The 56,554-nt window shown below is 70.3% G+C and carries 49 protein-coding genes and 3 pseudogenes (1 of these 52 cut by a window edge); 22 read left to right on the top strand and 30 right to left on the bottom strand.

From position 1 onward, the window contains the following. From ACZ7SW_RS35170 to ACZ7SW_RS35145, 6 genes are all read left to right on the top strand, one after another. Positions 1-137 carry the final stretch of a phosphopantetheine-binding protein gene (locus tag ACZ7SW_RS35170; RefSeq protein ID WP_452076738.1) on the top strand. It extends 139 nt beyond the left edge of the window, so 137 of the gene's 276 nt are visible here — the last part of the coding sequence; its start codon lies off the left edge, out of view; the stop codon is at positions 135-137. Continuing rightward, positions 134-1,582, top strand: coding sequence for an AMP-binding protein (locus ACZ7SW_RS35165; protein ID WP_470234675.1), 1,449 nt, complete (start codon positions 134-136; stop codon positions 1,580-1,582). Before ACZ7SW_RS35170 ends, ACZ7SW_RS35165 begins: the two co-directional genes overlap by 4 nt. Further along, positions 1,579-2,895 (top strand): condensation domain-containing protein, encoded by a 1,317-nt coding sequence (locus ACZ7SW_RS35160; RefSeq protein WP_470234674.1) that lies wholly within the window; start codon positions 1,579-1,581, stop codon positions 2,893-2,895. The genes ACZ7SW_RS35165 and ACZ7SW_RS35160 overlap by 4 nt, the downstream gene beginning before the upstream one ends. Continuing rightward, complete coding sequence (gene cysD, locus ACZ7SW_RS35155; protein WP_470234673.1) at positions 2,892-3,803, top strand: sulfate adenylyltransferase subunit CysD; 912 nt, start codon at positions 2,892-2,894, stop codon at positions 3,801-3,803. The genes ACZ7SW_RS35160 and cysD overlap by 4 nt, the downstream gene beginning before the upstream one ends. Further along, positions 3,803-5,641: an adenylyl-sulfate kinase gene (gene cysC, locus ACZ7SW_RS35150; protein WP_470234672.1), complete on the top strand. Its 1,839-nt coding sequence runs from the start codon at positions 3,803-3,805 to the stop codon at positions 5,639-5,641. The genes cysD and cysC overlap by 1 nt, the downstream gene beginning before the upstream one ends. Positions 5,642-5,842: 201 nt before the next feature. After that, positions 5,843-6,352, top strand: a complete 510-nt coding sequence (locus ACZ7SW_RS35145) for a hypothetical protein (RefSeq protein WP_470234671.1) — start codon at positions 5,843-5,845, stop codon at positions 6,350-6,352. Here the strand turns inward: ACZ7SW_RS35145 and ACZ7SW_RS35140 are convergent. From ACZ7SW_RS35140 to ACZ7SW_RS35130, 3 genes and pseudogenes are all read right to left on the bottom strand, one after another. After that, the gene (locus ACZ7SW_RS35140; protein WP_470234670.1) at positions 6,321-8,441 is read right to left on the bottom strand and encodes a HelD family protein; all 2,121 of its coding nucleotides are present in this window, start codon (positions 8,439-8,441) and stop codon (positions 6,321-6,323) included. The two genes, ACZ7SW_RS35145 and ACZ7SW_RS35140, sit on opposite strands and share 32 nt — an antisense overlap. Before the next feature lie 315 nt (positions 8,442-8,756). Next, a complete protein-coding gene (locus tag ACZ7SW_RS35135; protein WP_470234669.1) occupies positions 8,757-8,966 on the bottom strand; it encodes a hypothetical protein in 210 nt (69 codons plus the stop codon). A 407-nt stretch (positions 8,967-9,373) separates the two neighbouring features. Then, a pseudogene (locus ACZ7SW_RS35130) lies at positions 9,374-9,487 on the bottom strand (IclR family transcriptional regulator); the annotation flags it as partial. Positions 9,488-9,788: 301 nt separating this feature from the next. Here ACZ7SW_RS35130 and ligA point away from each other — a divergent pair. Beyond that, the gene (gene ligA, locus ACZ7SW_RS35125; RefSeq protein WP_470234668.1) at positions 9,789-11,780 is read left to right on the top strand and encodes an NAD-dependent DNA ligase LigA; all 1,992 of its coding nucleotides are present in this window, start codon (positions 9,789-9,791) and stop codon (positions 11,778-11,780) included. A gap of 470 nt (positions 11,781-12,250) precedes the next feature. Then, positions 12,251-12,637, top strand: a complete 387-nt coding sequence (locus ACZ7SW_RS35120) for a hypothetical protein (RefSeq protein WP_470234667.1) — start codon at positions 12,251-12,253, stop codon at positions 12,635-12,637. A 10-nt stretch (positions 12,638-12,647) separates the two neighbouring features. On the opposite strand, the gene ACZ7SW_RS35115 is transcribed toward ACZ7SW_RS35120, so the two are convergent. From ACZ7SW_RS35115 to ACZ7SW_RS35090, 6 genes are read right to left on the bottom strand one after another with little or no spacing between them, the layout of a single operon-like run. Further along, entirely contained in the window at positions 12,648-14,723 is a 2,076-nt protein-coding gene (locus tag ACZ7SW_RS35115; RefSeq protein ID WP_470234666.1) for a N,N-dimethylformamidase beta subunit family domain-containing protein, read from the bottom strand. After that, on the bottom strand, positions 14,720-15,835 hold the full coding sequence (locus tag ACZ7SW_RS35110) for an MFS transporter (protein WP_470234665.1): 1,116 nt from the start codon (positions 15,833-15,835) through the stop codon (positions 14,720-14,722). The genes ACZ7SW_RS35115 and ACZ7SW_RS35110 overlap by 4 nt, the downstream gene beginning before the upstream one ends. Then, positions 15,832-16,467 (bottom strand): HAD-IA family hydrolase, encoded by a 636-nt coding sequence (locus ACZ7SW_RS35105; protein WP_470234664.1) that lies wholly within the window; start codon positions 16,465-16,467, stop codon positions 15,832-15,834. The genes ACZ7SW_RS35110 and ACZ7SW_RS35105 overlap by 4 nt, the downstream gene beginning before the upstream one ends. Positions 16,468-16,524: 57 nt before the next feature. Beyond that, positions 16,525-17,637 carry a DegT/DnrJ/EryC1/StrS family aminotransferase gene (locus ACZ7SW_RS35100; protein WP_470234663.1) on the bottom strand — a complete coding sequence of 371 codons (1,113 nt, stop codon included), beginning with the start codon at positions 17,635-17,637 and terminating at the stop codon, positions 16,525-16,527. A gap of 1 nt (position 17,638) precedes the next feature. After that, positions 17,639-18,124 (bottom strand): cupin domain-containing protein, encoded by a 486-nt coding sequence (locus tag ACZ7SW_RS35095; RefSeq protein WP_470234662.1) that lies wholly within the window; start codon positions 18,122-18,124, stop codon positions 17,639-17,641. After that, complete coding sequence (locus ACZ7SW_RS35090) at positions 18,121-19,278, bottom strand: tagatose-6-phosphate kinase (RefSeq protein WP_470234661.1); 1,158 nt, start codon at positions 19,276-19,278, stop codon at positions 18,121-18,123. The genes ACZ7SW_RS35095 and ACZ7SW_RS35090 overlap by 4 nt, the downstream gene beginning before the upstream one ends. A 151-nt stretch (positions 19,279-19,429) precedes the next feature. Here ACZ7SW_RS35090 and ACZ7SW_RS35085 point away from each other — a divergent pair, with 151 nt between their 5' ends. Further along, positions 19,430-20,653: an ROK family protein gene (locus ACZ7SW_RS35085; RefSeq protein WP_470234660.1), complete on the top strand. Its 1,224-nt coding sequence runs from the start codon at positions 19,430-19,432 to the stop codon at positions 20,651-20,653. A 232-nt stretch (positions 20,654-20,885) separates the two neighbouring features. Here the strand turns inward: ACZ7SW_RS35085 and ACZ7SW_RS35080 are convergent, their stop codons facing one another. Next, positions 20,886-22,607 carry an ATP-binding cassette domain-containing protein gene (locus tag ACZ7SW_RS35080; protein ID WP_470234659.1) on the bottom strand — a complete coding sequence of 574 codons (1,722 nt, stop codon included), beginning with the start codon at positions 22,605-22,607 and terminating at the stop codon, positions 20,886-20,888. A 157-nt stretch (positions 22,608-22,764) separates the two neighbouring features. Continuing rightward, positions 22,765-24,417 (bottom strand): ABC transporter ATP-binding protein, encoded by a 1,653-nt coding sequence (locus ACZ7SW_RS35075; RefSeq protein ID WP_470234658.1) that lies wholly within the window; start codon positions 24,415-24,417, stop codon positions 22,765-22,767. A gap of 242 nt (positions 24,418-24,659) precedes the next feature. Between ACZ7SW_RS35075 and ACZ7SW_RS35070 the strand changes: the two genes are divergently transcribed. Beyond that, complete coding sequence (locus tag ACZ7SW_RS35070; protein ID WP_470234657.1) at positions 24,660-24,800, top strand: hypothetical protein; 141 nt, start codon at positions 24,660-24,662, stop codon at positions 24,798-24,800. 51 nt (positions 24,801-24,851) lie between these two features. Here ACZ7SW_RS35070 and ACZ7SW_RS35065 read toward each other — a convergent pair whose 3' ends face one another. From ACZ7SW_RS35065 to ACZ7SW_RS35050, 4 genes and pseudogenes are all read right to left on the bottom strand, one after another. After that, positions 24,852-24,986, bottom strand: coding sequence for a class III lanthipeptide (locus ACZ7SW_RS35065; RefSeq protein ID WP_158242558.1), 135 nt, complete (start codon positions 24,984-24,986; stop codon positions 24,852-24,854). A 32-nt stretch (positions 24,987-25,018) separates the two neighbouring features. Continuing rightward, positions 25,019-27,556, bottom strand: a complete 2,538-nt coding sequence (gene lanKC / locus ACZ7SW_RS35060; RefSeq protein WP_470234656.1) for a class III lanthionine synthetase LanKC — start codon at positions 27,554-27,556, stop codon at positions 25,019-25,021. A gap of 503 nt (positions 27,557-28,059) precedes the next feature. Further along, a pseudogene (locus tag ACZ7SW_RS35055) lies at positions 28,060-28,583 on the bottom strand (transposase). A 115-nt stretch (positions 28,584-28,698) separates the two neighbouring features. After that, complete coding sequence (locus ACZ7SW_RS35050) at positions 28,699-29,592, bottom strand: LysR family transcriptional regulator (RefSeq protein ID WP_470234655.1); 894 nt, start codon at positions 29,590-29,592, stop codon at positions 28,699-28,701. Between the two features lie 82 nt (positions 29,593-29,674). Here ACZ7SW_RS35050 and ACZ7SW_RS35045 point away from each other — a divergent pair, with 82 nt between their 5' ends. Both ACZ7SW_RS35045 and ACZ7SW_RS35040 read left to right on the top strand, forming a co-directional pair. Next, positions 29,675-30,571 (top strand): DMT family transporter, encoded by an 897-nt coding sequence (locus tag ACZ7SW_RS35045; RefSeq protein WP_470234654.1) that lies wholly within the window; start codon positions 29,675-29,677, stop codon positions 30,569-30,571. A gap of 1 nt (position 30,572) precedes the next feature. Next, positions 30,573-31,148: a hypothetical protein gene (locus ACZ7SW_RS35040; RefSeq protein ID WP_470234653.1), complete on the top strand. Its 576-nt coding sequence runs from the start codon at positions 30,573-30,575 to the stop codon at positions 31,146-31,148. Here the strand turns inward: ACZ7SW_RS35040 and ACZ7SW_RS35035 are convergent. From ACZ7SW_RS35035 to ACZ7SW_RS35000, 8 genes are all read right to left on the bottom strand, one after another. Beyond that, positions 31,105-31,947, bottom strand: coding sequence for an endo alpha-1,4 polygalactosaminidase (locus tag ACZ7SW_RS35035; RefSeq protein WP_470234652.1), 843 nt, complete (start codon positions 31,945-31,947; stop codon positions 31,105-31,107). The two genes, ACZ7SW_RS35040 and ACZ7SW_RS35035, sit on opposite strands and share 44 nt — an antisense overlap. A gap of 176 nt (positions 31,948-32,123) precedes the next feature. Further along, on the bottom strand, positions 32,124-33,428 hold the full coding sequence (gene melA / locus ACZ7SW_RS35030) for an alpha-galactosidase (RefSeq protein WP_470234651.1): 1,305 nt from the start codon (positions 33,426-33,428) through the stop codon (positions 32,124-32,126). Beyond that, positions 33,425-34,372, bottom strand: coding sequence for a carbohydrate kinase family protein (locus ACZ7SW_RS35025; protein ID WP_470234650.1), 948 nt, complete (start codon positions 34,370-34,372; stop codon positions 33,425-33,427). The genes melA and ACZ7SW_RS35025 overlap by 4 nt, the downstream gene beginning before the upstream one ends. Before the next feature lie 25 nt (positions 34,373-34,397). Next, complete coding sequence (locus tag ACZ7SW_RS35020) at positions 34,398-35,285, bottom strand: carbohydrate ABC transporter permease (protein ID WP_470234649.1); 888 nt, start codon at positions 35,283-35,285, stop codon at positions 34,398-34,400. After that, a complete protein-coding gene (locus ACZ7SW_RS35015) occupies positions 35,282-36,202 on the bottom strand; it encodes a carbohydrate ABC transporter permease (RefSeq protein ID WP_470234648.1) in 921 nt (306 codons plus the stop codon). The genes ACZ7SW_RS35020 and ACZ7SW_RS35015 overlap by 4 nt, the downstream gene beginning before the upstream one ends. 10 nt (positions 36,203-36,212) lie before the next feature. Continuing rightward, positions 36,213-37,490 carry an ABC transporter substrate-binding protein gene (locus ACZ7SW_RS35010; protein WP_470234647.1) on the bottom strand — a complete coding sequence of 426 codons (1,278 nt, stop codon included), beginning with the start codon at positions 37,488-37,490 and terminating at the stop codon, positions 36,213-36,215. Between the two features lie 59 nt (positions 37,491-37,549). Then, positions 37,550-38,731, bottom strand: coding sequence for a Gfo/Idh/MocA family protein (locus tag ACZ7SW_RS35005; RefSeq protein WP_470234646.1), 1,182 nt, complete (start codon positions 38,729-38,731; stop codon positions 37,550-37,552). A gap of 76 nt (positions 38,732-38,807) precedes the next feature. Further along, complete coding sequence (locus ACZ7SW_RS35000) at positions 38,808-39,596, bottom strand: DeoR/GlpR family DNA-binding transcription regulator (RefSeq protein ID WP_470234645.1); 789 nt, start codon at positions 39,594-39,596, stop codon at positions 38,808-38,810. A 233-nt stretch (positions 39,597-39,829) separates the two neighbouring features. On the opposite strand from ACZ7SW_RS35000, the gene ACZ7SW_RS34995 reads away from it, so the two are divergent. From ACZ7SW_RS34995 to ACZ7SW_RS34985, 3 genes are read left to right on the top strand one after another with little or no spacing between them, the layout of a single operon-like run. Then, positions 39,830-40,657 carry an SIS domain-containing protein gene (locus tag ACZ7SW_RS34995; RefSeq protein WP_470234752.1) on the top strand — a complete coding sequence of 276 codons (828 nt, stop codon included), beginning with the start codon at positions 39,830-39,832 and terminating at the stop codon, positions 40,655-40,657. Next, positions 40,657-41,544: a 1-phosphofructokinase family hexose kinase gene (locus tag ACZ7SW_RS34990; protein WP_470234644.1), complete on the top strand. Its 888-nt coding sequence runs from the start codon at positions 40,657-40,659 to the stop codon at positions 41,542-41,544. Before ACZ7SW_RS34995 ends, ACZ7SW_RS34990 begins: the two co-directional genes overlap by 1 nt. Continuing rightward, positions 41,541-42,377, top strand: a complete 837-nt coding sequence (locus ACZ7SW_RS34985) for a class II fructose-bisphosphate aldolase (protein WP_470234643.1) — start codon at positions 41,541-41,543, stop codon at positions 42,375-42,377. Before ACZ7SW_RS34990 ends, ACZ7SW_RS34985 begins: the two co-directional genes overlap by 4 nt. A 217-nt stretch (positions 42,378-42,594) precedes the next feature. Here the strand turns inward: ACZ7SW_RS34985 and ACZ7SW_RS34980 are convergent. Continuing rightward, positions 42,595-43,038: pseudogene (locus ACZ7SW_RS34980) on the bottom strand (DUF6461 domain-containing protein); the annotation flags it as partial. A 112-nt stretch (positions 43,039-43,150) separates the two neighbouring features. Here ACZ7SW_RS34980 and ACZ7SW_RS34975 point away from each other — a divergent pair. After that, entirely contained in the window at positions 43,151-44,362 is a 1,212-nt protein-coding gene (locus tag ACZ7SW_RS34975; protein ID WP_470234642.1) for an amidohydrolase family protein, read from the top strand. A 748-nt stretch (positions 44,363-45,110) separates the two neighbouring features. Here ACZ7SW_RS34975 and ACZ7SW_RS34970 read toward each other — a convergent pair. Then, positions 45,111-45,767, bottom strand: a complete 657-nt coding sequence (locus ACZ7SW_RS34970; protein WP_470234641.1) for a GntR family transcriptional regulator — start codon at positions 45,765-45,767, stop codon at positions 45,111-45,113. 138 nt (positions 45,768-45,905) lie between these two features. On the opposite strand from ACZ7SW_RS34970, the gene ACZ7SW_RS34965 reads away from it, so the two are divergent. Then, positions 45,906-47,372 carry a chlorohydrolase family protein gene (locus ACZ7SW_RS34965; RefSeq protein ID WP_470234640.1) on the top strand — a complete coding sequence of 489 codons (1,467 nt, stop codon included), beginning with the start codon at positions 45,906-45,908 and terminating at the stop codon, positions 47,370-47,372. A 12-nt stretch (positions 47,373-47,384) separates the two neighbouring features. Here the strand turns inward: ACZ7SW_RS34965 and ACZ7SW_RS34960 are convergent, their stop codons facing one another. From ACZ7SW_RS34960 to ACZ7SW_RS34945, 4 genes are all read right to left on the bottom strand, one after another. Beyond that, positions 47,385-48,545, bottom strand: a complete 1,161-nt coding sequence (locus ACZ7SW_RS34960) for an amidohydrolase (protein WP_470234639.1) — start codon at positions 48,543-48,545, stop codon at positions 47,385-47,387. Then, entirely contained in the window at positions 48,542-49,996 is a 1,455-nt protein-coding gene (locus tag ACZ7SW_RS34955; RefSeq protein WP_470234638.1) for a sodium:solute symporter family protein, read from the bottom strand. The genes ACZ7SW_RS34960 and ACZ7SW_RS34955 overlap by 4 nt, the downstream gene beginning before the upstream one ends. Then, positions 49,993-50,208 (bottom strand): hypothetical protein, encoded by a 216-nt coding sequence (locus ACZ7SW_RS34950; RefSeq protein ID WP_370937857.1) that lies wholly within the window; start codon positions 50,206-50,208, stop codon positions 49,993-49,995. The genes ACZ7SW_RS34955 and ACZ7SW_RS34950 overlap by 4 nt, the downstream gene beginning before the upstream one ends. A gap of 560 nt (positions 50,209-50,768) precedes the next feature. Then, a complete protein-coding gene (locus ACZ7SW_RS34945) occupies positions 50,769-51,383 on the bottom strand; it encodes a TetR/AcrR family transcriptional regulator (protein ID WP_470234637.1) in 615 nt (204 codons plus the stop codon). A 101-nt stretch (positions 51,384-51,484) separates the two neighbouring features. Between ACZ7SW_RS34945 and ACZ7SW_RS34940 the strand changes: the two genes are divergently transcribed. The 4 genes from ACZ7SW_RS34940 to ACZ7SW_RS34925 all read left to right on the top strand — a co-directional run bounded on the left by ACZ7SW_RS34940 (position 51,485) and on the right by ACZ7SW_RS34925 (position 54,911). Then, positions 51,485-52,270: an SDR family NAD(P)-dependent oxidoreductase gene (locus tag ACZ7SW_RS34940; RefSeq protein WP_470234636.1), complete on the top strand. Its 786-nt coding sequence runs from the start codon at positions 51,485-51,487 to the stop codon at positions 52,268-52,270. Positions 52,271-52,358: 88 nt separating this feature from the next. Beyond that, positions 52,359-53,267, top strand: a complete 909-nt coding sequence (locus ACZ7SW_RS34935) for an NAD-dependent epimerase/dehydratase family protein (RefSeq protein ID WP_470234635.1) — start codon at positions 52,359-52,361, stop codon at positions 53,265-53,267. A gap of 50 nt (positions 53,268-53,317) precedes the next feature. Then, positions 53,318-53,962, top strand: coding sequence for a GntR family transcriptional regulator (locus tag ACZ7SW_RS34930; protein ID WP_470234634.1), 645 nt, complete (start codon positions 53,318-53,320; stop codon positions 53,960-53,962). An 820-nt stretch (positions 53,963-54,782) separates the two neighbouring features. Further along, complete coding sequence (locus ACZ7SW_RS34925) at positions 54,783-54,911, top strand: hypothetical protein (RefSeq protein ID WP_470234633.1); 129 nt, start codon at positions 54,783-54,785, stop codon at positions 54,909-54,911. A gap of 46 nt (positions 54,912-54,957) precedes the next feature. Here the strand turns inward: ACZ7SW_RS34925 and ACZ7SW_RS34920 are convergent, their stop codons facing one another. Continuing rightward, positions 54,958-55,191: a hypothetical protein gene (locus ACZ7SW_RS34920; RefSeq protein ID WP_470234632.1), complete on the bottom strand. Its 234-nt coding sequence runs from the start codon at positions 55,189-55,191 to the stop codon at positions 54,958-54,960. Positions 55,192-55,383: 192 nt separating this feature from the next. Here ACZ7SW_RS34920 and ACZ7SW_RS34915 point away from each other — a divergent pair, with 192 nt between their 5' ends. Further along, the gene (locus ACZ7SW_RS34915; RefSeq protein ID WP_470234631.1) at positions 55,384-56,394 is read left to right on the top strand and encodes an alpha/beta fold hydrolase; all 1,011 of its coding nucleotides are present in this window, start codon (positions 55,384-55,386) and stop codon (positions 56,392-56,394) included. Positions 56,395-56,554 lie beyond the last annotated feature (160 nt).

Genomic DNA, 56,554 nt, shown 5'->3' with positions numbered 1-56,554 from the left:
GCGGCGGATCGCTCGCGGCGATCCGGATCTGCGCCCGCATCGCGGGCGGGATCGGCTGCCGGCTCGACCCGACGGTGCTGCTCGAACACGACGAGCTGGCCGATTTCGTCGAGCAGATCCGGCAGGGCGCGCCGTGAGCGTGCACGCGGCGGTGGCCCGGCACGCCGGCGACACGACCGCGCTGGTGCACGGCGGCGAACGGGTCAGCTACCGGACCCTGGTAGCGGCGGGGAAAGCCGTGGCGCACAAGCTGTCTTCGGAAGGGGTGCGGCCGGGCGACATAGTCCCGCTGGTGCTGCCGCGCAGTGCGCAGCTGATCGCGGTCCAGCTCGGCGTGCTGATGGCGGGCGCGGCCTACGCGGTGCTCGACCCGCGCTGGCCGGAGAGCCGGGTCGCGTCGATCCTGTCGCAGCTGGACGATCCGGTCGTCGTCGGCCGCCCGGGCTCCGGGCTGGGCGTCACCTGCCCGCTCAAGCCGGTTCCGCTGGCCGAGCTCGCGTCGGGCGCCCAGGCCGCACCGGTGCTGTCCGGCCCGGAGGACATCGCGATGGTGTTCTTCACCTCCGGCAGCACTGGCGTCCCCAAGGGCGTCCTGGTGCCGCATCGCGCGGTGACCCGGATGTTCGGCCCGGACGGCTTGCCGGGCTTCGGGCCCGGACATGTCACGCCGCAGGTCGCGCCGGGCTCGTGGGATATGTACGCGTTTGAGCTGTGGGGCCAGCTGACGACCGGTGGTATGTCAGTGGTGGTCGAGGAAAGCCACTTGATGCCGAGCCGGTTGCGCGATCTCGTCGCCGAGGAGGGCGTGGACACGGTCTGGCTGACGACCTCGCTGTTCAACCTGATCGTCGACGAGGATCTCGGTGCCTTCAAAGGCGTCCAGACGCTCTACGTCGGCGGCGAAAAACAATCGCCCCGGCACGTCGGGGTCTTCCTCGATCGGTTTCCGGAAATCCCGCTCTGGAACGGTTTCGGCCCGGCGGAGAACGGAATGCTCACGACTGTGCACCGGATGACGCCGTCCGATGTGGACGTGCCCGGCGGAATTCCGGCCGGTGTGCCGGTTCCGGGCACCGAGGTGGTCATCCGGCGCGAGGACGGTTCTCCCGCGCCCACCGGCGAACCGGGCGAGATCGTCGCGCGCGGCTCGGGCGTGGCGCTGGGCTATCTCGGCGACGAGCGGCTGTCGCGCGAACGGTTTCCGCGGCCGGGGGAGTACCGCACCGGCGATGTCGGATTGCTGGACTCCGCCGGGGTTCTGCACTATCGCGGCCGGCGGGACCGGCAGATCAAGCTGAACGGCAACCGCATCGAACTCGGCGACATCGAGGCCGCCGCGGCCGCCGTCCCGCAGATCCGCACCTGCGCCGCGGTCGCCAGGACGGACGCGGACGGCCGGGTCGCGCAGATCGCCCTCGTCTACACGCTGGCCGACGGAGCCCAGCTGTCCCCGCAAGAGGCGCGCAAGAAGTTCGCCGCGCTGCTTCCCGCCTACGCGGTCCCGACGAGATTCGAACCGGTCGGCGAACTGCCCCGGCGGGAGAACGGAAAAACCGACCTGTCAGCGCTGGAGAATCGATGACGGACGTCTTTCCGCAGACTTTCGAACAGGAAGCGATCTGGATCGCCGACCAGTTCGCGGGCAGCCCTTCGCCGTTTCTCGAAACCTGGGCCCAGCGTGTTTCCGGCCCGCTCGACGTTCCCGCGCTGGAACGCGCGCTTCAGGCGCTGGTGGACCGGAACGCCGCGTTCCGCACGAGGTTCGCCCTCGACGAGACCGGTCCGATCCAGCTCATCGATCCGGTCGGCGCACTGCCTCTTGAACGGTTGCCATGGCCCGGCGGAGACCTGCACGAAGTGCTGCGCCGCGCCGGGCAACGACCGCTCGACCTCACCGAAGCACCGGCGCGGATGACGCTTTACGACTACGCACCGGACGAATACGTATTGCTGCTGCAGATCCACCACGTCATCGTGGACGACGCCTCGCTGGTGCTGATCGACCGCGAGTTGTCCGCGCTGTATGCCGGGCAGAACGGCGATGCCCCGGCGCTGGCCCTGGGCGAACATGCCGTCCGGCAGCGAGCGGCTGGGATCGCTCCAGAAGATCTCACCTTCTGGGCCTCATATCTCAACGGTGCCCAGGCGATGTCCCAGTTGCCGCCGCGCCCGCGTCCGCTGCCCGCCCGACGGGGAACCGGGTGCGCCTGCGTCCGCGCCACCGTCCCCGCCGAGCTGAGCGACGCGGTCCGCGCGGCCGCACGTTCCCTGCGCACCACCGCGAACGTGCTGATGAGCGCCTGCCTGGCTCTTGTCGCTGCCGCGGTGAACGACGACGACATCGTCCTCGGCACCCCCATGTCCCGCCGCGGAGATCCGGACCTCGACGACGTCATCGGCTGCCTGACCGATCTGCTGCCCGTGAGATATCAGGTTCCCTCCGCTGCCACGGTAGGAGAGGTCTGCGTTGCCGCGAAACGCACGTCCTTAGCCGTACTGCGGCACCGAAACGTGCCATACGCGTTGCTCGGCGGAGGCGTCACGCGTGAGCGCGGTGTGCTGTCCGGCGAGCACTTGGGCCGAATCTGCCTGGTGCTCGACGAAGCACCAAGCCAGCTGACGCTCCCGGGCCTGCGCTGCGAGCGGGTGTACGTCGCCGGCGCGGCGGCGAAATTCGACTGGCTGCAATACGTGGTCGCGGACGGCAAGAGCTGGCAGGTCCGAGCCGACTACGCCACCGACTGCTTCACCGCCGACGAAGCGCACGCCGTCCTGCAGCAATGGCTGACCGCGCTGTCGCTCGTCTCGGCCGACCTCGACCTCCCCGTGCGCACCCTGCTCGACAGCCTGGCCGAGACCGGCCGGACCACCGAACCCGCGGAGGGCCGCAGATGACCGCGCCGTTGTACGAACTGACCCACCCGCAAGCCCTGGAAGCCGAAGCCGTGCACATCTTCCGCGAGGTCGCGGCCACCTTCGCCCGCCCCGCGCTGCTGTTCTCCGGCGGCAAGGACTCAGTGGTGATGCTTCACCTGGCGCGCAAGGCGTTCTGGCCCGCGCCGGTGCCGTTCCCGCTCGTGCACATCGACACTGGTCACAACTTCGACGAAGTGATCGAGTACCGGGACGAGGTCGTCGCCCGGCTCGGCGTGCGACTGGTCGTCGGCCGCGTCCAGGACGACATCGACCGCGGCCGGGTCACCGAAGACCCGCGGGCAGGCCGAAACCGGCTCCAGACGGCGACTTTGCTGCGGACGATCAACGAACAAGGCCTCGACGCGGTCTTCGGGGGAGCGCGGCGCGACGAGGAAAAAGCGCGCGCCAAGGAACGCGTATTCAGCTTCCGCGACGAATTCGGCCAATGGGACCCGCGCAATCAGCAACCGGAACTCTGGCGGCTGTACAACGGCCGCCACCGCAAAGGCGAGCACATCCGGGTCTTCCCGCTGTCGAATTGGACCGAACTGGACATCTGGACCTACATCGAGGCTGAGAAGATCGACCTGCCCCCGCTTTACTACGCGCACCGCCGCCCGGTCGTCCGCCGCGACGGAATGCTGCTCGCCGACACCCGCTTCCTGCACCGCCGCCCCGACGACGAGGAACCGTTCACCGCGACCGTCCGCTTCCGCACCGTCGGCGACGCCACCTGCACCGGTTGCGTCGAATCGACCGCGGCCACCCCGGCGGAGGTCGTCGCCGAGGTCGCCGCCACCCGCGTGACCGAACGCGGCGCCACCCGCGCGGACGACCGGATCTCCGAAACCGGCATGGAGGACCGAAAGAAGGAGGGGTACTTCTGATGAGCCACCTTGTCCGGCTGGCCACCGCGGGCAGCGTCGACGACGGAAAGTCGACGCTGATCGGACGGCTGCTGTATGACTCGAAGGCGATCTTCGAAGACCAGCTCGCCGCCGTCGAGCGGACCAGCGCGCAACGCGGCGACGCCCACACCGACCTGGCTCTGCTCACCGACGGCCTGCGCGCCGAACGCGAGCAAGGCATCACCATCGACGTCGCCTACCGCTACTTCGCCACGCCACGGCGGAAATTCATCATCGCCGACACACCCGGCCACATCCAATACACCCGCAACATGGTCACCGGCGCCTCCACCGCCGATGTCGCGCTTATTCTCGTAGACGCGGAAAAAGGCGTGCTGGAACAGTCGCGACGGCACGCTTTCATCGCCAGCCTGCTCGGCGTCCCACACCTGATCGTGTGCGTGAACAAAATGGACCTGGTCGGCTACGCGCAGGAGCGCTTCGCCGAGATCGTCGAGGAATTCCGCCGTTTCGCCGCGAAACTGGACGTACACGACCTGGCCTTCGTGCCGGTTTCCGCCCTGCACGGCGACAACATCGTCGACCGCAGCGCGGAAATGCCGTGGTACGAAGGCCCCGCGCTGCTGCACCGCCTCGAAGAAGTGCACGTCGCGTCAGACCGCAACCTCATCGACGCCCGGCTGCCGGTGCAATATGTAATCCGCGCCCACGGTTTCGCTGAGGGACAAGGCTTCCGCGGCTACGCCGGCACCATCGCGGGCGGCGTCTTCAAACCTGGCGACGAGGTCACCGTCCTGCCTTCCGGTTTCGGCACGACCATCGCCGCCGTCCGCGGCCCCGGCGGGACCGCGATCGAAGAAGCCTTCGCCGGCCAGGCAGTGACCGTCGAACTGTCGGACGAGATCGACATCGTCCGCGGCGACCTGATCTGCCGCCCGAACAACCGCCCGCACGTCGCGGCCGAGGTCGACGCCATGGTCTGCTGGCTGACCGAACACAGCTCCCTGTCGGTCGGTGCCCGATACACCGTCCACCACACGACCCGCGAGGTCCCCGCCACCGTGCGCCAGCTGGACTATCGCCTGAACATCAACACCCTGCACCGCGACCAGACGGCCGATTCGCTGGCCCTGAACGAAATCGGCCGCATTCGGCTGCGCACGCGACAGCCGCTGCACTTCGACCCGTACCGCCGCAACCGCGACACCGGCAGCTTCGTGCTCGTGGACGAGGTCAGCAAGAAGACTGTCGCAGCTGGAATGATCATCGGCCCCGCGGAAACCGCGCCGACCGTCGTCTGGCACGAACCCGCCGTCACCCGGAATCGGCGCGCCACCTCGGGAATGACCGTGTGGCTGACCGGATTGTCGGCCTCCGGGAAGTCCACTGTAGGCGCCGAACTGGAGCGCCGGCTGGTCGCGTCCGGCCGCCCCGCGTACCTGCTGGACGGGGACAACCTGCGCCACGGCGTCAACGCCGGACTGGGCTTCTCCGCCGAAGACCGCCAGGAAAACGTCCGCCGAACCGGCGAGATCGCCAAGCTGTTCGCCGACGCGGGCACCGTCGCCGTGGTGACCCTGATCAGCCCCTACCGCACCGATCGCGACGCCGTCCGCCGCAGCCACGAGGAAGCGGGTTTGCGCTTTGTCGAGGTCTTTGTCGACACGCCGCTGGAAACCTGCGCGGCCCGCGATCCGAAGGGCCTGTACGCGAAGGCCCGGCGTGGCGAGATCGTCGGCTTCACCGGGGTGGACGACCCGTACGAGGTGCCCCGAAGCCCGGACGTGGTGCTGCGCCCGGATGACGGGAACCCGTCCGCACAGGCGGAAATCCTGCTGGAGTGGCTGGAACGGTGAGTGGCGCCCGTCCGGCGGCGAAGAGCTGGTCTGGTCGGCCTCACCGGTGTCGACGGCCCGCCCCGCGCCGTCCCGCATCTCTGGAATCCAGCGGGACTGGCCGCCCCGCCGACCGCCCGCGTGTCGGCGAAAATCCCGTGCCCGGCCGCGTGGCCTGCTGAAATCGTTCCGGCACTGACGAACTGAGGAAGGCCGCGGAACGTGACGCTGCAGGAGAAGGCCCAAAGCCGGCTCGCCGAAGATCTCGTGCCGGGCGAGCGCGTGCTGTACACGATGCTCGCTTTCCGGATCGGCGGGGTGCGGAACACCATGATCGCCGGTGCGGCGGGCATCGCCGGGGTCGCGGGCGCGGCCGGCATGTCGCTCGCCGCGCGGCGCGGGAAGGCCGAGGCCCCCGAAGTGCCGATCACCATCCCCAGTCGGGTAATCCTCACACTCACCTCGCATCGGCTGACGGTCTTCGCCGTCGGCGGCCTCGTCCGGGCCGCGCCGGGGAAACTGCTGCACTCGTGGCCGCTCGAGCGGTTCGCCTGGGTGGCGGACCCCGAACTGGTTCCCGGGATGGCGCAGGCGCTGCGGTGCCGCGTCGGAGTGACCGGCGAGGGCGTCCTCGGGTTCGAGTTCCCCCGGCTGAAAGTCCAGGAAGGACGGACGATGATCAACCGCCTGGCCCGCTCGCTCAAGGAACTCGGCGCGGACCCGGCTTCCTGACCCCGCGTTCCCGGATCAGCGCCAGTTCGGCGGGCGCCGGTCCGAGATGGACGATCCCCAGCCGCCGGGTCGCACGGGTCATCGCCACGTAGAGATCGTTGCGCCCCAGGGGAGCGTCGAGAATCCGGCCCGGATCGACGATCAGCACCGAATCGAACTCCAGCCCCTTGGCCTCCCCGGGCGTCAGCACCGTCGCGTCGCCCTCCCGCAACGACGCGAGATGACAGGTCGGAGCGATGATCGCCAACTGCCCGCCACGGTGCTCATCAGCAATACCACTGACGACCTCTGGCATCTCAGCAAGCGTGCTCTGCTGGCGCCACGGTGATTCACCAGCAGCCCGCACAGACCGCGGCGGCTGAAGACCAGGGTGCTGCGCAGCGAACAACTCGTTCGCCGCCGCCATGATTTCGCTCGGAGTCCGGTAGTTGACGCTCAACTCCGCCAGCCGCCAGCGATCCGCCACATGCGGCCCCAGCACCTGCTCCCAGGACGTGGCTCCCGCCGGGTCGCTGGTCTGCGCGAGATCGCCGACCACAGTCATCGACTTGGCCGGACATCGCCGCATCACCATCCGCCACGCCATCGCGGACAGCTCCTGCGCCTCGTCGACAACCACATGCCCGAACGTCCCAATGGATTCGCCGATCACCGCGGAGGCCTCGTCCAGCAACGGAATGTCCGCCGCGCTCCAGCCTCCGTCCGGCTCGCCGAACTCGGCCGTTTTCGGTGCCTTTCCCCACCTCGTCGCCGCCGGGGTTTCGCCGATCGCCGCATCCGCCAGCTCGGCGGACACCTCCGCCACCACCTCCTCCGCGGTCAGCGCGGGCCACAGTTCATCCAGCACCCCGCACACCGCGACGTCGGCCAGCAACGCTTTACGCAGGTCAGCGACGTCAACCTCATCCAGCAACCGCCGAGGCCCGGCATCCTCATCCGGCCCCAGCACTACCCCCGCCGCGGCCAACGCCCGCAGGTCGGCCGCACTGAGCCGACCGTCCGCGCTGCCGCCGTCGATGGCCTCACCGCTCTCGGTGAACACCACGTTCTCCATCTGCTCGGCCAACCGGCGCGCGAGAAGTTCCACCGCCCGCTGCTGAAATACCAACCGCGCCTGCTGGTACGGCAATCCCTTGCCGGAAGCGAACTCCACCGCGCTCCGCCATTCGCCCGGCTCCAGCCGCACCGCCTGCTGCTCGAACTCCACCTCGACCGCGTCGCCGGACGCACCCGCCCGGCTCCACACCGCCGCGGCGATCCGGTCCGCCGCCTCCGCCCGCCCCTTGACCTCCGCGACCCCGGCCGGATCCGCCCGGCCGACCTCGACGTCCGGCCGCAACCGCGCGATCGTCGCGGTCACCACGGCGTGCTCGCCCAGCCCCGGCAGCACCTGCCCGATGTAGTCGAGAAAGACGTCGCTGGGCCCGAGCACCAGCACACCCCGCGTGCGCAACCGCGGACGTGTGTACATCAGATACGCCAGCCGATGCAGCGCCACCGCGGTCTTCCCGGTCCCCGGACCGCCCTGCACGACCAGCACCCCCGCGTACCCGTCGCGGACGATGCGGTCCTGCTCGACCTGCAGCGTCGTGACGATGTCGCCCATCCGCCCGGTCCGGTCCGCCGTGAGCGCCGCCATCAACGCGGCCTCGCCGACCAGAGTCCCGGCGCTGGCCGCTTCGGGATCGAGCAACTCGTCGTCCAGCGCTGCCACGACCCGCCCCCGGGTGGTGATCCTCCGCCGCCCCCGAACCCCACGCGCCTCCGCCATGGTCGCGGTGTAGAACGGCTGCGCCGCCGGCGCCCGCCAGTCGAGCAGCAACGGCTCGTCCGCCCCGTCCCGGAACAACCCCGCCCGGCCGATGTACCTGCGGCTCCCGTCGTGCATCTCCAGCCGCCCGAAGCAAAGCCCGTCCTCGACGGCCTCCAGCCGAGCCAACTCCGCCCGCCAGAGCGCCGCCGCCTCCGGGTCTGAGCTTTCGAGGCCGTTCACCGCCTGCTCGCGCAACGCGGCGAGCCTGCCGTACAAGGCGGTCACGTACTCCTGCTCGAGAACAAGCTCGCGATCGACGTCGTTTTCGGTCGGCACCCCTGAACTCCCCGCTGTCGGGTGATCGATGGCATCGAGGGTGCGCGGCAATCCGGGGAAAGAACAGTCTTGTCTTTCCCGGCGTCGTCAGCCGAGCGGTTTGCGGCCGACGAGAGGGAAGAACCTGGCGGTGAGCCCGGAGGGTGATCGCGGGGTCGAAGGCTCGGGTGCGCGCCTGGCTCGAGTCGTGCGCGGGTTCGAGAGCGCTGTCGCTTCCACCACGCGGTCGTGGCACCGCCGACGTCTCCGTCTCCTCTGGCATCGGCGGGCGATAGCGGCGAGGCAGATTCCGTCGCCGCCAAGAAGGTCCCGCCCTCAAAGCCGCCCAGATCCGCCGGACGGGAACCGGGCGAGATTCGCGCTGGCGAGGTTCGCCGCCCGCCGCACCGCGTCCGCCAGCGACGGCAGCCTCCGCTGGTCCAGCGCGACCGCGCCCACCGCCGCGACGACCTCGCCCGACGACGAGCGCACCGGCGCGGCCACGCAGCACAACGGCGAAACCCCGTCGTTGCAATCGAATGCCACATTCCGGTCCCGGGCGTCGGCGAGCAGCTTTTTCCATTCCCGTCCGGAGTATTTCCGGGCGGCTCAGCATGCGGGCCGAACGCGGTGAGAACTATTTCGGCCGCGGCCCCGGACGGCAGCACCCAACCGGCACGCATCGCGCAGATCTCGTCGGCCTCGCCGCGGATTCCGCAGCCGATCAGGACTCGTCCGGAAGCAGCGGCCGGCACCCCGACGCTCACGCTCGTCCGACGGGTCGCCGCGGCGAGCTGCCGCAGCGGCGGCCCGACCGCGGCCCGCAGCACCCGGACCGGTTCCCACGCTTGGCCCAGCCGGAACATCTGCGGTCCGATGCGATAGCGACCGGCGTTCCGCTGGACCGCGCCGACGCCGACGAGCTGATCGAGCAACCGGTGCGCGGTCGCCTTGTGCAGCCCGGTCGCGGCCGCCAGCCGGGTCGGTCCGGCCTCGCCGTTTCGCGCCAGTTCCTCCAGCAGCAGAAAAGCACCCGCCAGCACACCGCGGCCTGCGTTACGCTTCATCGGCAATCCCCTCCGGATTCCAGAAAACGCGCCGTCTCGCGGTTTCATCGCCGGATCCGCGCTTTTTGCGACACGGTGCCCCGGCTGATTCCCGGAACCGGATTACCTGCAGCGGCAGCAGGTATTCCGGAAGGCACGCGAAGAATATTCCTGGCCGTACCAGTGCGCCCGCGGCACCGCCGGCGGCGGGCCCAGACCGCGCGGAGCCACCGGACCGGCCCGGCGAGGGCAGGTGCTGTCCCGGCCGTCGGTCTGCGTCGCAGCCGGGTTTTGTCGGTGGGGCCGGGTAGCGTTCCGGTCCGTGGACGTTCGGGAACGTATTCAGGAGCTCGCCGATCAGGTCGTAGTGCTGCGCGACGCGTACTACCGGGGTTCGCCGGTGGTGGCGGACGCGGAGTACGACGCGATCGAGGACGAGCTGCGCGGGTTGATCGAGGCGAGCCCGGAGCTGGCCCCGGACCCGAATCCGCTGGACCAGGTGGGCGGGCCCGCGGTGCTGCACGCGCCGATCCGGCATTCGCGGCCGATGCTGTCGCTGGAGAAGGCGACGCGGCCGGAGCAGGTCGAGGCGTTCTTCGACCGGTTCCCCGGCCAGCCGGTGGTCGTGATGCCCAAGCTCGACGGCCTGTCGCTGGCCCTGGTGTACGAGGACGGCCGCCTGGCCCGGGCGGTCACCCGCGGCGACGGGACCACCGGCGACGACGTGACCATGCTGGTCCGGGCGCTGGCGGACGGCATTCCGCACCAGGTCGGCGCCCCGGGCCGGGTCGAGGTCCGCGGCGAGGCGGTGATGCTGCGCTCGACGTTCGCCGCCTACAACACCGCGCACCCGGACAAACCGCTGATCAACCCGCGCAACGCCGCCGCGGGCACCCTGCGCGCGAAGGACCCGGCCGCGGTCGCCGAGCGCCGGCTGCGGTTCTTCGCCTTCGACCTGGACACCGAGCCCGGCGGCGCGGAAACCGACCTGGGCAGCGGCCTGCTGGCGCTGGGATTCACCGCGGCGGAAATGCGCCGCTGCGGCGACGCGGCCTCCGCGCAGGCGGTGATCACCACGATCGAACAGCAGCGCAACGACCTGGACTACGACATCGACGGCGCCGTCCTGCGGCTCGCAGACCGCGCCGCGTACGCCGCCGCGGGCACCCGTTCGAGTTCGCCGCGCGGGGCGCTGGCGTACAAGTTCGCCGCCGAGGAGAAGACGACCGTACTGTCCGATGTGGTCTGGGACGTCGGCAAGACCGGCAAGATCGCCCCGGTCGCGTGGCTGGAGCCGGTGTTCGTGGGCGGGACCACGGTCACGCGCGCGACGCTGGCCAACCAGGAGGTCATCCGGGCCCGCGGCATCAAGATCGGCGACACCGTGCTGGTGCGCCGGGCGGGCGACGTGATCCCGTTCGTCGCCGGCGTGCTCGACGAGTCGAAACGGACCGGCTCGGAACGGGAGATCGTGCCGCCCTCGGCGTGCCCGTCGTGCGAGCAGCCGCTCACCGAACAGGGCAACAGCCGGGAACTGTTCTGCACCAACGTTTCCTGCCCCGCCCAGACCGTCCGGCGGCTGATCCACTGGGCCTCCAGGGCGGCCGCGGACATCGACGCGATCGGCGGCGTGTGGATCGAACGGCTGGCCGAGGCCGGAATCCTGGAGCACCCGTCGGACTTCTACCGGCTGACCAAGGAACGCCTGCTGGAATTCGACCGCATCGGCGAGGTCTCGGCGACGCGGATGATCGAGTCGATCGACGCCAGCCGCCAGGTCGGGCTGCGCCGGGCGCTGATCGGGCTCGCGATCCCGATGGCGTCGGAAGGCACCGCCGCACGGCTGTGCCGGGCCGGATTCGCCTCGCTGGAAGCGGTGCTCGACGTGGGCGTCGACGGACTGGTCGCGGTGGAGGACATCGGCCCGAAGGTCGCCGCCTCGCTGGTGGAACACCTCACCCGGCTGCGCCCGGAACTCGAGCGCCTGCGGGAACGCGGGGTCTCCCTGGACGTACTGGAGGAAGACCTCCCGCCCGCGGTCGTCGCGGGAGCGCCCCTGGAAGGCAAAACAGTCGTAGTCACCGGCGCGATCAGCGACCCGCGCTCCGGCGAAAAGGTGCCACGCCCCACCTTCCAGCGCCTGTGCGAGACCGCGGGCGCGACCACCGCGTCGTCAGTATCGGCGAGCACCGACCTGCTCATCACCGGTGCGGACGTCGGTGCCAGCAAGCTCACGAAGGCCGAGAAACTCGGCGTCGAGGTAGTGGACCAGGGGGTGATCTGGGAACAGCTGATCGCGGCCGGAGTGGTCTGAAGTCGCTCCGAGTCCCGCTCCTGGCCAGAAGGCGGCCGGTGTGGCCTCAACTCGCGCCGGATCCCGCCCCTGGCACGAGGCGGTCGGGTTGGTGTGAACCCGCAGGCTGGGTCGCCCCGGCGGCCTTCCGGGCGCAGGGGCGTCCTGGTGCGCCGGAATGGCCAAGACACTGGTGCGCGGCAAGGGTTTCGCGTGATCGTTTCGCCGTCGGCGCGGCAAGACGCCAGGCTCGAGTGGCGGGCATCCGGGTTCGGGCGAAAGTTCGCGCACGCAGCGAACACCGAGCTCAAGCCGGCATCCAGAGCCCGCGCGCCGTCGAGACGTCTGCTGGCGACGCTGTGCCGAACGGCGGCAGATCAAGCCGAAGCCGACCAAAACCGAGCACATTCAGGATTTCACGCATGATCCCGCGTCAAACGCCGCGACCCAGTACGATTCCGCCCAGAATCGACCACCTCTGGGGGAGCACCATGAAACGCATCGCTGTCAGCCTCGCCGTGTCCGCGGTCGCCGTCCTCGGCGGCGCGGGGATGGCGGACGCGGCAGGCTACCCCACGTCGGACTTCGGCGACCGCATCAGCGGCGGTGCCGCCGGGGGCACGCTGACCTGGTACAACCGCTCGGTCGGCGTCAGCGGCTACGTCCGCGACGACGCCGGGTCCGGGAGCACCACGGTGACCTTCGAATTCCGGCAGGCGGGCACGCTTTTCGACGTCCAGACGCGGACGGCGGCGGGCGACTACAAGACCTTCGGCTGGACCGAGCCCGGGCCGTCCGGAGGGTTCAGCAAGGTGGACATCTACCTCGGCCACGGCACCAGCAAGATCCTGATCGCCTCGGTGCCGCGCAAGGTCTGAGCGGCGGCGTTCACCGGCGGCGGAAGTTGTCCAGGACGTTGGCGACCAGCCGCGAGACGTTGTTCCGGTATCCGTGCCGCGAGAGGCTGCCCGGGAACGCGATCGACCCGGCCGAGAACACCGCTCCGCCGGAGGGCTGTTCCACCAGCACCAGGTCCGACCGGACGGCGGGGTTGGCCGGGCCGCTCAGCCCCGGCCGGATCTCCAGGACGTCTTCCACCGCCTGGTGGTAGTGCTCGTCGTGCGGCTGGGACGTCGCCAGCACCGCGGTCTGCGGCGGGCTGCCGAGCGCGGCGTCGAACCGGTCCAGTTCGTCGCCGCTCGCGCCGCCCATCACCAGGCCGAAATCGCCGAGCACGTCGTCGGCGATGCCCTCGAACACCCACGCCCAGCGCGGATCGCGGGACTCGGCGGTGCGCACGTAGCCGCGGCCTCGTTCGCTCCAGCCGTGCGCCGCCATGCCGATTCCGGTCAGCGCGTTGGGGGAGCGGCCGCGCTCGCGCCACAGGCCGCCCGGTTCGCCGGTGCTCGCGTGGTGTCCCTCGCCGGGGGCGGCTTCCCAGCTGCGGACGCCGCGCGAACGCCGTACCTCGATGATCTCCGGCCGGCGCGGATGCCGCGAGGTCACCCAGTAGAACCCGTTGCCGCCCAGGTACATGAGGCAGCGCCCGGCACGGACGTGCCCGTGCAGCGCGTCGAGCGTCTCGGTGCTGTGGTACTCGGGGTGCGATCCGGTGAGCACCACCTGGTAGCCGTCCAGCGCCGGCGCGCCCTCGGCGTGCAGGTCGTGGTCGGTGAGGACGTCGAACGCGACGCCGGTGTGCTCGAGCCAGTCCGCGAGATAGAGGTCGGCGCCGAAATGCCGCGGCGCGTCGTAATGCCAGTGCCGGTAGTCCGGGCGCAGCGTGAGGATCGGCCTCAGTGCCGTCGAATGACAGATGCCGGAGCCGTCCCGGTGCCGGTCGTAGAGGCTTTTGCCGAAGCCCGGATGCGTCCGCAGCGCGACGTCCAGCGGGTCGGTCATGACGGCCGGGCCGCCGGTCTGCTCGTTGGCGTAGGCGAGGTAGGTGAACGTCGGCAGCAGGAACGCGACGTCGGCCCGGGCGCCGGACGCGCGGACGGCGAACGGGACATGGTCGGTGTGCCCGTCGCAGCGCAGCCGGACGGCGTAGATCCCGCTGCGCAGGCCGGGCGGAAGCCGCACCCGCGCACCGGCCGTCCAGTTCGCGTCGGCCAGGTCGTCGTCGTGGAAATGGACAGCGCCGTACTGTTCCGGAGCTGACCGCCAGTCGAGCGTCCCGCCGGTCCAGCCCGCGCCGGTCATCGCGCGGGCGGGCGCGTTCACCAGCAGCCCGTGCCGCTCGCGGCCGGACACGTCGACCGCCCGGTCGCCGGTCATGTCCCGCTCGAGCGCCCAGTCCGCCAGTACGAGACCGGCGCCGTCGCGCACCTCGGGACGTTCGAGTTTCCCGTTGTAGCAGCCACAAGGGCGCGCGGTCACGGCGGCGGCGACCACGCCGGACGCGCCGCTGAGGTCCACGCCGGGTCCGGTGGCGTGCGCCGGTTCCTCTTCCCCTGGCACCGGGTCGAGCGCGGCGGCGGCGAGCGTGACGCTGTCCGGTCCCGCCGCGGCGGTGAGCCGGTACCACCGGCGTTCCCGCAGCGGCCGGTCGAGCCGCGCCCGCACCGTCCCGTCGCTCAGGCACGGGCGGCCGGTTTCGTCCAGTGCCAGGGAGAAGACCGCCGAACCGTCCACAGTGGTCAGGCTGAGCAATCCCTGCGTGGCTCCCGCCGCGGGCAGGGTCGGCCAGACGAGCGCAGAGAACCGGATCGCGGCGGTCCCGGGCGGCACCACCGCGTCGGCGCGCAGGAACGATCCGGGACGGATCCGCTGCTCGCCGCCGGGAGCGGAGACCGCCGGGACCGCGCTGATCTCCTCGCTGCGGAAACCCGGCCCTTCCGGCGAGGTGTCGCCGTGGATCAGCCGGACCAGGTCGACGCGCACCGGCCCGGTCGAGGTGAACCGGCACGCGATCTCCTCGCCGGGACGGAAGGAAAACCGGTCCAGATACCCGAAAACGCTCATGCGCTCGCCTGGCGCCCGGCCCACCGCGCCGCCGCCAGGGCGAGCACGCCGAGGACGGCGATCGTGAGCGGGACCGCCGCGGGCCGCGTCCCCGCCGCGATCCAGCCGATCAGCAGCGGATGCGTCACGCTGCCCGCCATTTCCGCCACCAGCAGCATCGCGTTCGCCTGCCGAACCGCGGACAGGAGCGTCGCCAGCCACGCGATCACGGTCGGGAACACCGCTGCGAGCGCGAATCCGGCTGCCACGTAGGCGTACGGCGCGGCGACCGCCCACATCGCGACGGCGGTCGCTGCCGTCGCGGCGAGCAAACACCATCCGACGATCCGTCGCGGCCCGCGCGCGAACAAGGGAACGACGAACCGTCCAGCCGTGATGCCGAGCCAGTACAGCGAAACCCACTGTGCGGCAGCGGCCGGAGAGAGCCCGGTCCACGTCAGATGCGTCGCCGCCCAGGCCCCGATCCCGGTCTCCAGCCCGGCGTAACAGAACGCGAGCACCAGGAACGGCGTCAACGTCGCGAACGCCGGTTTCCCTTCGCGGACACCGGATTCGCGCACCGCGCACCGGCACGCGGGCAAGGACAGCAGCGCGAGCACGCCGACGCCGAGGAACACGGTGCGCGCGTCCGGGAGAAGCCCGACCACGAACGGACCCGCGACGGCGCCGAGTCCGAACGTCGCGTTCACCAGGTTGAGCAGGAGCACCGCGCGATGGCCGGACCCGCGTGCGAAGGCGGTGTTCACGTGCAGCACCGCGCCGCCGTAACCGCAGCCCGCCACCGTCGCCGAGATCAGCAGCGCCGGCCACGACGGCGCGAGCCCGGCCCCCGCGCATCCCGCGGCGAAGAGCCCGATCATGACGGCCAGTTCTCCGCGGGGGGCGACCGACCGTTTGCCCACCCCGCAGCCGACGATCGCCAGCAGCGCACCCGCGTTGTAGAGGCTGACGAGCAGCCCGCCCGAATCGGCCGCACGAGCGAACCGCTCGGTTACGGCGGGCAGCGCGGCGCCGAGGCCCGCCGTTGCCGCCCCGAGCGCCAGGAACAGCGGGAACGCGGCCGCCGTGCCGAGCCGGGCACCGCGTCCTTGCCGGACTTCGGTCGCCGTCACGGCGTCACGCCGACCGCGGCCAGGTCCGGCACCGTGTGCTCGACGTCCAGCCGATCGACCGTGCCCAGCACGCCGACGACCCGCATCCCGCCCGCCCGCGCGGCCGCGATCCCGGCGGGCGCGTCCTCGAACACCACGCACTCTCCCGGGTCGACCCCGAGACCGGCCGCCGCGGCGAGATACCCCTCGGGATCCGGTTTGCTCTCGCGGACATCGTCCGCGGAGACGAGCACACCGGGCACCGGCAGGTTCGTGACCCGCAGCCGGGCCCGCGCGACCCGGTTGTTCCCGGACGTCACCACTGCCCACGACGGCGCGGGCAACGCCTCGAGCGCCGCGCGAGCCCCCGGCCGGGCGGTGATGCCGTCGACGTCGCCGACCTCCCGTTCCTCCATGAGCCGGGCCTCTCGCTCGGCATCGAGGCCGGGCGCCACGAGCCGGACCAGGTCGAGGTTGCCGCGCCCGTGCGACAGTTCCACGACCCGGTCCGGTTCGAGCCCCCTCCCGGCCGCCCACTCGCGCAGCTGCCGGACGATCGTCGGCATCGAGTCCACGAGCACACCGTCGAGATCGAACAGCACGGCGCGGCAGGACAGGACCGCGCCGCCGGGCAGGGTCAGGGCGATGGGCATCGGCACTCCAGGCGTTCGGCGTTCAGGCGTTCCGGGCGCTGCGCCCGAGGGAAGCGGTCAGCGGGCGAAGAACTCCCGCACCCCGTCGCAGACGAGATCGACCTGGTCCGAGGTCATCGACGGGAACAGCGGCAGGCACAGCGTGGTGTCCGCGAGGTCCTCGGCCACCGGGAAAGCGCCTCGCCGCTGCCCGAGGGACGCGAACGCCTCCTGCAGGTGGATCGGGTGCGGATAGCGGACCACCGCGTCGACGCCGGAGTCCCGCAGGTGCGCGACCAGTTCGTCCCGCCGTTCGGTGCGCAGCTGGAACAGGTGGTACACGTGCTCGCCAGGGCCCGCACCGTCCTGAAAGGACACGGGAAGCCCGGCGAGCCGCTCGCGATACCCGGCGGCGATCGCCACCCGCTGCCGCGTCCACTCGTCCAGCCGGGGGAGTTTGTGCCCGAGCACGAGCGCCTGCACCGTGTCCAGCCGCGAGTTGAAGCCGACCACGAGGTGCTCGTTCTGCTTGTCCTGCCCGAAGTGGCGCAACCGCCGCAACGCCGCGGCGACCTGGTCGTCGCCGAGCGAGATCGCCCCGGCGTCGCCCGCCGCGGCGAGGTTCTTCGACGGCGCGAAGCTCCAGCACCCCGCGTCGCTCGTCGTCCCCACCCGAGCCTCGCCGGAGTACGCACCGACCGCCTGCGCGCAGTCCTCCAGCACGAGCAGGCCGTGGCGCCGCGCGAGCCGGTGCACCGCGGCCATGTCCACGGACTGCCCGAACAGGTGGACCACGATGACCGCCCGCGTGCGCGGGGTGATCGCCGCTTCGGCTTGTTCGAGGTCCAGGAGGTAGTTGTCGGGACGGCAGTCGGCGAGCACCGGCGTCGCGCCGGCCCGCACCACGGCCTGCGCGCTCGCGTGGAACGTGTTGGCCACGGTGAGCACCTCGTCGCCGGGGCCGACGCCCAGTGCGTGCAGCGCGAGGATCAACGCGTCGGTCCCCGAGTTGACCCCGACCGCGTGCCGCGCGCCGAGGTAGCCCGCGAACGCGCGCTCGAACCGGTCCACCGCCGCGCCGAGCACGTAATCGCCGCGCAGCAGCGTTTCCCGCAGCGCGGGCAGGAGCTCCTCGTCCAGGCCGGGGAGCTGGCCGGGGTAGTCGTAGCGGCCGACCCGGTACTCGGCCATGTCAGGCCCGCCCTTCGTGCTCGGCCTCGATGCGCCCGTCGCCGCGCCCGTAGTCGTCGGACAGCCGGACGACGTCGTCCAGTTCCGGCGTCGAAACCTCGACCAGGGTGAGGTCGGTGGCCGCCTCGATCCGGTGCACCGCGAGCGGCCGCACGTGCACGATGTCGCCCGGGGCCAGCGCGCGGGTCGCGAGTTCTTCCCCCGCGCGGTCGGCGTACCGGAGAAGCCCCTCGCCGCGCACGATGAGGTTCGCCTCCTCCTTGCGCTCGTGGTACTGCAGGCTGGTGCGCTCGCCTGCCTTGAGGTGGATGACCTTGAACCCGAACGGCGCGCCCTCGGCGACGAGCCACCGCTCCTCGCCCCAGCCCTTGCGCACGACTTTCGCCGCGTTCAGCGACGTCATGGTGAGGCCGTCGGTGGCGTGCCCCGGGCCGGTCTCGTTCGCCGCCGGGAAGATCTCGTTCAGGTAATCGCTGGAGACAGTCATGCCGTGCGGACGCTTTCTGCGAGGACGGGCGCCGGGGCGGCGTCGGCGGTGGTGTGGACGAGGTAGTGCAGCTGGGCGTCGTAGACCGCGCCGCGCAGCCGGTGGTCGACGTCGGGCGCCTGCCTGGCGATCCGGTCCTTCAGCTCGCGGAACTCGTCGGTCGCGAACACGTAGTGCCCGGCGATGACGGCCCGCTCGTGATCGGTCGCGGCGGTGCCGGGCTTCAGCCATTTCCGCCACGAGCCCGAATCGTGGGCGAGCCGCAGGAATTCGTCGCGTTCGACGGCGAGGCCCAGTTCGTCGAGCAGCGCGAGCAACGCCCGGGTCTCCACGACCCCGAACTCCGGCGCGACGTTGACCGCCGCCACTCCGCGCTGCATGAGCCGCCGCAGCGACTCCGCGGGGAGGTAGTCGGCGTTGTGCGCCTTGAGGGAACTGCCGACCTCCGCGCAGACCCGGGCCAGCTGCGCCACCGCGAAGCCCACCGCGGAGGGGGCGGTGAGCAGCGCGCCGGTGTTCTCCGTTTCCAGCACCTTCGTCCCGGTCTGGGCGACGACGAACGCGGGCGCGGGCAGTCCGTCGGCGGCCAGCCGCGAGCACACCTCGGTGACCTGGTCGCGGAATTCGGCCGGGTCGTTCGTGTCGACGCCCTGGTCCTCGAACCCGATCTCGAACCGCACCTCGCGGCCGAGTTCGCGGGCCGCCTCGTGGCATTCGCCGTACAGCTTCACCAGCCGGCCGATCGCCCGGTCGAGCGCGGCGGCGCCGTCGAGATCGAGACAAGTGTCGATGTGCAGCAGGTCGAATCCGGCTTCGATGTCCGCGCGGAACGAGGCGAGGCTCGCGGCCATCGCCCGCTCTTCGGAGTAGTTCCCGGCGCGTTCGCCCGGGTGCTGCCACGGCCCGCCGTGGTCGCGGCAGAGCAGCAAGAGCCCGGCTTCGTCGCGGCCGCGCACGTACTCGGCGAACTGGGCGGTGCTCCAGCGCTCGACGTACCCGCCGCCCAGGTCGGCGGACTCGACCTGCCTGCGGCTGGGGATGAGCATGATCCGGCGGCCGCGGTCCCGCGCCAGTTCGACGGCGGCGTCCACGGCGTTCTTCGACATCGGCCCGACGCCGAGCGTCGGCATGCGGGGTGTTCCGTTCGTGGTCATCTGACCCTCTTTCATGCCTGAACCAGCTGGGGTTTTGGCTGGTCGCGAGCACGCCGATGGGCTTGCGACGCGGATGGGCGGGGAGGCGGCGGCGAGTCCCCGCCCCGGCGAAGCACTGGCAGGGTCTGTCACAACCAGTTATGTTCGCCCGATGAACAAATTAGTGGTTCAGACCACGTCGGCATACCCCCAACCGAGCGAGAGCGCCGCCGCGCGGCTGCTGCAACTGGTCCACCTGACCGGCAGCGTGTCCCGCGCCGAGGCGACCTCGAAGCTGGGACTGCCGCGCAGCACCGCGAGCGAGGCGGTCTCGGAACTGGTCGCGTTGGGACTGATCGCCCAGGGTCCGCCCGCGCGCCGGGCCGGAGCGCCGCGCGGCCGCCCGTCCCCGCAGCTGTACCCGGACCCGGCGGGCCCGGTGGTCGTCGTCGCGCGGCTGGATTCCAGCGAAGCCGAACTGGCCGTCGTCGAACTGGGCGGTTCCGTCGCGGGGCGGCGGCGGATCCCGTTGCCCGCCTGGGGAAGCGACCCCCGGACGACCTTGTCGGCGCTGGCCGGGCTGATGCGCGAGGCGGTCGCGGAGAGCGGCCGCCCCTGCGCGGGCGCGGCCGTCGGCTTGGCCGGCATGGTCCGGGCGACCGACGGGCTGATCCATTCGGCCCTGCACCTGGACTGGAAATCCGTCCCCGCGGCGAAAATCCTCGCCGCCGAGCTGCCGGAAATCCCCCAGGTCGAGGTCGGCAAGGACGCTTCGTACGCGGCGCTCGCGGAACACTGCCGGGGCGCCGGCCGCGGTGCGCGCACCTTGCTGACCCTGACCTGCGAACACCTCGGAATCGGCGGAGCCGTGCTGCAGCAGGGGATTCCGTTCACCGGGGCCGGGCACGCGGTCGAAGCGGGCCACGTCGTGGTCGACCCGGCGGGTCCGCCGTGCCCCTGCGGGATGCGGGGCTGCCTCGAGATTTCGGCGGACGGCCGCGCCCTGCTGAAGGGAACGCCCAGCGACCCGGGCGACCCCGCCGAGGTCGAGGACCTGCTCCGCCGCGCCGCGGCGGGCGAGCCGCCCGCGGCCGCCCGGATCGCCGCGGCCGCGGCGAACCTGGGACGGGCGCTCGCGAGCTTGACGAACCTGTTCGACCCGGACCGCGTCGTGCTGAGCGGGCTGCTGGGGGAGTACCTGCGGATCGCGCCGGACCGGATCCACGCGGAGCTCGCGGCTTCCGTGGTGGCGAGGACGCAGAGCCCGGAGGTGGTGGCGGGCAGCGTGGCGAGCCCGGTGCTGATCGGGGCGGCCGAGCAGGCGTTTCGGAAGCTGCTGGCGACGCCGTGTTTGATGGCGCCGGCTTCGCCGTCGCGGCGGGATCGCGGTGTTTGATGGCGCCGGCTTCGCCGTCGCGGGCGGGATCGCGGTGTTTGATGGCGCCGGCTTCGCCGTCGCGGGCGGGATCGCCTTTAAGTCGGCGTCCGGAGGGGCAGTGCACCCGGCCCGGGGGGCCGTGCGCACTGCCCCTCCGGACGCCGACGCGATCCCGCGTTGGGGTCGGGTGAGGAGGGGGAGGCAGGTGTGAGGGGGGAGGCAGGTGTGAGGGGGCTTTGGCTGTGTCGGGTTAGCTGGCTTCTAGCCGCGACCCGGTCTGTTCCGGCAGCCAAGCCCGCATCATCTCGGCATACCGCGGCGCGCGGGCGAGCAGTTCGTCGTGACGGCCCAGCAATGTCTCCTGTCCGTCCATCAGCAGCACGCGGTGTGCCCGGACCGCGGACGACAAGCGGTGTGCGATGACTACCAGGGTGCCTCCTCGGGCGGCGAAAGCGCGTTCCGCGTGGACCTCCGCTGCTGGGTCCAAAGTGGACGTTGCCTCGTCCAGGACGACGACTCCGGCTGGCGAGGCGTAGGCCCTCGCCAGGGCGAGGAGTTGGGCTTCCCCGGCGGAAAGGCCTTCCGCGCCGTGGCCGAGTTCGGCGTCCAGGCCGCCGAGGCGGGCCAGCAGCGGGGCGGCGCCGACGGCTTCGGCGGCTGCGACCAGGCGGCGGTCGGAGGTTTCGGGGTGGAACAGCGCCAGGTTTTCGCGCAGGGTTCCGGCGAAGACGTAGGCCTGTTGCGGGACGAGCACCAGGTGCCGGGGCCGGTCCGCTAGCTCGCCGACTCGCACGCCGCCCAGGCGGACTTCGCCGTGTTGCGGTGCCAGCAGGCCGGTGAGCAGACCGGCGAGGGTCGACTTCCCGATTCCGCTCGGGCCGACCACCGCCAGGTGTTCGCCTGGGCGCAGATCGAGGTCCAGGCCGCGGACCACCGGTTCCGGCGCCGCGCCCCAGCGGAAGGTCAGACCGCGCACCGCGAGGCCGATTCCGGCGGGGCTCTCGGTCGCCGGGGGACGTTCGGGCGGACCACCGGTTTCGGCGAGCCGGCGCAGCGCGACGAGCAAGCGGAGGACGACCGTGGAGGCGGTGGCGGCGAGTCCGCGCAGCGCGGGTTGCAGGGTGGTGGCCAGGTAGACGAGCGCGCCCAGCGCGGCCCCGGCGGTCAGCTCGCCGCGGGCGACCATCGACGGCGCGAGGGCGAGCGCGAGCACCAGCGGGACGAACCCGCCGAGCGCCACGATCAGCGACCGCAGCGCGGCCGACCTGGCTACCCGTACCGCGGCTGTGGCCTGCCGTTCCACTGCTTGATCGGCGGTCAGCGCGGCGACCGGCTCGGCTCCGCAGGCGACGACGTCCCGCATCCCCGTGAAGATCGAACCGGTCGCGGCGGCGGTGCCTTCGTCCGCCAGCGTGAGCGCGCGTTGCCGTCGGGCAAGGGAGGGCAGCAGCGCGGAGAATCCGGCCAGGGCGAGCACCACCGGGACGACGACCGGCAACGCCAGCGACCTCGCGACGGTGATCAGCCCGGCGATCGCCGCCGCAGTGGTGACGATCATGCCGCGGGCCTGCACCAGGAGACCGCCGGTGGCGTCGCGCACGACTTCGACGTGCTGGGTGATCCGGGCGACCCCTCGCGCGTCTGGCCCGCTTCGCGGCGGTGCGGGATCGTGCAGTACTCCGCGGACGACGGCGGTCACCAGCGCGTCGCGGAGAGGTTCGACGACCTTGCCGAGTTGCCGCCACACCAGCCGGGAACCGAACGCGCCGGCGAGGGCGGCGAGGCCGAACACGCCGAGCCAGCCGAGACCGACGCCGGGCTTGCCCGCGGCGAACCCGCTGTTGACGGCCAGTTCGACGAGGCGTCCGGAGAAGAACGCGGGCAGTCCTTCGAGGACAGAGCAGGCGAGGAGAACCAGCCCGCCGCGCCACTGTCCGGCGAGGGCGTTCCAGTAGAGGCGGCCGACGCTCATGCTCGCTCCGTGAGCGCGTTGCGTGCGCGGGCTGGCTGGGTCGCGAAGGTGCGCCGTCGCGTGCTGCCGGGCAGCCTCGGGGTTACGGCAGATGCGGGCCGACGACGCGGACCTGACTCGCCGCGTCGTCCGGCAAGCGCGTTCCACCGGTACGGCATCACGTTTCCTCCGTGAAAACCGCGCGATACCCCGGCATCTGCCACAGCCGCGCATGCGGCCCGACCGCGCGAACCTGTCCCGCCGCCAGCCACACCACCACGTCCGCCCGCGCGGCCATCGCGGCCCGGTGCGTGACGACCACCCGGGTCCGACGGCCCAGCTCGGCTGTCACGGCGCGTTCGGTGATCGTGTCCAGGCTGGCGGTGGCGTCGTCGAGCAGGAGCACCCGCGGGTTCCGGGCGAGCGCGCGCGCCAGGCCCATCCGGGCGCTTTCCCCGCCGGACAACGGAGTTTCGGAGAGCGGGGTGTCGTAACCTCGCGGCAACCGCATCAGGACGTCGTGGATACGCGCAGTCAGGCAGGCGGCGTCGACAGCCGGAACGCTCGCCCAGGAGCCATAAGCGACCGCGTCGGCGACGGTGACCCCGAGCAGCGCGGGTTCCGCGGAGGCATACCCGACAACGGCCCGAAGTTCGTCAGGGCGCAGCACGGCGAGGTCGCGGCCGTCCAGCAGGGCCTGTCCGGCGTCGGGGCGGCGGAGACCGGCCAGCAGACTGACCACAGTGGACTTTCCCGAGCCGGAACTCCCTACCACGGCGGCGAAACAACCACCGGGAATGGTGAGGTCGACGTTGGCCAGCGCGCCGTGCACGGTGGCACCGCGGAGTTCCAGCGCGCCGTTTCCGGGCAGCAGACCGAGGGCGCCGCGAGGCGGTGTCTCGGTGTCGAGGACCTCGGTGATCCGGTGCGCCGCCGAACGGATCCGGGAAAGCGTGGTGAGCAACGGAATCTGCGTCACCAGGCCGAGGCCGAGAGCGACGTAGCCGAGCGCGGCGAGGACGTCTCCGGCGCTCAACCGTCCGGCCAGGACACCGAAACCGGCGGCGGCGAGGGTGAGGATCTCGACCGTGGGGAGCAGCAGGCCGGCTCGCCACACCATCCGGGCTTGGGTGCGCCACATGCCCTGGCCGGCGAGGTTCAGCCGCGGCAGCGGACGCAGGACCCGGGCGGCCTCGGCGTCGGCGGTGCCGGACGCGGCGATCGTCCGCAGGCCGGCCACCGCGTCGAGCAGCCGGGCGGACAGCTCGCCGGAAACCCGTTGGTAGGCGAGGACATCCGCGGCCGTGCCCCGCAGGTGCGACCTCGCCAGCAGCAACGCGAACGGGAGGCTGCCGAGGAACACCAGCGCCAGCCGCCAGTCCAGAAGCGCGAGCAGGACCACCGCGCCGGCGGACATCAGCCCGGTCGCGATCAGCTGCACCACGACCGCGGCGATACCGCCGGCCGCGGCGCAGTCGCCGGTCACCCGGCTGACCGCGTCCCCGGGAGCGAACGGCGAGTGCGTGCCCAGCGCGAGCAGCCGGTCGGTTGCCCGGCGGCGCAGCCAGGCGCTCGCGTTGCTGGTCAGCCGGGCGGGAAGGAGCATGGCGACGGCGTCCGCGGCGATCTCCGCGACGCCCACGACGAGCAGCCACACCACCGCGCCGGTGCTGCTGCGCCCGCCGAGCACCGCGTCGGTCGCGGCGGCGAGCGCACCGGGCAAGAGCAGCCCGGCGCCGGCGGAGATCAGTGACGTCACGATGACCGCGGCCAGCCGGGGACGGTCCAGGAGGGCGGCCGAGAGCAGCAGGCGATCGGCTGGTCCGGCCATGTCGCTCCCCTCGCGTGGTTGCCGTCGAACGGTCGGTCGCGTGGTGACTTTCGTGGGCGTTATCGGGTTCGTGGTGGGCCAGGTTCTCGGCGGCTAGCGTGCCGAGAGGACTGGCCGCACTGGCGCTGGCGAACTCCCGCTCGCCCGGCGAGCACTATCGGGCTGGTACCCGGCCAGGTCCTCTTCGGCGAACGTGCCGAGGCGACTGGCCGCACTGGCGCTGGCGAACTCCCGCTCACCTGGTGACCTTCGCGGACACCATCGGGCTGGTGCCCGGCCAGACCTTCGACGGAGAACGCACCGAGGCACCCAACCGCACCGGTGCCGCCGGACCGCCGACGTCCGCCTCGGCGCGACCGGCGTCGGTCGCCGGGGCAGAATGAACGGGGCGGGAACGGCGCACTTGGCCTGCGCCGTTCCCGCCCCGCCCGCGGTCAGTAGCAGAGAAGCAGGCTGAGCGTGCTGTCGCCGCAGTACGCGCTGTAGTGGCTGTGGCCGTGGTGGTCCAGTCCCTGGCCTTCGAGGGCTTCCGGGGCCTCCAACGCCTGCAGCTCCAGGACGTGTTCCATGGGTGTTCCCTTCTCTCGGGGTCCGCCGGCGCTCATCGGCCGGAGGTGTGCGGGGACGGCGCGGAGCCCAGGAAGGGCAGCAGTTCCGCGCGGTCCAGTAGTGCGGCGAGCGTGCGGAGGACCCCCGCGCTGCCGGTGTTGACGTCGGTCGACAGGCGAAGCAGCTGGTTGCCGGGGAAGGCCAGCCCGCCGTGGTACGGGACGCCGTGCCAGGACAACCGGGCCAGGTGCAGGTCGATGGCCTCCCGGTCCGGCTCGTCGGCGAAGGACAGCGCGGCGGCGAGCCCGCACCGGCCGTAGAGCAGGCCGGGGTGGATCACGAACTCCCCGCGGCACGCCGCCCGCAGCCCGGGCAGGCTCTCGGCGGCGGCCGAGTCCGGGAGGCGCCGGGCGATCTGCTCGGCGACCAGCAGGATTCCGGCGCTGCCGATCGCGGCGTAGGGGAGGGTGCGCAGGGTTCCGTCGCGGACCTGCAGCGATCCGTCGGACGCCGGGGCGCATTCCTCCAGGTCGCGGGCCAGCACCCGGTCGGCGAGGGTGAGCCAGGACGGCTCGCCGGTGTGCTCGTGCAGGCGCAGGAACAGCAACGCCGGTCCGGACCAGCCGCTCAGCAGCCCGGCCCTGGCGAAGCGGCCGGGCGGTTCGGCGGTCTCGAAAGCGGTCGCGAGCCGGACGGCGATGTCCAGGGCTTGGCGGCCGAACTCGTTGTCGCCGCGAGTCGTCGCGAAGTGCAGGCGGGTGAGGCCGATCCCGGCGAGCCCGCTTTCCAGGCCGTGGTCGGTGGTCTGGTCGGCCAGCGACTGCGACGCGGCGAGCAGCTGGTCGGCTTCCGCCGCGTAGCCGAATTCCTCGAGGACGTAGGCGATGCCGTGGCTGCCGTCGAAGAAGCCGGGCCTCGCCGGAGGTTGCCGCCGGACCGCGGCCAGCAGCCACTGCTCGTACTCGGGATAGCGGCCGGCTCCGGCGACGTGCAGCGAATGCAGCACCCCCGCCGCTCCCACGCCGAAACCCGCGCCGCCGGAGCGGAACTGTTCGATGTCGCCGGGGAACAGCCGGTCGAGGCGGTCCGGCGTGGCACTCGCGAGGATGGCTTCCGCGATCTGCTTGCGCACCAGCGACCAGTCCGGGCGCGGCTCGTCCAGCGCGGTGTGCGTCGCGGCGGGCGGGGCGGCGCGCGGGGCGAGCACGGAGACCACGCGGTCGGCGTATCCGTCCGGCAGGCTGAACCGCCGCTGGGCGAAGTCCGCGATCCCGCGCAGCTTGCTCGGCGCGAGTTCCAGCAGCATCACCAGCGGAAGGAAGACCCACAGCCGCAGCGCGGCCAGCGCGTGCTCGTCGATCTCGAAACCGTGCCGGTCGGCGGGGGCGCGGAAGCCGGGAGCGCCGAGCCCAGGACGGTCGCCGGAATCGGCCTCGACGGCCAGCTCGAAGTCGATCAGCGACACCTGGTCCCGCTCGTCCACCAGGATGTTCTTCCCGTGCAGGTCGCCGAACACGATCCCGTGCCGGTGAATGTCGGCGAGGATCCGCTCGACCTGCGCCAGCACGGCCAGCGCGCGGTCGCGGTAGGCCGCGAGATCGCCTTCGGCCCCGGACCCGCTGGTGAGCGGGTAGTGCCGGGCGAGCCAGCTGCTCAGCGGGATGCCGGGCAGGTGCTCCATCGCCAGGTAATGGTGCTCCCACACGGTGAACTGCTCGTGCACCCGGGGGATCCCCGGAACGTCCGCCAGCCGTTCGAGGACCTCGCGTTCGTGGTTCAGCCGGGCGACCGCGTCGGTGCCGTCCCGGTCCAGCCCGGCGTGCGGCCGCGCCTCCTTCAGCACGACGGTCTTCCGGTCGGCCTCTCGTTCGGCCAGATAAACGCCGCCGCCGTTGGAAAAGTGCAGGGAACCGGTCACCCGGTACGGGAACCGGGCGCCGTTCTTGCGCGCGGCCACGCTGTCGGACAAACAGGAGGGAATCGGCACCCAGTCCGGCACGGAAAAGGACGGTTCCCGCCGGTCGGGCACGAGAGTGCCATCCGGATGGCGGATTGCGAGCACCCGCGTTCCGGCGTGTTCGGTCCACTGTTCGGCGAATCCGCCGTACCGGACGTAAAGCGGGCCTTCGCGGTAGCGGAGATCGCTCAGAATATACGCGCCGTGCTCGCCTTCCAGCTCGGCGGAAAGGTCGCTCAGTATCCGGGCGAGCGCCTCCTCGGACAGCGGGTAAATCGTGATCAGCTTGCCGCTTCCTTCGCGCGGCGCGTATTTCGAATTGCGGCTGATCAGGATCGCCCGCGAGCGCAGGTGCTTGTACGCGACCTGATGCTCCACACAGTACTGATGCACGCGGGCCAGTACGTCCTCGGCGTTGTCCAGGCCCGCGGAGACGTGGATTTTCCAGCCCTGGGCCGGAAGTGTGGTGCCGGAAGGGCGCAGCGAATGCCAGATCCCGCGCGTCTCGACCGTCCACTCGGGTCCCGGCGGCGGCAGGCTCGCGGCCAGGTCGCCTGCCGCGCCCGGGGTTTCCCGCGGTTCGTCGAAGAACAGCGGATCGGCGAAGCAAAAAGCCTCGTACCGGACGTCCATGAAAACGAACCCTTCCCTTTCCCGGGGAAAAACCGGGCGACTGCAGTGTCGGACGGTGACACCATTCCCGCACGGAGGAGGTCCCCCGGCCAATCCGCCAACCCGGGGGTTCGCCGCTCCTCGTCAGGGTGACAGCGGCGGGTTTGAGTCGTGTTAACGAGGACTGCGCGTGAGTCATCCCTACCCGATCGGGGTGTAACGATGTCGGTTTCCGGTCAGCCGCCCAGGTCGGCGCGGAAAGAGCCGGGGAAATTGACGGAAGGCCATCAACCCGTTCCGGTGAGCCGGGTTCCCCCGCCATCCGGGCCGGGCCCGGGCTCGATTGGTCCGTTCGGGGCGGCGGCCGCGCATTCGCGTCGTGAATGTGGTGCATTCGTTACCGGAAAACGGCCCGCCGCCCGATCCGCGCCTCCGGCCACCGTGCCGTGAAGGGCTCCGTGAGGGAATCAGATTCCCTCAGTGGGTGTTGTGGAACCTGGACGGTCAGTTGTCGTGGTCTTGGGCTAGGCGGAGTGCTGCTTCGGTTTCGATGGGGTTGTGCGTTCGTAGTCGCGGGTCAAGCGTCTGCACCTCGTGAGCCAGCCGAAAGTTCGTTCCGCCACCCACCGCCGGGGCAGCATCTGAACGCTTGCCACATCGGCGTTCCGTGACACCGCCACGATCTCCACCCGCTCTTGGCGGCGGGCCTAGTCGACGAGGGTGGCGTCTTTCGAGTTGACGTAGCCGCCGTCGACCCACGCCGAGCCAAGCAGCCGTGCCCGGCTTCCGGCCAGCAGCAGCCCGAGCGTGTCGACCAGGACATGCCGTTTGCGGCCCGCACGCGTTTCCCGGCGTCGTAGCCGACCAGCCGCCACGCGCACCCGCTGACCAGCACATAACTGATCGTGTCAATGATCAGTCGACGCGAATAGACCGGCGGCCGCCCGCCCAGGCCCGGATGCGTCTTCGGCAGCAACGGCTCGATCACCGCCCACTGCACATCCGTCAACGACGAGCCATAGGCCGGCTTGAACACACAGACGCACACCCCGCCTGATGATCACCACGCCACACCGCTAGCACAACGGACACACCGAGCCGATCACCAGGTTCCACAACACTCTCTCAGGTTTCCCCTCACGGACCTTTTCGGCCCGGGGAGGTCAGGCGACGCGGGTCTTCCCCGCGCCCACCAGACCTTCCAGCAGTTCCACCGCGCGCCGGGCGGCGGGATGCTCCGCGATCGCCTTCTTCACCGCGAGGCTGAGGTGCCGGACCGGCGCGGGCGAGGTCAGCGCGACGGTGGTGAGGCCGTCCGGCAGGTCGCCGATGCCCAGTGCCGGCACCACGGTCAGCCCGATTCCCGTTGCCACGAAGGACATCGCGGTCCGGTAGTCGTGCGTCTCGACCACGAAACCGGGCGAGAACCCGGCTTGTGTGCAGGCGTTGAGCAGCACCTGCCGGCACTGGCCCTCGCGCAGGTCGTTGTCGACCCAGTGCCGTTCGGCGAGCGCGGCGAGCGGCACCTCCGGCAGCCCGGCGAGCGGGTCGTCGAGGCGGACGACCGCCAGGTACGGGTCCTCGGCCAGCCGGTGCACGACGACCGACCCGGGATGCTCGGCCCCGTTCTCCTCCACGAAGATGTCGATGTCCGGGTCGCCCGGCGTGAACTCGGTCAGCATCAGGTCCAGCCGCAGGCCGGGGAACTCGGCGCGCAGCGCGGCGACGGTCGGGGCCAGCCACGTGGAGCCGGCCGAGCCGAAGTAGCCGATCGACAGCCGGCCGACGCGTCCGGCGCGCAGTTCGGCGACGACCTGCTCGACCCGGCTGAAGGACGCGAACAACGCCTCGGCCTCGCCGGCGAGGGTCCGCCCGGCCTCGGTGGGCTCGATGCCGCGGCCGGACCGTTCGAACAGCTGCAGCCCGGTCTCTCGTTGCAGCGTGGTGATTTGCTGGCTCACCGCGGACGGCGTGTAGCCGAGCGCGGCGGCGCTCGCGCGGATCGATCCGGAGGCGACGACAGCGCGCAACACGCGGAGACGGGGGATGTCCAGCATGGTTCGAATGTACAGTGATTCTTAACGGAGGTACAGAACTAATCGCTTGTGCTGTACATAAGGGCGAGGTGACGATGGCCAGGTGACTGATCTCGTGGAAACCGTCCAGCCCGCCGGCAAGTCCGACTTCGGCAAGATCGCGGCCGCCGCGGGGCTCGCCGTGGTGCTGTGGGCCTCGTCGTTCGTCGCCATCCGCAGCGTGGGGCACGCGCTGTCCCCGGCGCCCCTGGCACTACTGCGGCTCGCCGTCGCGGCCGTGACGCTCACCGTGTTCGCCGTGGCCAAGGGCGCGGTTCGCGTCCGGCTGTCCCGCAAGGCATTCCTGCTCGTCGCGGCCTACGCCGTGCTGTGGCTGGCCGCGTACACGGTCGTCCTCAACGCGGGGGAGCGGCACGTCGACGCCGGGACCGCGGCGTTGCTGGTGAACCTCGCGCCGCTGATGGTCGCCGTCGCGGCCGGGAAGTTCCTCGGCGAGGGCTTCTCGCGCTCGCTCGTCATCGGCTCGCTCGTCGCGCTGGGCGGGGCCGCGCTGATCGCGACCGGAGCCACCGGGAGCAACGACTGGGCTGGCGTCCTGCTGTGCTTGCTGGCCGCCGTGCTCTACGCCGCCGGAGTCATGGTCCAGAAGGTCACGCTGCGGCACGTCGACGGGTTGAACGCGATCTGGCTCGGCTGTGTCGTCGGGACCGTGGTGCTGCTGCCGTGGACACCGCAGCTGATCAACGAACTGCAGGTGGCTCCCACCGGCGCGGTGCTCGGCAGTGTCTACTTGGGAGTGTTTCCCACCGCGGTCGGGTTCACCGCGTGGGCGTACGCGCTGCGTCGCACGGACGCCGGTCGCCTGACGATGGTGAGCTACGCCGTCCCGGCGATGGCGGTGCTGCTGTCGTGGCTGCTGCTCGCCGAAGCCCCGACGGCGTACGGACTCGTTGGCGGTGCGCTTTGCCTGGCTGGCGTGGCGATCTCGCGCCGTCGATAGCATGGCGAACCGCGGGTCGGCGGGCACCCGGCGGAACTGTTCGAGTTCTTCCGGCCGCACACCGTCCGCGGCCAGCTTCGCCGAATTCGCGGCCAGCAACCGGACTTCCGGCCCGCCGCCCGGCCCGTTCGACGTCGCTGCCCGCCCGTTCGAGCAGATCCAGGATCCGGCCTTGCACGGAACCGAAAACCGTCGCGCTCTCCTCGTCGAGCGCGGCGAGCACGGTCTGCCCGCGCGGCTCGATCTCCTCGAGGATCAGACAGCCGCGGGGCAGGTCGGCGAGCAGCCGGGGGTCGAGGGCGTGGCCAGCACGTGCCCGTCCGGTCCGGACTGCTCGGCCAGCCACCTCGCGCTCGACCCGCCGCCCGATCTCCCAGCAGGACCGTCCGTTGCCGACCCCGAGATTCCCCAGGTGCCGGACGCTGGCTTCGAGGGCGGACATCCGGGCGCTCGCGTTGTCGAACGGGTACTCGGCGTCCGCTCCGCCGCCCTGCCAGCACCGCCGCGCGAGTGCTGGCAGGGCGACGGAAGCCTCAGCAGGCTTCGCGGACGTAGGCGGAATCGCCCTTCGGCGTGACGTCCCGGTCGCGGCGGACGACGCTGAGCGTGGCGCCCCACTTGGCACACGCGTTGCGCAGGCCGTCCTCGGAGTATTCGATGACGATCACGCGGTTGTCGAAATACTGGGTGTACTCCGCGCAATTGTCCTGCTCGCCGCATTCCTCGGCGACCGCGAAGTCCAGGCCGTTCGCGACCCGCGACGAAGCGAGTTCCGAGGTGTTCTTCTGGCCGATCGCGAGGCCTTTCCCGTGCGCGCGCTCGGAAAGCAGCTTGACGAGGTCCTGGGCGTTCCGCGCGCTGAGCAGGCCCTGGGACCGGGTGAAGCTGTCGTAGTTGTCCGGCTCGATGGCCTGGTAGCCCTTGCCCGCGCACTCGTCGATCCACGTGCCGACCTTGTCCGCGATCCGGCCCCGCTTGTCCGCGGTGCGCAGGTCGAGCAGCGCCTCGTTCCAGTCGGGATCCATGACGACCTTGCCGTCGCCGTCGCGCAGAACCAGGTCGCCCCAATCCTTTTCGGCGCCGGGCTGGGCCTGGAAAGCGTTGACGTAGCAGATGTTGTACAGTCCGGCGGCCGCCGGCGCGCTGTGGTCGCGGCTGACGACCTGGACGCCCGCCGGCGGCTGGTACGGGCCGCCGATCTGGTAGTCGAACCCGGCGTGCGGGGTCGGCAAGGGGACGTCGGTGACCTGGCTGTGCGGCGAGGGAAGCGGCGCGCTTTCCGCGGTGCCGCTGGCCCCGAGCGCGCACGCCGAGCTGCCGATCAGCAGGGCGGCGGCCGCGGTTGCGCGAGAAATCCGACCAGGAAGCGAATGCATCCGGTGACTCCAGCGATGGTGAGTACGGCCCCGCCTCGGAGGTTCCGAAGACATCCTGGCGACTGGGTCCGGGCTCGCGGTCAATCCGCATTACCGGCTGGGCGTACTTCTGGCGCCTGCCCGTCCGGCAGGCACCAGAAGTTTAGCGGATCACCGCGCCGCGCCGTCAAGAGTCGTTAGCTGCCCAGGGTTTCCCGCAATCCGGGCTGCAGCGCTTCGCCGTGCGCGAGCACCATTTCGTCGCACAGTTCCCAGATGCGTTCGACCGGAAGCGCGGCCGCGGTGGCGGGATCGGTCATCGCCGCGTGGCGGATGTGCCGGGGATCGTTCTCGACCGCCGCGCGCACCACGAGTTCGGTGGTGCTCAGGTAGGTGCGGTTGAGCGCGGCGAGCTGCGGCGGCAGGGGAGCGACCCGCGTGGGACGGATGCCGGTGGCGTCGGCGAGACACGGCACCTCGACGGCTCCGGTCGCCGGGAGATTCGGGATCAGCCCGCGATTGAGCACATTGCCGTAAACGGTGCGCGGCGTGCCGGTGACGACACTGTGGATGATCTGCGGCGCGTATTCGTTGGTGCCTTCGACGGTGAGCGGTTCGTCGCGTTCGATCGCCAGGCGGGTGCGTTCGTATTCGGCCTCGTTCTCCGCCACGACGTCCAGATACGCGCCGATCGGCAGCCGCAGCCGTTCGATTTCGCCGGCGTGGCCGAGATACCACGGCACGTATTCGGAGGAATGCTCGCTGGTTTCGGTGGGGTAGTAGCCGAGCCGCCGGAACATGTCGAACCGCACGCGCCGCCGCAGCTGCGGGTCCTCGGCGAGTTCGGCGAGCCGCGGGTACAGGTCCGCGCCCTGGTGTTCCAGGCGCAGGATCCACGCCTGGTGGTTGATGCCCGCGGCGTGGTAGGTGACCTCGGACAGCGGCACTTCCAGCAGGGCGGCCAGGTCGTGCACGGTCCAGTAAACCGAATGGCACAGGCCGACGACGCGGTCCGAGCCGAGCGTCTCGGACAGGTACTGCACGTTCATCGCCATCGGGTTCGTGTAGTTCAGCAGCCACGCCTGCGGGCACACCTGCGCGATGTCCTCGCCGAGTTCGCGCAGGAACGGGAAAGTGCGCAGGGCGCGGAAGATCCCGCCGACACCGAGCGTGTCGCCGATGGTCTGCTTCACGCCGAAGCGAGCGGGGATGTCGAAGTCGACGCGGGTCGCCTCGCCCATTCCGATTTGGACCATGTTGATGACGAAGTCCGCGCCCTCAAGGGCTTCGCGGCGGTCCGCGTGCGCGGTGAGGACGGGCTTGGCCCCGCGGGCTTCGGCGATGCGACCGGCCGCCGCGTGTGCGGTGCTCAGGCGTTCCGGGTCGATGTCGTGCAGCGCGACGTGCACCTCGGCCAGTTCGGGATAGGCGAACAGGTCCGCGAGCAGGCCCTGGGTGAACACGACGCTGCCGGCGCCGATGAAGGTGATCTTGGTGGTCATGCGCTTTCCGTTTCAGTGGTTTCGGCGAGATTGAGTTCGTTCCAGGTCGGTTGGCCGTCGATCCCGCCGCGCGCGAGCGTCGAACGGCCGCCGCCGGTGACCCCCGCCCGCAGCGCGTCGGACAGCGGCAGGCCGCGCAGCGTCGCGGCGAGGAACGCGGCGTTGAAGCTGTCGCCGGCACCGACGGTGTCGAGCGGGGTGATCGGGGACGCGGGAACCGTGACGGTTTCGCTGCGGTGATGGGCGATCGCACCGTCGGCGCCGTTCTTGACGACGACGGTCGGCCCCTGTGCGGCGAGGTGTGCCGCGGCGCCGAGGAGGCTGGATTTTCCGGACAACTGCAGGGCTTCGGCGGCGTTGGGGAGAAGGAAGTCGGTCTCCTGAAGTACCAGCGGGATGCCGCTGGGATCCCACTGCCGCGCCGGATCGTCGTTGGTGTCCAGTGAGGTTGTCGCGCCGTGGGAGCGGGCGGTGCGGAACAGTTCCGGCAGCCCGGCGGCCAGCTTGGGCATCAGGAAGTACGACGAGGCGTGCACATGGCGGCTGTTCGCCAGCAACTCAGCGGGGACGTCGGCGGCCGACACCGCGTCCAGCACTCCGGAGCTGGTGATGATGGCGCGGCTGTCGTCGCGCGTCAGGATCGCGGTGAGCGGAGTCGGCAGCGTCGGATCCACCGTGAGGGCCCGCGTGTCGACGCCGCGTTCGGCGAGGATGTCGCGGACGAACCGGCCGGCGGCGTCGTCGCCGATCCGCCCGGCGAAGGCGACCTTCAGCCCCAGCCGGGCGGCCCCGGCGGCGGTGATCGCGGCGGACCCGCCGAGCGTGAGCAAGCCGTGGCCGACGAGGTTCTCCCGTTGCCGGAAGTCGAGCTCCTCGGTCAGCGGCCTGAGGACGACGTCGGGGTTGACGTCGCCGAGCACGAGCAGGTCGAAGTGGTGCGGCATGCGTGGTTCCTCTGGATGACTCGGTTCAGCCTTTGAGACCGCTGGAGGTGATGGACTGGATGAACGTCTTCTGCGCGCCCAGGAACGCCAGCAGCACCGGCAGCACTGTGATGACGTTCCCGGCCATCACCGCCGCCCAGTTCGTGTGGTGCTGTCCCTGGAAGGTGGTCAGGCCGAGCTGCAGGGTGTACTGGGTGTCGTGGTTGATCGCGATCAACGGCCAGGTCAGGTCGTTCCAGGTGCTCAGGAAGGTGAGCACGGCGACGGTGCTCAACGCGGGCCGCGACAGCGGGAGCACGATCCGGACCAGCACCCGCAGCCGCGAGCAGCCGTCGATCCAGGCCGCTTCCTCCAGTTCGCGCGGCAGCGACAGGAAGAACTGCCGCAGCAGGAACACCGCGAACGGCGTGACCAGCGACGGCACGATCAACGCGCCGAGCGAGTCGATCAGGCCGAGCTTCTTCATCACCAGGAACGTCGGGATCATGGTGAGCTGGAAGGGCACCGCCATGGTCGCCATCATCAGCCCGAGCATCACCTTCGAACCGCGGAACCGCATGCGCGCGAACGCGTAGCCGCCGAGCGAGCCGAAGACGAGATTGGCCGCCACGGTCACGACCGACACGATCAGCGAGTTGGAGAACCACCGCAGGAACAGCGCGTTCTCCAGCACATACCGGTAGCCGGAGAAGTCGATCCCGGACGGCCACAGCGACGGCGGGAACCGGTTGATCTCCGCGTTGCTCATCACCGAACTGAGCAGCAGCCACACCAGCGGTGCCGCGAACAGCAGCGCGAGCGGGGCCAGCAGCAGATGCCACGGGCTGAACGGAAGCCGCCAGCGCCGGGGCTGACGCATCACCTCGGGTAGTTGAGATGCGGAAACCGGGGCGACGTGCGCGCGCGTCGTCATCGAACCTCCTTGTTGCGACGCAGCAATCGGACGCCCAGCCCGAGCGCCAGCAGCACCACGGCGAGCACGTACGCGGCGGCGGCGCCGTATCCGGCGGTGAAGTTCTGGAAGGCCTGCTGCCAGATGAAGTAGACGATCACCGTGGTCGAGCCGAGCGGCCCGCCTTTGGTGGTGACGTAGGTCAGGTCGAACACCTGGAGCGATTGGATCAGCTGCCACAGCGTCAGGAACGTGGTCACCGGCAGCACGGCGGGCAGGGTGACGTGCCGGAGGATCCGGAACGGGCCGGCGCCGTCCAGCCGAGCGGCTTCGATCAGAGACGGCGGCACGTCCTGCAGCGCGGCCAGGAACACCACCATGCAGAATCCGGTGCCGCTCCACAGCGTGATGGCGACCAGGATCAGCAGCGCCTGCGACGGGTCGGTCAGAAACCCTTGCGGGCTAAGGCCGATCCGGTGCAGCAGCGAGTTGGCGACGCCGAATTCGGGGTCGAGGATGAACGAGAACAGGACGCCTTGCGCGGTGGCCGACAGCACGAACGGAACGAACATCAACGTCCGGTACGCGCCGATGAAGCGCACCCGCCGGTTCAGCGCGAGCGCCAGCGCGAGGCCGAGCACGATGCTCAGCGGGACGTATAACGCCGTGTACAGCAGCGTGTTGCCGACGGCTTGGCCGAAGTGCGGGTCCTGCGCGAGTGCCGCGTAGTTGTCGACGCCGACGAACCGGGACGGGGTGACGAGGTCGTCGGCCTGGAACGACAGGATCAGCGACCACACCACCGGCACCAGGCCGAGGCCGATGATGACGACGACCGAGGGACTCAGGTAAGCCCAGGCGGCGGCGGTCTCGCGGCGGCGCCGGGTCTTCGCCGCGGCGGCCGGAGCGACGGTGATCGGGCCGGGATGTACGGACATGAGCGGGGTCCTAACGGGGGATGACGAGGGCGGCGTCGGCCGCGGAGGCGCAGTCGCGCATGGCGTCGGCGGGGGTCGCGCGCCCGAGCAGCACGGAGACGATCGCGGCGGCGACGGCCTGCGAAACCTGCGGGTAGGCGGGGTGGTTGGCGCGGACGTGCGAGTTCTCGAGCGACTTGACGAACACCGAAAGACCCGCGGTGTCCTGGGTTTTGCGCTGCCAGTCGGGAAGGCGCTGCGATTGCGCGCTCAGCGGGAGGCTGCCGGCGCCCACGTCCCAGACGACGTCCTGGCTGGGGGCGGTCAGCCACCGCAGGAACGTTTTGGTCGCGGCGAGGCGCCGGTCGCCGTTGTCGAACACCGTCCAGGTGTCCGGTCCGGAGATGGTGATCGGCTTGCCGGTGAAAGTGGGCAGCGGGACGATCTGGTAGTCGATTCCGGCGTCGACGATGTCGGGCAGCTGCCACGGACCGGTCGGCACCATCGCGATCCGCCCGGAGGCGAAGGCCTGGTACATCTGCTCGGAGCCGGGTTTCGGGTCGATGTAGACACTGCGGTCGGCGGACAGCTGCCGGATCACTTCGAGCGCTCGCACCCCGCTGTCGGCGAAGCCGATGCTGCGGCCGTCCTGGCCGACGATGGTGCCGCCGAGGTCCCAGATCATCGGCCACAGCCGCCAGACCGTGTCCTCGTCGCCCGCGCCGGGCCAGGCGGTGCCGAACTGCCCCTGGTCGCGGTTGGTCAGTTTCTTCGCGGCGGCCACGAAATCCGGCCATCGCCAGGAGTCGTCCGGCAGCGGGACGCCGTGCTCCTGGAACAGTTTCTTGTTGCAGGCGACCGCGAGCGAGTCGAGCATCGCGGGCACCGCGCGGACGCGCTCGTTCACGGTGACCGCTTCGAGCGCGGGCCTCCAGAACTGGCCGTGCACGACGTCGTCCATGTCGGCCACTTGCGGGCTGCGGGCGATGCTCGCGAGGTCGGAGCCGAAGATGTACGCGATGTCGGGATAGGAGCCGGACGCGAGCGCCGCGGTCACCTTCTGCAGCATGGCGTCGGCGAGCACCCCGCCGCCGAGGTCGATCCGGATGTCCGGGTGCTCGCGCTGGAACGCGGCGACCAGTTGCTTGAGGACTTTGAGGCCGGTGTCGCTCTGGCCGTGCCACATTTCGACGGTGACCGGTCCGGACGTGGCGGCGGGGGCCTCGGCGCAGGCCGCGGCGGCGGGCACCAGTGCCATGGCCGCCGCGCCGCGGAGAAACCCGCGCCGGGTCAGGGTTCGCACGCGCATGGGATTTCTTTTCCTTCCCTCGCGCTAGCGGCGCGGGCGGGGACGGCGGGAGGGCGAGGTCATCTGCGGTTTCCTTCCGGCGGGGAGAAATGGGCGGCTACCGTTTCGGGGAGGGGCGGAATGTCGAGCGGGACGGAGCCGGAACGCAGGGATTGCGTGGCGAGCGCGCCCGCCGCCACGGCCTCGCGGGCGGCGATCGGCGAAATTTCCGGCGGATCGCCGTGTATTGCGTAGCGCAGGAATTCTTTCATGGTAAGGAGATCCGCGTCCTCGTGTCCGGATGCGACACCGTCGATCGGGTGTTCGCGGTCTCCGTCCAGCGACCATCCGCGGCGGCGGTTCCATACTTTCACCACGCCGCCACCGGTGTCGCCGAAGTTCTCCGCGCGGCCCTCGGTGCCGATCACGGTGTAGTTGCGCCAGTAATCGGGCGTGAAATGACACTGTTCGTAGCTGGCGAGCACACCGTTGTCGAGTCGCATGTGGACCATCGAGAGGTCTTCGACGTCGACGACCGGGTTGAGGCCGGTTTGCGCGGCAGGGGGCCAATTGTCGAAGGAGAACCAGTCGTCGGCCAGCCGGTCGCCCTGGCCGCTCCGGTCGGTGATCTCGCCGTAGACGGCCAGGTCGCCCATCGCGGTGACGCGGCGGGTGAAACCGCCGGCGAGGTAGTGGATGACGTCGAGGTCGTGGCTGGCTTTCTGCAGCAGCAGCGAATTCACGCGGCTGCGGTCGGCGTGCCAGTCCTTGAAGTAGTAGTCGCCGCCGTTGCCGACGAAATGACGGCACCACACGGTTTTCACCTCGCCGATTTCGCCGCGGTTCACGACATCGCGCAGCGTGCGGACGACGGCCGCGTGCCGGAAGTTGTGTCCGATGTAGAGCGGGGTGCCGGTCTCCTGCGCGACGGCGAGAACCGTGTCGGCGTCGGGAAGCGTGGTGGCCAGCGGCTTTTCGAGGTACACAGCCACTCCGGCGCGGAGCAGGTCGACGGCGATCTCGGCGTGCGTCCAGTCCGGCGAGGTGACAATCGCGGCGTCGACCAGGTTCGCGAGCTCCCGGTGTCCGGCCACGATGTCGACGGCGCCGAACATCTCGCGCGCTCGCGCCCGGCCGCGCTCGTCGGGATCCGCCGCGGCGACGATCTCCGCCGCGATCCCGGATCCCGCCACGTGCCGAGCGATTCCGGCCCGCAGGCCGACTCCGGCCACCCCGACCCGCAGCACCCCGCGGTTCACCACGTCGCCACCTCACTTCTGCGTGATATTGATCTGCATGATGGCAAATCAATCAGAAATGTGCAACGGGCAGGTCTGCTCATCCGGCGACGACGAGCTCCACGGAGGCGGCGGCCAGGTCGGCGGTGAACGAGGCGGGCGCCTCGGCGTCGGTGACCAGGACGTCGATCGCGCCGAGCCGGCAGATGCGGGCGAACGTGGCCTTGGTCAGCTTCGTCGCGTCCGCGACGACGATCACGCGCCGCGCGACCTGGCTGAAGTGCCTGCTGACCTCGGCTTCCCCCTCGTGCAGCGTGGTCGCGCCGTACTGGGCGCTCAGGCCGTCGACGCCGAGGATGACCGTGTCGAGCGCGAAGGCCGAGAGCGCGTCCGAGACGAGCGAGCCGACCAGTTCGTAGGACTGCCGCCGGGCGACGCCGCCGGTCACGACGATCTTGACCTGCGCGCGGACGGACAGCTCGTAGGCGATGTTGAGCGCGTTGGTGACGACGGTCAGCCCGGTTTCGCCGTCGGCGCGGACGAACCGCTCGCTCTTGCCCAGCGCGCGGGCGACCTCGGTGGTCGTGGTGCCGCCGTTGATGCCGACTGTTTCCCCTGGTCGCACGAGGTTCGCGGCGCACTCGGCGATCGCGGTCTTGGCCTCGGCCTGCCGGGCGATCTTGTACTGCAGCGGCAGTTCGTAGCCGGTGCCGAGCGCGGCGGCCCCGCCGTGCGTGCGGGTGACGAGCCGCTGGTCGGCGAGGAGCGAGAGGTCCCGCCGCGCGGTCGCGGGGGAGACGTCGAGCGCGTCGCCGATCTCCGCGATCGTGACGTTGCCCCGTTCGCTCACCAATTCGAGCAGGGCGTTGAGGCGTTGCTGGGGCGTCATGCCGGGTCTCTCGTTCCTGGTCGGAGGCGGGTCGGCGCTCATCCTAGAGGCCGGTCCCGCTCGACTCGGTGATTGAATCTGCGCTATAACGCATAGACCAATCAAAAACACTCAAGTAGAGTGCCGATTGCGAGCACGCTTTCCGCCCTGGATCGAAAGGCCTCCATCCCGTGTCCTCCCTTCCGGATGCCCCCGGCTCCTTCGTGGCCGCCGAACTGGCTTCCCAGCCCGAGATGTGGCGCGCGGCAGCCGCCCTCGCCCCGTCCGCCGCCCTGCCCCGGCCGGGCGAACGAGTGGCGGTCGTCGGCTGCGGCACCAGCTGGTTCATCGCGATGAGCTACGCCGTCGCCCGCGAACGACGCGGCCACGGGAGCACCGACGCCTTCGCCGGCTCCGAATACCCGGCGTCGCGCGAATACGACCGCGTCGTGGCGATCTCCCGCTCCGGCACCACGACCGAGATCATCGACCTGCTCGCCGCCATGCCCTCGCAGCGAACCGTGCTGATCACCGCGGTCGGCGACAGTCCCGCTGCCGCGCACGCGGACGAGGTCGTCGAACTTTCCTTCGCCGACGAACAATCCGTCGTGCAAACGCGGTTCGCCACCACCGCGCTCGCCCTGCTGCGCGCCGGTCTGGGCGACGACATCGAGCAGCTCGCCACGGCTTGCACGCAGGCGTTGGCCGAACCGATCGACGACCTGCTCGACGCCGAACAGGTCACCTTCGTCGGCCGCGGCCCCGCCGTCGGCCTGGCCTGCGAAGCCGCGCTGAAAACCCGCGAGGCCGCCCAATTCTGGGCCGAGTCCTATCCCGCCATGGACTACCGCCACGGCCCGATCGCCATCGCCCAGCCAGGCCGTCTCGTCTGGTCGCTGGGCTCGCCCCCCGCCGGACTCGCGGACGACGTAGCCCGCACCGGCGCGCGATTCGTGCACCACGACCTGGACCCGCTCGCCGCGCTCGTGGTGGCGCAACGCTTCGCCGTCGCAGTGGCCGCCCGGCGCGGCCTGAACCCCGACCGTCCGCGCTCGCTGACGCGCTCGGTCATCCTCGCCTGATGATCGTCGCCGTGACGCCGAATCCGGCTATCGACGTCACCTACCGGATCGGCGCCCATGCTCCCGGCGACACCAACCGGGTGCTTGAGGTGCGACGACGGCCGGGCGGCAAGGGTGTCAACGTCGCCCGAGTGCTCGCCGCGCTGGACGTCCCGGTCCGCGCGGTGCTTCCATTGGGCGGCGATGCGGGCCGGTGGCTCGGGTCTACATTGGACGTTCCGTTCGACGCCGTCCCGATTTCCGGCGAGAACCGCACCACCGTGACGGTGACCGGGGATGGCCATCCGACTGTCTACACCGAACCCGGGCCGGAAGTGTCCGAAGTGGAATGGACGACTTTCGGCAGGCGGCTGGCTGAATGTTTGCCTGGTGCCAGGTTCCTGGTGGTCTCCGGATCCTTGCCGCGCGGTGCTTCGCCGGACCTGATCGCGGAGTGGGCCCGCATCGCCCGGCAAACCGGGGCGCGGACGCTGGTCGATGCGTCCGGCCCGGCGTTGCTGGCTGCGGCGCGGGCCGGTGCTGTGGTGAAGCCGAATCGGGCTGAGCTGCTCGACGCGACGTCTGCTGCCGATGAAGCTTCCGGTGCGGCGACGCTTGTCCGCCGTGGCGCGGAGTTGGTCGTCGTTTCGTGCGGGGCGGACGGTATCGCTGCCTACACCCCGGGTGGTGTCTTCACCGTCCCGGCCATCCCCGGCGTGCACGGCAACCCCACCGGTGCCGGAGACGCCGCGACCGCCGGACTGGCCGCAGCCCTCGCCGCCGGTCGCCCCCTGATCGAAGCCCTCCGCACCGCCGCCGCTCTGGGTGCCGCAGCCGTCCTCCGCCCCGTCGCCGGCGAGGTCGATCTGCCCGCCTACCACCGATTCCTGAACGGAGCCCCCGCATGATCACCCGACCCGACCTGCCCCAGCTGCTGGCCGCCGCCCGCGAGCGCGGTTCCGCCGTGGGCGCGTTCAACGTGATCATGCTGGAGCACGCCGAGGCCATCGCCGAAGGCGCGCACGAAGCCGGATTGCCGGTGGTGCTGCAGATCAGCGAAAACTGCGTCCGCTATCACGGCGGCCTGGCCCCGATCACCTTGGCGTCGCTGGAAATCGCCCGCCGCGCGTCCGTCGAGGTGTTGGTGCACCTGGACCACATCGAAGACCCGGAGCTGATCCGCGAAGGCATCGCGTTGGGCGTCGACAGCGTGATGTACGACGGATCGCATCTGCCCTACGCGGAAAACCTGCGCATGACCCGCGAAATCGCCGACCTGTGCCACGACGCGGGCGTGGCAGTGGAAGCGGAACTAGGCGAGGTCGGCGGCAAGGACGGGGTACACGCCCCCGGTGCCCGCACCGACCCCGCCGAAGCGGCCGATTTCGTCGCCGCCACCGGAGTCGACGCACTGGCGGTGGCGGTGGGGACGTCCCACGCGATGGTGGAACGGACCGCTCAAGTCGATCGTTCGCTGGTGACCCGATTGCGAGATACTGTCCCGGTCCCGCTGGTATTGCACGGCTCGTCCGGACTGTCCGATGAGGAACTGCGCGGGGCCGTGGTGAGCGGGATGACGAAGGTTAATATCTCAACGCACCTGAATGGTCTGTTCACGCGGTCGGTGCGGCAGTTCCTGGAGGAACAGCCGGAGGCGGTGGATCCCCGGAAGTACGTCCGGTTGGGGAGGACGGCGGTGGCGTCGGAGACCGCTCGGCTTCTCCGCCTGCTTGCCGGTTGAGCCTGGGCGGCGGATTCGGCGGCCGGTACTGGTGCATCCGGTAGGCGGTGGGGAGCGGTCCGGTGACCGTTTCCGGAGACAGGTTGAAGCCGAGGCGTCTGCTCAGGATCGCCATCATCGCGACCACGCAGTCCCCGATCGGCATGATCGGGCTGAAATCGAGGAGGCCCGCAGCGAACATCTCCTCGTCGAACAGGTGCGGATAGCGCGCTCCGCGAGTGTCGTACGGTGCGCCGCACTCGAGGGCGAAGACGTATTCGCCGTGCGAGAGGTAGCTGAATACCGCGGGTTCGCCTTCGTTCGCGGCGACGAAGACGACCTCGGTGTCACGGGCCAGGTGGCTCGAGATGCTGTCGACATGGGTTTTCTGCTGGAAGTACTCGATCGCGACTGTCCATTCGCCGGACTCGGCGACGCGAATCCACTGCGGCCCGTCGTCGAACGCGGCCGTCTGCAGCACGGGGTCGGTCAGCGCTTCGCGCGCGGTCATCGTCCGCGCCGAGTCTGGATCGAGGTCGAACGTCCGGAACACCTCTGCCGGGCTCATCTCGCGCACGAAGGTCAGAGCGCCGCCGTCGAGGACTACGCCAGCGGGGGAGGCCAGCCAAGTCCAGCCCGGATCCAGCCGGTACCGGTCGTCCACTGGCGATTTCTCGGTCATCGGCATTCCTCCGGCGGCGGGCTTCGCCGATGAGCTTATGCGGAGGACGCGGTTCGGCGAGACCTTGTACTCTTGGTATACCAAAGCGCTCCCGCTGAGAAAGGTGCTCTCCGTGTTGATCCGTGACGTCCGTCCCTGGGGCGGTCAGCGCAGCGACGTCGAGGTGGCCGGCGACCGGATCGCCGCGGTCCGGCCGCATGATCCGGCGGCCGCGCCTGGGCCGGACGTGGTCGAGGGGCGCGGGCGGTTGCTGTTCCCGTCGTTCAGCGACGTGCACGTCCACCTCGACTCGACGCGGATCGGGCTGCCGTTCCGGCCGCACACCGGGGCGCCGGGGGTGTGGGCGATGATGCTGAACGACCGCGAGAACTGGCGGAACGCCGAAGTCCCGCTGCCCGAACGCGTCGCGGGCACGCTGGAGCGGATGATCGCGAACGGAACCACTCGCGTGCGCACCTACGCGCAGGTCGACGTGGACTGTCAGCTCGAGAAGCTCGACGCTGTGCTGGCGGCCAAGGAGCGGTTCGCCGCGCACGCCGACGTCGAGGTGATGGCGTTTCCGCAGGCCGGGATCCTGCGCGAGCCCGGCACGGTGGACGTGCTGGAGGCGTCGCTGCGTTCGGGGGCGTCGGTCGTCGGCGGGATTGATCCGTGTTCGCTGGACAAGGATCCCAAGGGGCACTTGGACGTCGTGTTCGGGCTGGCCGAGAAGTACGGCGTCGAGGTGGACATCCACCTGCACGAGCCGGGGCATCTCGGCGTGTTCTCGACCGACCTGGTGATCGAGCGGGTCCGCGCGCTGGACATGCGCGGCAAGGTGACGATGTCGCACGCGTACGAGCTGGGGTCGGTTTCGGAGGCGGTGAGCCGTCGTCTCATCGACACGTTCGCGGAGCTGGACATCGCGATGGCGACCGTCGCGCCGTCTGTCGACCGGCAGTTGTCGCTCGCGGACCTGACGACCGCGGGCGTGCGCGTCGGACTGGGGGAGGACGGCCAGCGGGACTACTGGAGCCCGTACGGCAACTGCGACCTCCTCGACCGTACCTGGCAGCTGGCCTTCACCCACGGTTTCCGCCGCGACGAACTGATCGAGATGGCGCTGGCGGTCGCGACGATGGGCGGCGCGTCGATCATGAGCCACGACGTCCCGCGGCTGGCAGGCATCGCCGACCGGCCCGGGGTGGGGGTCGGCGACCGTGCGGACCTGGTCCTGGTGGACGGCGAGACCCCGACGAGCGCGGTGATGGACCGTGGCAAGGACCGCACGGTGCTGCACGACGGCGTCGTAGTGGCGGACGGCCTGGCGGTCGTCGACCTCTGACGCGGCGGGGTCGGGGAGCTTGCTGGGCTGGTGCCAACGCCTAGGCCTCGTGAGATCTCACGGGGAGGGTGTGGCGCTGCACCTGAGATCTCAATGGTGCGGGTTGGTGTGGAGGCTTCGGCCCTGCGAGATCTCGTGGGGGCGAGTGTGGTGCCGCTCTTAGTATCTCAATGGCGGGGTTGGTGCGGAAAACTTGGCTCTGCGAGATCTCGTCGGGCGAGCGTGGCGTTGCCCCTGGGATCTCAACGCCGCGGACCGGTGCCAACGCCTGGGCCTCGTGAGATCTCACGTGGCAGGCGTGGTGCCGCACCTGAGATCTCAACCCTTCAGCCTGATGCGGACTCCTCGGTTCCGCGGAGATCTCGCGGGCGTGGGCGCAGTGCCGATCGTGAGATCTCACCGCTGCGGACTCGTACCGGCCCCCGGTCCCCGAAGATCTCGGAGGCGGAGGCGCGGTGCCACCCCTGAGATCTCAATGCTGCCGGACTGGATGGCGTTGAGATCTCACCAGTGCCGGACTGTCCGCAATGGAGCGCGACTGATATCCCACCGGCACCGGTTGATCGAATCGCGATGGGACTCGGGATATCGCGGCCAGCCCAGCCGCAAACCCGGCAGCTCCTGAGATCTCACCAACCGGGGAATCCCCGCGCAGCAGCGTCGGGACCCCGGCAGAGTGCGCTGCCGCCCCACCACGCCGCGATATCCCGCGACTCGTCAAACAGCGAGATGCCACGAACGAAGCGGCTCACCCCGCCGAACCGGCTTCCCCCGCCGGATGCCGACGCGCCGCCTCGCTAGTGCCCGTCGCGAGGTGGGCCAGCACCAGCCGTTCCACCCGCTCGACATCCCGGTCCACGATCGCCTCGTACAGAAGCTCATGCTCCGCCGCCATGGCTTCCAGGTCGTCATGCTGGCCGAGCAGCCATCGCATCCGGCTGCGCAGCGTCCGTTCCAGTTCGCCGAGCAGTTCGTTCGCCGACAGCGACGTCACGACCTCGTGGAAATCCGCGGCGGCGCGGCGAGCCGAAACCGCGTCGCCGGCTCGGGCGGCGCGCAGTTCCGTATCGAGGACCTCCCGCAGCCGGGCCAGGCCCTCGCGCGTGCGGCGCTGCGCGGCGAGCCGGAAAGTGAGCCCCTCGAAGGCCGTGCGCACCTCGTTCAGGTCCGCGACATCCGACGCGGTGAACTCCCGCACCACCGACCACGAGCGCGGCCGCGGCGTCACCAGGCCTTCGTTTCCCAGCGCGCGCAACGCATCCCGCACCGGCACCCGGCTCACGCCCATCTCCGCGGCCAGATCCCGCTCGACGAGCTTGCTGCCGGGAGCGCGCGTGCCGTCGAGGATCTCGTTTCGCAGCCGCTCCGTCACGCGCTCCGATTCCGAGGCGAAACCCGGCTCCATCCGATCCCCTCCCGCCGCCGTCACCGACAGTATCGGCGAACCTTCTCCCAGGTTCCCGGAAAAACCCGCCCCGGGCAAGGTCTGGCCGCCAGGTTCCGCCTTTTGGTATACCTAAATGCACCGAGCGGAAGGAACCCGATGCGTACTCGCTGGCGTGCGCGCCATGTGCTTGCCCATCAGAACGGGCGGCACGCCTTGCTGGAAAACGGCGAGGTCGTCTGGGAGGACGACGTCGTCACCTACGTCGGCCCGCGGTATGCCGGAACGACTGATCTGGACGTCGACCTCGGCGAATCGCTCGTCCTCCCGGGTCTGATCGACCTCGACGCACTGACCGATGTCGACCATCTCGTCCTCGATTCCTGGGCCACCGCGGACCGTGCGACCGGGCTGCAGTGGTCCGAGGACTACTTCACGCACCGCCGCCGCGACGTCTTCACTCCGGAAGAACGGCAGACCATTCGCGAGTACGCGCTCGTTCAACTGGCGCTGCACGGCATCACGACGTTCATGCCGATCGCGTCGGAGGTCCATTCTTCGTGGGCCGAGCCGTACGAGGAACTCGTCGCCATGGCGGACTTCTCGCGGAACCTCGGACTGCGCGGATATCTGGGCCCTGCTTACCGTTCCGGCGTCAATGTGGCCACTGTGGACGGTACGCGCACCGTGGCCTTCGCCGAGTCCCGCGGCGAGGAGGGGCTGGCCGACGCGCTGCGATTTCTCGACCACGTAACGGAATTAGCGGATCCGCTCGTCAACGGCGTTCTGTTGCCGTGCCGCATCGAAACCCTCACCGAAGACCTCATGCGCGCCACCGCCGACGCGGCGCGCCACCGCGACGTCCTGGTGCGGCTCCATTGCCTGCAAGGCGTGCTGGAGCGGGAACTGATCTTGGACCGTTACGGCGTAACGCCGCTGGAAATGCTCAACCGCACCGGTCTGCTCGGCGACCGGCTGCTGATCCCGCACGGCCAGGTCCTCGACCGCCACCCCGACGTCTACGGCGAGGACCGCGGCGATGTCGCGACGCTCGCCGCGTCCGGGGTGTCGGTCATCCATTGCCCGCTCACCTCGTTCCGCTACGGCCACGCCCTGCGCTCCTTCCGCGACTACCGCGAAGCGGGCCTGAACCTGTGTCTGGGCACGGATTCCTTCCCTCCGGACCTGGTGCGTGGCATGGATGTCGGCGTGCACCTGGCGAAGGTGATGGACGACCGCGCCGACGCGGCTCCGGCTGAGTGGTACGTCGAAGCCGCGACGCTCGGCGGCGCCCGCGCGCTCCGCCGCGACGACCTCGGCAAGCTGGCTCCGGGCGCGCAGGCGGATCTCGTCGCGTTCCACGTCGGCGACCTCCGCGACGGTGTGCGGGACGATCCGATCCGCGCGTTCCTGCTCAGCGGAACCGCCCGTCAGGCAACGCATTCCGTCGTCGCGGGTCGACCAGTGCTGGTGGACGGGCACGTTCCCGGCGTCGACGAGCAGGACCTCCGCCGCCGCGCGCAGGCGTTGTTCGAGAAGATGCGTGCCGCGTATCCTGAGCGGGACGTCGAACGCCGGGAGGCGGGGGAGTTGTTCCCTCCGACCTTCCCGGCGTTCCAGGAATAGCGGCGGGCGGGGCTATCGCCGCGAGACGACAGCCCCGCCCTTCACCACGAGCCGCCGCGGAGGATGGGACACGACGGCTTCGGCCGGGTACACGGCGTCTACCAAGAAGAAATCAGCGTGGTCGCCGATCTGCAAACCGTAATCCTTGAGGCGCAATGCTTTCGCGCCGCCGTACGTCGCCGCGTGCAGCGCGATTTCGATCTCCGGGTCGGTTCGGAACGAGCTGCGGTACGCCAGGTGCATCGTGCGCGTCAGCATGTCCCCGTCGCCGTACGGTCCCCACAGGTCGCGGATGCCGTCGTTGCCGCACGCGACGTTCGCTCCCGCTGCCCGCATTTTGGCCAGCGGCGGCACCGGCCGGTCGTACACCGCCGCGGTGGTGAGCGTGATCTGCTGCTCCGCGAGGCCTTCGAGCAGCCGGTCCTGCTGCGCGTCCGGGATGCCGCAGATGCCGAACGCGTGGCCGATCGCGACCTTCCCGGCGAGGCCGAGCGCCTTCGTCCGCTCGATGACGAGCTCGATTTCCCAGGCCCCGAGCGGACCTTCGTCGTGCAGGTGCAGGTCGACGCCGCAGCCGTGCCGCGCGGCGATGTCGAAGATCGCGTCCAGGTGCCCGCGCGGATCGCGGTCGTAGCCCGCCGGGTCGATGCCGCCGACGTTCTCCACGCCGGACGCCACGGCCCGCTCCAGCAGCTCCAGCGTGCCGGGCCGGGTGAGCAGGCCGCCCTGGGGGAAGGCGACCTGCTCGACGGTGACCTGGCCGCGATGCCGCGCCGCCGCCTCCCGCACCGCCTCGATGCCGGACAGTCCCAGTTCGGGGTCGACATCGGTGTGCGCGCGGACGAATGAAGTGCCGTTCGCGATCATCGCGTCGAGCAGCGCGGCGGCGGGTCCGGGCGAGGGGAGCCCGAATTCCTTGCGGCGGCGCTGTTCGTTCGAGATCCGGTCGGCGAGGACGGAACCCGAGGTGTTCGGCACCCAGGGGAGGCCCCACAGGGTCTTGTCGAGGTGACAGTGGGCGTCGACGAGGCCGGGCAGCAGCAACGCGCCTCCGCCGTCCTCGACGGGAACATCTGCTTCGGTGGGCCCGAATCCGGCGATCCGGCCGTCGCGCACCAGCACGTCTGTCGGATCGCCGCCGCCGGGCCGGACGTTGCGCAGCAACAGGTTCACGCGACACCCTCCACGGCTTCGGCGCGGACGGTCGGCTCACGCCGCTCGGAGGTGGCGAGGCTGACGCCGACGGTGAGCACGACGTTGACGATGATCGCGAGCAGGCCGGGATTGAGGCCCCACAACGTGTTCTTCGAGGCGAGGACCGTCCACGCGACGATCGCGACGCCGACCACGAGCCCGGTCGCCGCGCCCGCCTTGGTCAGCCGCCGCCACACCAGCCCCAGCACGATCGCCGGGAAGAACTGGGACACGCCGTTCTGGCCGGTCAGCAGCAGGTTCACCAGGAGCGCGGGCTGGAAGATCGCGAACAGCAGCGCCACCGCGGTCACCACGACGACCAGGCCGCGCGACAGCCGGAACACGCCCAGTTCGGAGGTTTTCGGCCGCAGCACGCCTTGGTAGACGTTGCGGGCCAGCAGTGTCGCGGACTGCAGGAGCAGCAGGCTGATCGGTACGATCGCGGCCAGCGCGCCCGCACCGCCGACAAGGCCGACCACCCACGACGGCATGGTCTTCACGGTCAGCGAAAGCAGCGCGCCGTTGGTGGCGCTGCCCTTCAGACCCGGCACGACCAGCACCGCGGCGAAGCCGACGAACAGCGTCAGCGCGATCAGGATCTGGTACAGGGGAAGGTAAATCGCGTTGCGGCGAATCGTCTGCTCGGACTTCGCGGTGTACATCGCGGCCAGTGCGTGAGGGAACATGAAGAACGCCGCGCTCGTGACGAGCAGGGTCGACATCATCCACGGCACGCCGAGCGGGCTGCCCGGCGCCGGTACGCCGAGGAAGCCGGGGTGCTGCGTCTGCACGGTGTCGATGAGATGCCCGAAGCCGCCGAAGTAGTGCACCGGAATCGCGATGCCGACGACCAGCACGGTGCCGATCAGCAGGATGTCCTTGAGCACCGACACCCACGCGGCGGCCTTCATCCCGGACGCGTAGACGAACACCGCGATCAGCACGACCGCCAGCACCATGCTGGTGACCCGGTTGATGCCGGTCGTGGTCTCGACGATCTGGCCGAGCCCGAGCAGCTGCGCCTCGATGTAGGGGATCATGAACGCCACGCCGACGATCGCGGTCAGCGCGCCGAACCACGGGCTGCGGAACCGGTGGGTGAAGAAATCCGCTTGTGTGACGAGGTTGTGCTTCTTCGCGTACCTCCACAATGGAGGGAGGAAGAAGTAGGACAGGACGAAGGCGCACGTGCCGTAGCCGGCGATGTAGAACGCCGCGCCGCCGTTGGCGTAGGCGAACCCGGAGGCGCCGAGATAGGTGAAGGTCGAGTAGGTCTCGCCCGCGGCGAGCACCCAGAACAGCAGCGTCCCGTACGACCGTCCGGCGACCGTCCACTGTTCGAGGTTCATCTGCTTCCGGCCGCGCGCGGCGAGTCCGATGACCACCGCCAGTGCCACCACGGCCAGCGCTACCACCGCGCCCGCGTTCATCGCTGCTCCTGCTCGGTTTCGGCGGCGCCCGGGCGCCGGATGCGGTCGGCGACGCCGAGGAAGACGGGCGTGAGGGCCACCCAGAGGAGGATCCAGAACCCGATCTCGGGGAGGAACCAGATCCGGCCGTCGCCGCTGAACCAGGGCAGGCCGCCGATCATCGCCACGTAGGGGGTGAAGGCCACCGCGGCCACCACTGCGGAACGCTTCATCGCGCACACCCTTCGTCGTTTGGTATACCATAAGCGCGGCTGGTGGCGGGTTGTCAAGGGTGCGGGCGGGAACGATGCGGGCCCGCGACCGTTCCAGATCGTCGGGTGGGCGGTTGGTTCAGGGCAGTGAAAGCGATCTGGTGAGGATCTGGGTGCGGGCTCTTGGTTGTTTGTCCGATTTGGACGCTGTCGGCCGGGCTGTGGTTGGCTGAGTCACACTTTGGTAGACCGGATGCTGCGCGTTCGGTCCGGGCAAAACTGGTCGCGGCGTTGAGTGCGACCGCGATCGTCGACTGGCGCTCAGGGCGAGTTGTCCCGGCGGCCCCTTGCGGCAGAGCGACGCCGGAGTTCCTGACGCAAGGAGTGTGGTCGCGCCGGATGCGGTCGCCGGGGATCGAATGCCGCGCGACATCCCACGGCCAGGCGTCGACTAGGCCCGCTCGTCCGCGAACCGAAGCGAGCGGCATTGGCCGGCGGAGAGCGGGCGCACGCCGATCGGGCGCACAAGCCTCCGGAATCCATTCGTATGCCGAGCTTGCACCGGGGTAGAGAGCGGAAGTTCAGCGGCTCCGTGCGACGTCGAGCCCGCCGGACAGCCCGCGGAAACACCGGACCGCCAGCTCGACCGGTGCCGCCTTCTCATCGGTCCCGGCCCACATCTCCAGCGAAATCCGGATCGCGTCCGTCGCCGCGGCCGCGACCAGATGCACGGTCACCTCGTCCGTCTCCGGCGCCAGCTTCGCCAGCACCGGCCGCAGCCGGGTTTCGGATTCGCCGTTCACCCGGTGCCACACGGCCGCCAGCGCCGAATCGTCCCCGCTCGCGGCCCGCAGCAGGCCGCGCGTCCAGGTGAACTCCTGGGTGGCGTCGGCGGCGGAGATCGTCTTGTGGATCGCGTCTTCGACCGCCTTCAGCAACGGCGTGCCTTTGGGCGTCGACGCGAGGTGCTCGCGCCACGAGTCGGCGCCGACGACCAGCAGTGGTGCGACCGCGTCCTCTTTGGTGCGGAAGTAGCGGTAGAAGGTGCGCGGCGCGACGCCTGCCGCCGCGGCGATCGCTTCCGCGGTCGTCCCCTGTGCGCCATGCTCGGTGAACAGGCGCGCTGCGGCGCGAGCGATGTCGAGTTGCGTCGCCGCTTTGCGCCGTTCGGTCAGGGTCGGGGTCTTTCCGCTCACCACGGCCACGCTACCCGATTGCTGCCAATGGTGCCTATCTCGCCAGAGTGGCACAGTCTGCCATCTAGGCGTAAAGTGACGGCAGAGGAAAGGAGCGGGCCATGAACCGTTACGAAGGACGCCGCGTACTGGTCACCGGAGCGGGCTCGGGCATCGGGCAGGCGACGGTCCTGCGGATGCTGGCCGAAGGCGGGCGCGTCGTCGCCGCTGACGTGAGCGAAGCGGGCCTGGAAGACACCGTCGAGAAGGCCGGCGACGCGGCGGACCGGCTGGGCACTGTGGTCGTGAACGTCGCCGACGAAGCGTCGGTCAAGGCTGGGGTCGCGTCGGCGGTCGAGCAGCTCGGCGGGCTGGACGCGGTAGTCAACGCCGCGGGCATCCTGCGGTCGGCGCACACCCACGAGATGCCGGTGGAGGCGTTCGAGCAGGTGCTGCGCGTCAACCTGGTCGGCACGTTCCTGGTGATCCGCGAGTCGATCCCGGCGCTGCGCGAGGGTTCCGCGCCCGCGGTGGTGAACTTCAGTTCGACGTCCGCGATGTTCGCGCACCCGTACATGGCGGCGTACGCGGCGAGCAAGGGCGGCATCCAGTCGATGACGCACGCGCTCGCGTCCGAATACGCGAAGGACGGCATCCGGTTCACCGCCGTCCAGCCCGGTTCGATCTCGTCCGGCATGACCGACGGCAGCGGAAAGAGCAAGCAGAGCGTCGGCCCCGGCTTCCCCGAGGACGCCGATTTCACTCTGCTCGGCAAGCTGCTTCCCGCGCTGGGCCAGGGGTTCGCCGGTCCGGAGACAGTCGCGTCGGTCGTCGCGATGCTCGCCAGCGAGGACGCGGCGTTCATCACCGGCACCGAGGTCCGCATCGACGGCGGCACGCACTTCTGATGCGCGATTTGTTCAAGAACCGGCGGGAGGCCGGGCCGTAGCGTCGCGGCATGACAAAGTTCTCGACCACACGCTGCGAGGTGCCGCGGTGATCCTCGTGACCGGCGGGCTCGGCATGATCGGCGCGCACACAGCCCGGGCGCTCGCCGATCTCGGGCACGACGTGCTCGTCACCGGGCACCGGCGGACGGACGTCCCGTCGTTCCTCGCGGGCCGCGTCGCCGTGGAAACGCTCGACGTGACCGACCGGGACGCCTTCCTCGCGCTCGGCGACCGCTACGACATCACCGCGATCGTCCACCTGGCGGGCAGCATCCCGGGCGACGACCCGGTCGCGTTCTTCCGGACGGACCTGGCCGGTCTGACCAACGCCCTGGACGCGGCCCGGACGTGGCGGGTGCGCCGGTTCGCCGTCGCGAGCAGCCTCGGCGTGTACCTCGGACGCGACGAGCCTTCCTGGCACGAGGATCTTCCGTTGCCGACCGCGGATCTGCCGCATCTGATCGTGGCGTTCAAGAAGGCCGTCGAACCGCTGACGACGCACAGCCTGCAGGGGAGCGGTGTCGAGCCGGTGGTGCTGCGGATCGGGACCGTGTGGGGCCCGCTCGTGGACCCGGAATCGCCGTTCTTCCCGATTCCGTCATATCTCAACGCGGGCCTGTGCGGGGTCACGCCGCGCTCGCTGGTCGCCGACGAGGGGTTCGACTGCTGCTACGCACCGGACGCGGGCCGCGCGATCGCGTTGCTGATGACGAAGCCTTCACTGAGATATCAGACGTACAACGTGTCGAGCGGACAGCCGGTGACGAACCGGGAGTTCGCGGAGGCGCTGGCGGAGCTGGTCCCGGGGCTTCCGGATCAGCTCCAGTCCGGCGGAGAGACCGGGCCGTATCTGGATATTTCGCGGCTCAAGGAGGAAACCGGCTTCGCGCCGGAGTTCGACGTGCGGGCGGCGGTGGCGGATTACGCGGCGTGGCGGAAGGAGAATCCTCGCTGAGCAGCACCGGCCACAGTGGACGGTCCGGGCGGTGGTGCGAGAATGGCCGGATGGCAGCGGAACAGGGCGTCGAATCCGAGACCGACCGGGTCGTCCGGCAGCTCCGGGACGAGATCCTGGACGGGGTGCGCAAACCGGGCAGCAAGCTGGTCGAACGGGATCTCGCCGCGGACCTGGGCGTGAGCCGGGTTCCGGTGCGGGACGCGCTGAAGGCGCTGGTGGCCGAAGGCCTGGTCACGCCGCGGCCCCGGACATGGGCAGTGGTGCGGGAGTTCACCGCGAGCGATATCGCGGACCTGCAGGAAGTCCGCGCGGCGCTGGAAGTCCTGACGTTCAAGCTCGCCGCGACCCGCCATTCGCGCGCCGGGCTGGATCAGCTCCGTGCCGCGCTGGACGAGGAAACAGCCGCTGCCGCCGCCGGAGACGCGGTCACCGCGCACCGCGCGGCGGCAGACTTCCACGAGGCCGTGACGGCGATGGCGGGGAACGAACTGCTGAACGAACTGGAGCTGACGCTGCGCAGCCGGATGCGATGGCTGCTGGGGCAGCATGACGATCTGGAGCGGGTGGCGGGGGAGCACCGGGAGCTGTACGAGGCGATCGCCCGGCGGGATGTGGATACCGTGGAAGCGTTGTTGATGGAGCACATGGAGAGCGGACGGCATTTGCGCGGGCTGGGGCGCGGCGAGGACTGAGCGCTGGCAGCCGATTGACCGGAAGAGCAAGTCTCTCGGCCGGGACCGCCTGCAGAGCGGCCGGGCGCTGGGTCTGTTGTCGGGAGCGTTCCCTCTGGCCTGCCTCAGATCGACCGCCAGGTTTCCGCGTTTGGGCGCAGCTGTCAGAAGAGTTCGTTAGCCTGGCTGCGGGTCAGCCGCCCGCGGTCTGCCGACATCGGCCCACCAGGCGTAGCCCAGTTCCACGAACTGTTCCATCAGGTTTGGAAACTGCGGATGGAGCCGCCACGGCTTGGTAGCGACTTCGAGTTCCTGCCTCGGGGTGTATCGGATGGGCCGGACTGAGGATCCGCTGACCCTCCACCGGACGGGGCTGGCTGCCTGCGTTCGGCCGCTCGATGAGCTGTTGCTAGCGCACGGTGTCCCCGGAGGAATGCAAGAAGGCGGATAGCCTGACCCGTTCCAAACAGCAGTTGGAATCCGCCTGCGCCAAGGGGAAACCGCGCTTCACTCAAGACCTCCGGCCAAACGACTCCGAAGCTGCCACGAAGGGCGCCGAAAAGGTTGTCGGCCCGGTCTCACGCCTGCCGGGGCGACTTCCTCGCCGGCCTGGTCCTCGTCGCCGCGCAGCCGGGCAGCCGCAACACGAACTTTCCCGACTGACTAAAGACGCCTTCGCCCGCACAACGCTGTTGAGCGCCACCACCTTGCGCGAGGCCCGCGACGGCCGGGCGCTGCTGTCCGCCGTGCCCGATCCGTCGCCAGGCGCGGACTGCTCACGCCGGATCCGGCTGGCTGGCGACCTGCCGAGCCCCTCGGGCCCGCGAGCGGTCCGCGCCCGGTGCCCGGTTACGCGGCGCTGGGGGAGGAGCAGCAGCGGTTGTGCCGGGGCGAGGTGCCCGCTTCTGATTCGGGAGCGTCCTGCCGCCACGTGGAAGCGGCGGGTTCGGTGCTGGCCGCGGCCGGGTGAGAAGTGGTTTCCCCGGTTTTTCCGGCCGGGGAAACCGCTTCCCGGCTCAGTTCGTGTGCGAGATTTCGATGTAGTGCTTGCCGTTCATGGGAATGCACTCGGCACCGTCCACTGTGGGGTCCGGCGGCAGGGCGCGCAGGGCGCGGACGCAGTCGTCCGGGGTTTCGTAAGGCCCTTTGTGCTCGAGGTGGCTGGCGAACGCGGTGCCGCTGAGCAGCAGAGAACCGCCGGTGGCGGCGACGCAGACAGCGGCTGTGGCCCAGAATTTCCGCATGGTCATTTCGAGCGATCCCTCCGGTAGCGGCGATCGTGCCGACCGCCTCACCGCCATCCCTACCCGCCGGGATTTGCGCCGAACCGGTTCTTGCCTGTTCGGCTAGAAGGAATTGATCGATCGGGCACGGGCGCAACCCCTTGCCGGAACGGCAAGTTTCCGTGCCATCGACGGGGCGGGCTGGCGAAACTGGGCCACATGATCACCGCATCCCGGCTGGTGCCGCGCTCTGTCACGGCGCTTGCTCTGTCCCTCTTGCTCACGATCGGCACCGTGGCCTGTTCCGCCCCTGCTGCCGCTCCTCCTGCCGCTTCTTATGCCGTCGCCACTCAGGACGATCCCGCGTTCCAGAGCACCTTCCGGCACGAATTCGCCGACGTCGACGGCGTCCGCATGCACTACGTCACCGGCGGGAAGGGAAGCCCGGTCGTGCTGATCCACGGCTGGCCGCAGACCTGGTACGGCTGGTGGCCGGTGATGCCCGCGCTGGCGAAACACCACACCGTCTACGCGATCGACCTTCCCGGGCTGGGCGACAGCACCGGCACCCCGAGCGGATACGACAAAGCCACACTGGCGCGGTACGTGCACACCCTGATCGCCGAGCGGCTGAAGATCCGGGACGCGGCCGTCGTCGGGCACGATTTCGGTGCTGCGGTGGCATTCCAGTACGCCAGCCAGTTCCCCGGTGACACTTCCCGGCTCGGTTATTTCGACCTTCCGCTGCCTGGGCCCGCGATCAATGCCGCCACTTACCGGACGTTGAGCTGGCACATCGCCTTCCATTCCCAGCGGCGGGTTCCGGAAGCTGTTGTCGGGGATGATGTCCGCGAGTATCTCGCGCTGTTCTACCCCCAGGTTTCCTTTGGCGGGACAGCGTTCGGGGGCACCTCGGACAAGTCTCCGTTCACCGACGCCGAAGTCAACGAGTACACCCGGACTTACCGTCAGCCCTCGGTTCTGTCTGGCGGTTTCGAGCTTTACCGAGCGCTGGACAAGGATGTCCGCGACACGGTGGCCGCGGCGCCGGTGAAGGTGCCGACGTTGCTTCTGACCGCCCAGGGCCAGCTTGATGCCATCCGGGCCACCGTGGCTCCGCGGGTGACCGACATCGTCCAGGCGGCGGATGTGCCGCATGCGGGGCATTGGCTGGTTGAGGAGAATCCGCAGTTCGTGAGCGGGGAGCTGGAGCGCTTCCTGAACCGCTAGCCGTGCTGCTTGCGGCGGTATATCAGCATGGCGAAGGCGTATGCGAGGACGAGGACGCTGATACACTAGTGTCCTGCGCCTGAAATTCGTTGGCAATATCGTGCGAGTGAATCGATGATCTCTTCGGCGGTCTTGGTCCACACGAACGGCTTGGGGTTCT

This window comes from Amycolatopsis sp. NPDC114484, from assembly GCF_055633755.1.
Note: the sequence above shows the minus strand (reverse complement) of the source record. Positions and strands in the feature narration are given on the sequence as shown.

What these genes read in the sequence shown, in the direction of transcription:
- ACZ7SW_RS35160 (WP_470234674.1), top strand. Translation starts at nt 1,579, where the DNA reads ATGACGGACGTCTTTCCGCAGACTTTCGAACAGGAAGCGATCTGGATC.
- cysD (WP_470234673.1), top strand. Translation starts at nt 2,892, where the DNA reads ATGACCGCGCCGTTGTACGAACTGACCCACCCGCAAGCCCTGGAAGCC.
- cysC (WP_470234672.1), top strand. Translation starts at nt 3,803, where the DNA reads ATGAGCCACCTTGTCCGGCTGGCCACCGCGGGCAGCGTCGACGACGGA.
- ACZ7SW_RS35120 (WP_470234667.1), top strand. Translation starts at nt 12,251, where the DNA reads ATGAAACGCATCGCTGTCAGCCTCGCCGTGTCCGCGGTCGCCGTCCTC.
- ACZ7SW_RS35115 (WP_470234666.1), bottom strand. Translation starts at nt 14,723, where the DNA reads ATGAGCGTTTTCGGGTATCTGGACCGGTTTTCCTTCCGTCCCGGCGAG.
- ACZ7SW_RS35105 (WP_470234664.1), bottom strand. Translation starts at nt 16,467, where the DNA reads ATGCCCATCGCCCTGACCCTGCCCGGCGGCGCGGTCCTGTCCTGCCGC.
- ACZ7SW_RS35100 (WP_470234663.1), bottom strand. Translation starts at nt 17,637, where the DNA reads ATGGCCGAGTACCGGGTCGGCCGCTACGACTACCCCGGCCAGCTCCCC.
- ACZ7SW_RS35095 (WP_470234662.1), bottom strand. Translation starts at nt 18,124, where the DNA reads ATGACTGTCTCCAGCGATTACCTGAACGAGATCTTCCCGGCGGCGAAC.
- ACZ7SW_RS35090 (WP_470234661.1), bottom strand. Translation starts at nt 19,278, where the DNA reads ATGACCACGAACGGAACACCCCGCATGCCGACGCTCGGCGTCGGGCCG.
- ACZ7SW_RS35085 (WP_470234660.1), top strand. Translation starts at nt 19,430, where the DNA reads ATGAACAAATTAGTGGTTCAGACCACGTCGGCATACCCCCAACCGAGC.
- ACZ7SW_RS35080 (WP_470234659.1), bottom strand. Translation starts at nt 22,607, where the DNA reads ATGAGCGTCGGCCGCCTCTACTGGAACGCCCTCGCCGGACAGTGGCGC.
- ACZ7SW_RS35075 (WP_470234658.1), bottom strand. Translation starts at nt 24,417, where the DNA reads ATGGCCGGACCAGCCGATCGCCTGCTGCTCTCGGCCGCCCTCCTGGAC.
- ACZ7SW_RS35065 (WP_158242558.1), bottom strand. Translation starts at nt 24,986, where the DNA reads ATGGAACACGTCCTGGAGCTGCAGGCGTTGGAGGCCCCGGAAGCCCTC.
- lanKC (WP_470234656.1), bottom strand. Translation starts at nt 27,556, where the DNA reads ATGGACGTCCGGTACGAGGCTTTTTGCTTCGCCGATCCGCTGTTCTTC.
- ACZ7SW_RS35050 (WP_470234655.1), bottom strand. Translation starts at nt 29,592, where the DNA reads ATGCTGGACATCCCCCGTCTCCGCGTGTTGCGCGCTGTCGTCGCCTCC.
- ACZ7SW_RS35040 (WP_470234653.1), top strand. Translation starts at nt 30,573, where the DNA reads ATGGCGAACCGCGGGTCGGCGGGCACCCGGCGGAACTGTTCGAGTTCT.
- ACZ7SW_RS35035 (WP_470234652.1), bottom strand. Translation starts at nt 31,947, where the DNA reads ATGCATTCGCTTCCTGGTCGGATTTCTCGCGCAACCGCGGCCGCCGCC.
- melA (WP_470234651.1), bottom strand. Translation starts at nt 33,428, where the DNA reads ATGACCACCAAGATCACCTTCATCGGCGCCGGCAGCGTCGTGTTCACC.
- ACZ7SW_RS35025 (WP_470234650.1), bottom strand. Translation starts at nt 34,372, where the DNA reads ATGCCGCACCACTTCGACCTGCTCGTGCTCGGCGACGTCAACCCCGAC.
- ACZ7SW_RS35020 (WP_470234649.1), bottom strand. Translation starts at nt 35,285, where the DNA reads ATGACGACGCGCGCGCACGTCGCCCCGGTTTCCGCATCTCAACTACCC.
- ACZ7SW_RS35015 (WP_470234648.1), bottom strand. Translation starts at nt 36,202, where the DNA reads ATGTCCGTACATCCCGGCCCGATCACCGTCGCTCCGGCCGCCGCGGCG.
- ACZ7SW_RS35010 (WP_470234647.1), bottom strand. Translation starts at nt 37,490, where the DNA reads ATGCGCGTGCGAACCCTGACCCGGCGCGGGTTTCTCCGCGGCGCGGCG.
- ACZ7SW_RS35000 (WP_470234645.1), bottom strand. Translation starts at nt 39,596, where the DNA reads ATGACGCCCCAGCAACGCCTCAACGCCCTGCTCGAATTGGTGAGCGAA.
- ACZ7SW_RS34995 (WP_470234752.1), top strand. Translation starts at nt 39,830, where the DNA reads ATGTGGCGCGCGGCAGCCGCCCTCGCCCCGTCCGCCGCCCTGCCCCGG.
- ACZ7SW_RS34990 (WP_470234644.1), top strand. Translation starts at nt 40,657, where the DNA reads ATGATCGTCGCCGTGACGCCGAATCCGGCTATCGACGTCACCTACCGG.
- ACZ7SW_RS34985 (WP_470234643.1), top strand. Translation starts at nt 41,541, where the DNA reads ATGATCACCCGACCCGACCTGCCCCAGCTGCTGGCCGCCGCCCGCGAG.
- ACZ7SW_RS34970 (WP_470234641.1), bottom strand. Translation starts at nt 45,767, where the DNA reads ATGGAGCCGGGTTTCGCCTCGGAATCGGAGCGCGTGACGGAGCGGCTG.
- ACZ7SW_RS34965 (WP_470234640.1), top strand. Translation starts at nt 45,906, where the DNA reads ATGCGTACTCGCTGGCGTGCGCGCCATGTGCTTGCCCATCAGAACGGG.
- ACZ7SW_RS34955 (WP_470234638.1), bottom strand. Translation starts at nt 49,996, where the DNA reads ATGAACGCGGGCGCGGTGGTAGCGCTGGCCGTGGTGGCACTGGCGGTG.
- ACZ7SW_RS34950 (WP_370937857.1), bottom strand. Translation starts at nt 50,208, where the DNA reads ATGAAGCGTTCCGCAGTGGTGGCCGCGGTGGCCTTCACCCCCTACGTG.
- ACZ7SW_RS34940 (WP_470234636.1), top strand. Translation starts at nt 51,485, where the DNA reads ATGAACCGTTACGAAGGACGCCGCGTACTGGTCACCGGAGCGGGCTCG.
- ACZ7SW_RS34930 (WP_470234634.1), top strand. Translation starts at nt 53,318, where the DNA reads ATGGCAGCGGAACAGGGCGTCGAATCCGAGACCGACCGGGTCGTCCGG.
- ACZ7SW_RS34920 (WP_470234632.1), bottom strand. Translation starts at nt 55,191, where the DNA reads ATGACCATGCGGAAATTCTGGGCCACAGCCGCTGTCTGCGTCGCCGCC.
- ACZ7SW_RS34915 (WP_470234631.1), top strand. Translation starts at nt 55,384, where the DNA reads ATGATCACCGCATCCCGGCTGGTGCCGCGCTCTGTCACGGCGCTTGCT.